63 protein-coding genes, 1 pseudogene and 1 riboswitch (2 of these 65 only partly in view) are annotated in these 56,134 nt (G+C 36.1%); of the genes and pseudogenes, 43 read left to right on the top strand and 21 right to left on the bottom strand.

What is annotated here, in order from left to right; all coding sequences use genetic code 11:
* Window positions 1-262, bottom strand: partial view of an MFS transporter gene (locus MKX31_RS02375; RefSeq protein ID WP_088047966.1) — the 5' portion only. Its footprint begins 941 nt before the window's first position; the window shows 262 of its 1,203 coding nt (coding positions 1-262); it begins with the start codon at window positions 260-262; the stop codon falls past the left edge of the window.
* Between the two features lie 319 nt (window positions 263-581).
* Between MKX31_RS02375 and MKX31_RS02380 the strand changes: the two genes are divergently transcribed.
* The 8 genes and pseudogenes from MKX31_RS02380 to MKX31_RS02415 form a co-directional block, all read left to right on the top strand.
* Window positions 582-1,670: a DUF871 domain-containing protein gene (locus MKX31_RS02380; protein ID WP_064473887.1), complete on the top strand. Its 1,089-nt coding sequence runs from the start codon at window positions 582-584 to the stop codon at window positions 1,668-1,670.
* A gap of 76 nt (window positions 1,671-1,746) precedes the next feature.
* Window positions 1,747-3,687, top strand: a complete 1,941-nt coding sequence (locus MKX31_RS02385; RefSeq protein WP_098102991.1) for a BglG family transcription antiterminator — start codon at window positions 1,747-1,749, stop codon at window positions 3,685-3,687.
* 111 nt (window positions 3,688-3,798) lie between these two features.
* On the top strand, window positions 3,799-4,119 hold the full coding sequence (locus MKX31_RS02390; RefSeq protein ID WP_000131328.1) for a PTS lactose/cellobiose transporter subunit IIA: 321 nt from the start codon (window positions 3,799-3,801) through the stop codon (window positions 4,117-4,119).
* A 1-nt stretch (window position 4,120) separates the two neighbouring features.
* Window positions 4,121-4,426: a PTS sugar transporter subunit IIB gene (locus MKX31_RS02395; protein WP_064473885.1), complete on the top strand. Its 306-nt coding sequence runs from the start codon at window positions 4,121-4,123 to the stop codon at window positions 4,424-4,426.
* Between the two features lie 79 nt (window positions 4,427-4,505).
* Window positions 4,506-5,816 (top strand): PTS sugar transporter subunit IIC, encoded by a 1,311-nt coding sequence (locus tag MKX31_RS02400; protein ID WP_064473884.1) that lies wholly within the window; start codon window positions 4,506-4,508, stop codon window positions 5,814-5,816.
* Window positions 5,792-6,070, top strand: coding sequence for a hypothetical protein (locus MKX31_RS02405; protein WP_000900036.1), 279 nt, complete (start codon window positions 5,792-5,794; stop codon window positions 6,068-6,070). The genes MKX31_RS02400 and MKX31_RS02405 overlap by 25 nt, the downstream gene beginning before the upstream one ends.
* The gene (locus MKX31_RS02410) at window positions 6,060-7,145 is read left to right on the top strand and encodes a DUF871 domain-containing protein (RefSeq protein ID WP_064473882.1); all 1,086 of its coding nucleotides are present in this window, start codon (window positions 6,060-6,062) and stop codon (window positions 7,143-7,145) included. The genes MKX31_RS02405 and MKX31_RS02410 overlap by 11 nt, the downstream gene beginning before the upstream one ends.
* A gap of 88 nt (window positions 7,146-7,233) precedes the next feature.
* Window positions 7,234-7,407, top strand: a pseudogene (locus tag MKX31_RS02415) (HEAT repeat domain-containing protein); the annotation flags it as partial.
* Window positions 7,408-7,456: 49 nt separating this feature from the next.
* Here the strand turns inward: MKX31_RS02415 and entC are convergent.
* From entC to MKX31_RS02435, 4 genes are all read right to left on the bottom strand, one after another.
* Window positions 7,457-8,866, bottom strand: coding sequence for a cell wall-binding protein EntC (entC, locus tag MKX31_RS02420; RefSeq protein WP_340981537.1), 1,410 nt, complete (start codon window positions 8,864-8,866; stop codon window positions 7,457-7,459).
* A 448-nt stretch (window positions 8,867-9,314) separates the two neighbouring features.
* Window positions 9,315-10,466 carry an ABC transporter permease gene (locus tag MKX31_RS02425; protein ID WP_406655986.1) on the bottom strand — a complete coding sequence of 384 codons (1,152 nt, stop codon included), beginning with the start codon at window positions 10,464-10,466 and terminating at the stop codon, window positions 9,315-9,317.
* Window positions 10,467-10,492: 26 nt separating this feature from the next.
* Complete coding sequence (locus tag MKX31_RS02430; RefSeq protein ID WP_064473881.1) at window positions 10,493-11,167, bottom strand: ABC transporter ATP-binding protein; 675 nt, start codon at window positions 11,165-11,167, stop codon at window positions 10,493-10,495.
* Window positions 11,164-12,270, bottom strand: coding sequence for an efflux RND transporter periplasmic adaptor subunit (locus MKX31_RS02435; RefSeq protein WP_064473880.1), 1,107 nt, complete (start codon window positions 12,268-12,270; stop codon window positions 11,164-11,166). The genes MKX31_RS02430 and MKX31_RS02435 overlap by 4 nt, the downstream gene beginning before the upstream one ends.
* A 211-nt stretch (window positions 12,271-12,481) precedes the next feature.
* Between MKX31_RS02435 and MKX31_RS02440 the strand changes: the two genes are divergently transcribed.
* The 3 genes from MKX31_RS02440 (at window position 12,482) to MKX31_RS02450 (ending at window position 15,178) form a co-directional block, all read left to right on the top strand.
* Window positions 12,482-13,216: a YwaF family protein gene (locus tag MKX31_RS02440; protein ID WP_064473879.1), complete on the top strand. Its 735-nt coding sequence runs from the start codon at window positions 12,482-12,484 to the stop codon at window positions 13,214-13,216.
* Between the two features lie 89 nt (window positions 13,217-13,305).
* Window positions 13,306-14,172, top strand: coding sequence for an ABC transporter permease subunit (locus tag MKX31_RS02445; RefSeq protein WP_064473878.1), 867 nt, complete (start codon window positions 13,306-13,308; stop codon window positions 14,170-14,172).
* Between the two features lies 1 nt (window position 14,173).
* Window positions 14,174-15,178, top strand: coding sequence for an ABC transporter permease (locus MKX31_RS02450; RefSeq protein WP_064473877.1), 1,005 nt, complete (start codon window positions 14,174-14,176; stop codon window positions 15,176-15,178).
* Between the two features lie 35 nt (window positions 15,179-15,213).
* Here the strand turns inward: MKX31_RS02450 and brnQ2 are convergent, their stop codons facing one another.
* From brnQ2 to MKX31_RS02470, 4 genes are all read right to left on the bottom strand, one after another.
* Window positions 15,214-16,530: a branched-chain amino acid transport system II carrier protein BrnQ2 gene (brnQ2, locus tag MKX31_RS02455; RefSeq protein ID WP_064473876.1), complete on the bottom strand. Its 1,317-nt coding sequence runs from the start codon at window positions 16,528-16,530 to the stop codon at window positions 15,214-15,216.
* A gap of 217 nt (window positions 16,531-16,747) precedes the next feature.
* Window positions 16,748-17,317 (bottom strand): spore coat protein CotJC, encoded by a 570-nt coding sequence (gene cotJC / locus MKX31_RS02460; protein WP_000265283.1) that lies wholly within the window; start codon window positions 17,315-17,317, stop codon window positions 16,748-16,750.
* A 12-nt stretch (window positions 17,318-17,329) separates the two neighbouring features.
* Window positions 17,330-17,593: a spore coat protein CotJB gene (locus MKX31_RS02465; RefSeq protein WP_000194954.1), complete on the bottom strand. Its 264-nt coding sequence runs from the start codon at window positions 17,591-17,593 to the stop codon at window positions 17,330-17,332.
* An 8-nt stretch (window positions 17,594-17,601) separates the two neighbouring features.
* Window positions 17,602-17,817, bottom strand: coding sequence for a spore coat associated protein CotJA (locus tag MKX31_RS02470; RefSeq protein ID WP_064473875.1), 216 nt, complete (start codon window positions 17,815-17,817; stop codon window positions 17,602-17,604).
* Window positions 17,818-17,925: 108 nt separating this feature from the next.
* On the opposite strand from MKX31_RS02470, the gene MKX31_RS02475 reads away from it, so the two are divergent.
* The 5 genes from MKX31_RS02475 (at window position 17,926) to MKX31_RS02495 (ending at window position 20,320) form a co-directional block, all read left to right on the top strand.
* On the top strand, window positions 17,926-18,336 hold the full coding sequence (locus tag MKX31_RS02475) for a VOC family protein (protein WP_064473874.1): 411 nt from the start codon (window positions 17,926-17,928) through the stop codon (window positions 18,334-18,336).
* Between the two features lie 241 nt (window positions 18,337-18,577).
* The gene (locus MKX31_RS02480) at window positions 18,578-18,859 is read left to right on the top strand and encodes a YkvA family protein (RefSeq protein WP_000733852.1); all 282 of its coding nucleotides are present in this window, start codon (window positions 18,578-18,580) and stop codon (window positions 18,857-18,859) included.
* Between the two features lie 11 nt (window positions 18,860-18,870).
* A complete protein-coding gene (locus tag MKX31_RS02485) occupies window positions 18,871-19,476 on the top strand; it encodes a DedA family protein (protein WP_064473873.1) in 606 nt (201 codons plus the stop codon).
* A 110-nt stretch (window positions 19,477-19,586) separates the two neighbouring features.
* Window positions 19,587-19,955, top strand: coding sequence for a DUF3992 domain-containing protein (locus tag MKX31_RS02490; RefSeq protein ID WP_064473872.1), 369 nt, complete (start codon window positions 19,587-19,589; stop codon window positions 19,953-19,955).
* 20 nt (window positions 19,956-19,975) lie between these two features.
* Window positions 19,976-20,320 (top strand): DUF3992 domain-containing protein, encoded by a 345-nt coding sequence (locus tag MKX31_RS02495; protein ID WP_000525803.1) that lies wholly within the window; start codon window positions 19,976-19,978, stop codon window positions 20,318-20,320.
* A 59-nt stretch (window positions 20,321-20,379) separates the two neighbouring features.
* On the opposite strand, the gene MKX31_RS02500 is transcribed toward MKX31_RS02495, so the two are convergent.
* Entirely contained in the window at window positions 20,380-20,805 is a 426-nt protein-coding gene (locus MKX31_RS02500; RefSeq protein WP_064473871.1) for an S-Ena type endospore appendage, read from the bottom strand.
* Between the two features lie 353 nt (window positions 20,806-21,158).
* On the opposite strand from MKX31_RS02500, the gene MKX31_RS02505 reads away from it, so the two are divergent.
* The 3 genes from MKX31_RS02505 (at window position 21,159) to MKX31_RS02515 (ending at window position 24,088) form a co-directional block, all read left to right on the top strand.
* The gene (locus MKX31_RS02505; RefSeq protein ID WP_098102984.1) at window positions 21,159-23,621 is read left to right on the top strand and encodes a LamG-like jellyroll fold domain-containing protein; all 2,463 of its coding nucleotides are present in this window, start codon (window positions 21,159-21,161) and stop codon (window positions 23,619-23,621) included.
* Between the two features lie 80 nt (window positions 23,622-23,701).
* The gene (locus MKX31_RS02510; protein ID WP_000391504.1) at window positions 23,702-23,905 is read left to right on the top strand and encodes a hypothetical protein; all 204 of its coding nucleotides are present in this window, start codon (window positions 23,702-23,704) and stop codon (window positions 23,903-23,905) included.
* 12 nt (window positions 23,906-23,917) lie between these two features.
* Window positions 23,918-24,088 (top strand): hypothetical protein, encoded by a 171-nt coding sequence (locus MKX31_RS02515; RefSeq protein ID WP_081257068.1) that lies wholly within the window; start codon window positions 23,918-23,920, stop codon window positions 24,086-24,088.
* 28 nt (window positions 24,089-24,116) lie between these two features.
* Here MKX31_RS02515 and MKX31_RS02520 read toward each other — a convergent pair whose 3' ends face one another.
* Window positions 24,117-25,520 carry an amino acid permease gene (locus tag MKX31_RS02520; RefSeq protein WP_098111010.1) on the bottom strand — a complete coding sequence of 468 codons (1,404 nt, stop codon included), beginning with the start codon at window positions 25,518-25,520 and terminating at the stop codon, window positions 24,117-24,119.
* 180 nt (window positions 25,521-25,700) lie between these two features.
* Here MKX31_RS02520 and MKX31_RS02525 point away from each other — a divergent pair, with 180 nt between their 5' ends.
* The 9 genes from MKX31_RS02525 (at window position 25,701) to MKX31_RS02565 (ending at window position 33,502) form a co-directional block, all read left to right on the top strand.
* On the top strand, window positions 25,701-26,924 hold the full coding sequence (locus MKX31_RS02525) for a cation:proton antiporter (RefSeq protein WP_064473929.1): 1,224 nt from the start codon (window positions 25,701-25,703) through the stop codon (window positions 26,922-26,924).
* Between the two features lie 124 nt (window positions 26,925-27,048).
* Window positions 27,049-27,363 (top strand): outer surface protein, encoded by a 315-nt coding sequence (locus MKX31_RS02530; RefSeq protein ID WP_098111011.1) that lies wholly within the window; start codon window positions 27,049-27,051, stop codon window positions 27,361-27,363.
* Between the two features lie 29 nt (window positions 27,364-27,392).
* The gene (locus MKX31_RS02535; RefSeq protein WP_048562466.1) at window positions 27,393-28,256 is read left to right on the top strand and encodes a MurR/RpiR family transcriptional regulator; all 864 of its coding nucleotides are present in this window, start codon (window positions 27,393-27,395) and stop codon (window positions 28,254-28,256) included.
* Between the two features lie 155 nt (window positions 28,257-28,411).
* On the top strand, window positions 28,412-29,296 hold the full coding sequence (murQ, locus tag MKX31_RS02540) for an N-acetylmuramic acid 6-phosphate etherase (protein WP_098111012.1): 885 nt from the start codon (window positions 28,412-28,414) through the stop codon (window positions 29,294-29,296).
* Window positions 29,297-29,331: 35 nt separating this feature from the next.
* Window positions 29,332-30,696 (top strand): PTS transporter subunit EIIC, encoded by a 1,365-nt coding sequence (locus MKX31_RS02545; RefSeq protein WP_064473866.1) that lies wholly within the window; start codon window positions 29,332-29,334, stop codon window positions 30,694-30,696.
* A gap of 48 nt (window positions 30,697-30,744) precedes the next feature.
* Complete coding sequence (locus MKX31_RS02550; protein ID WP_098111013.1) at window positions 30,745-31,818, top strand: DUF871 domain-containing protein; 1,074 nt, start codon at window positions 30,745-30,747, stop codon at window positions 31,816-31,818.
* A 152-nt stretch (window positions 31,819-31,970) separates the two neighbouring features.
* Window positions 31,971-32,375: a DoxX family protein gene (locus tag MKX31_RS02555; RefSeq protein WP_098102981.1), complete on the top strand. Its 405-nt coding sequence runs from the start codon at window positions 31,971-31,973 to the stop codon at window positions 32,373-32,375.
* A gap of 155 nt (window positions 32,376-32,530) precedes the next feature.
* A complete protein-coding gene (locus MKX31_RS02560; RefSeq protein ID WP_064473863.1) occupies window positions 32,531-32,932 on the top strand; it encodes a nuclear transport factor 2 family protein in 402 nt (133 codons plus the stop codon).
* An 87-nt stretch (window positions 32,933-33,019) separates the two neighbouring features.
* On the top strand, window positions 33,020-33,502 hold the full coding sequence (locus tag MKX31_RS02565) for a DUF6241 domain-containing protein (protein ID WP_064473862.1): 483 nt from the start codon (window positions 33,020-33,022) through the stop codon (window positions 33,500-33,502).
* A gap of 32 nt (window positions 33,503-33,534) precedes the next feature.
* Here MKX31_RS02565 and MKX31_RS02570 read toward each other — a convergent pair whose 3' ends face one another.
* Entirely contained in the window at window positions 33,535-34,446 is a 912-nt protein-coding gene (locus MKX31_RS02570) for a DMT family transporter (protein ID WP_064473861.1), read from the bottom strand.
* A gap of 204 nt (window positions 34,447-34,650) precedes the next feature.
* On the opposite strand from MKX31_RS02570, the gene MKX31_RS02575 reads away from it, so the two are divergent.
* Entirely contained in the window at window positions 34,651-35,145 is a 495-nt protein-coding gene (locus tag MKX31_RS02575) for an Lrp/AsnC family transcriptional regulator (RefSeq protein ID WP_000446100.1), read from the top strand.
* A gap of 128 nt (window positions 35,146-35,273) precedes the next feature.
* The gene (locus tag MKX31_RS02580; RefSeq protein ID WP_064473860.1) at window positions 35,274-35,729 is read left to right on the top strand and encodes an N-acetyltransferase; all 456 of its coding nucleotides are present in this window, start codon (window positions 35,274-35,276) and stop codon (window positions 35,727-35,729) included.
* Between the two features lie 67 nt (window positions 35,730-35,796).
* Here the strand turns inward: MKX31_RS02580 and MKX31_RS02585 are convergent, their stop codons facing one another.
* The gene (locus MKX31_RS02585) at window positions 35,797-36,567 is read right to left on the bottom strand and encodes an SDR family NAD(P)-dependent oxidoreductase (RefSeq protein ID WP_064473859.1); all 771 of its coding nucleotides are present in this window, start codon (window positions 36,565-36,567) and stop codon (window positions 35,797-35,799) included.
* 136 nt (window positions 36,568-36,703) lie between these two features.
* Here MKX31_RS02585 and MKX31_RS02590 point away from each other — a divergent pair, with 136 nt between their 5' ends.
* From MKX31_RS02590 to MKX31_RS02610, 5 genes are all read left to right on the top strand, one after another.
* On the top strand, window positions 36,704-37,063 hold the full coding sequence (locus tag MKX31_RS02590) for a MerR family transcriptional regulator (RefSeq protein ID WP_064473858.1): 360 nt from the start codon (window positions 36,704-36,706) through the stop codon (window positions 37,061-37,063).
* A 413-nt stretch (window positions 37,064-37,476) separates the two neighbouring features.
* The gene (locus MKX31_RS02595; protein ID WP_064473857.1) at window positions 37,477-37,821 is read left to right on the top strand and encodes a DMT family transporter; all 345 of its coding nucleotides are present in this window, start codon (window positions 37,477-37,479) and stop codon (window positions 37,819-37,821) included.
* Window positions 37,822-37,823: 2 nt separating this feature from the next.
* Window positions 37,824-38,138: a DMT family transporter gene (locus tag MKX31_RS02600; RefSeq protein WP_000539670.1), complete on the top strand. Its 315-nt coding sequence runs from the start codon at window positions 37,824-37,826 to the stop codon at window positions 38,136-38,138.
* Window positions 38,139-38,289: 151 nt separating this feature from the next.
* Window positions 38,290-38,868, top strand: coding sequence for a TetR family transcriptional regulator (locus MKX31_RS02605; protein ID WP_064473856.1), 579 nt, complete (start codon window positions 38,290-38,292; stop codon window positions 38,866-38,868).
* A 211-nt stretch (window positions 38,869-39,079) separates the two neighbouring features.
* A complete protein-coding gene (locus MKX31_RS02610) occupies window positions 39,080-40,282 on the top strand; it encodes an MFS transporter (RefSeq protein ID WP_064473855.1) in 1,203 nt (400 codons plus the stop codon).
* 91 nt (window positions 40,283-40,373) lie between these two features.
* On the opposite strand, the gene MKX31_RS02615 is transcribed toward MKX31_RS02610, so the two are convergent.
* On the bottom strand, window positions 40,374-40,712 hold the full coding sequence (locus MKX31_RS02615) for a winged helix-turn-helix transcriptional regulator (protein WP_088047957.1): 339 nt from the start codon (window positions 40,710-40,712) through the stop codon (window positions 40,374-40,376).
* A 169-nt stretch (window positions 40,713-40,881) separates the two neighbouring features.
* Here MKX31_RS02615 and MKX31_RS02620 point away from each other — a divergent pair, with 169 nt between their 5' ends.
* Complete coding sequence (locus MKX31_RS02620) at window positions 40,882-41,421, top strand: ester cyclase (protein ID WP_340979860.1); 540 nt, start codon at window positions 40,882-40,884, stop codon at window positions 41,419-41,421.
* Window positions 41,422-41,440: 19 nt separating this feature from the next.
* Window positions 41,441-41,989, top strand: a complete 549-nt coding sequence (locus tag MKX31_RS02625; RefSeq protein ID WP_098102522.1) for an NAD(P)H-dependent oxidoreductase — start codon at window positions 41,441-41,443, stop codon at window positions 41,987-41,989.
* A gap of 117 nt (window positions 41,990-42,106) precedes the next feature.
* Here the strand turns inward: MKX31_RS02625 and MKX31_RS02630 are convergent, their stop codons facing one another.
* From MKX31_RS02630 to gapN, 5 genes are all read right to left on the bottom strand, one after another.
* Window positions 42,107-42,310 (bottom strand): hypothetical protein, encoded by a 204-nt coding sequence (locus tag MKX31_RS02630; protein ID WP_001063864.1) that lies wholly within the window; start codon window positions 42,308-42,310, stop codon window positions 42,107-42,109.
* Window positions 42,311-42,530: 220 nt separating this feature from the next.
* Window positions 42,531-43,046 (bottom strand): type 1 glutamine amidotransferase domain-containing protein, encoded by a 516-nt coding sequence (locus MKX31_RS02635; protein WP_088047954.1) that lies wholly within the window; start codon window positions 43,044-43,046, stop codon window positions 42,531-42,533.
* Between the two features lie 276 nt (window positions 43,047-43,322).
* A complete protein-coding gene (locus tag MKX31_RS02640; RefSeq protein WP_340979863.1) occupies window positions 43,323-44,522 on the bottom strand; it encodes an ABC transporter permease in 1,200 nt (399 codons plus the stop codon).
* A 60-nt stretch (window positions 44,523-44,582) separates the two neighbouring features.
* A complete protein-coding gene (locus MKX31_RS02645) occupies window positions 44,583-46,007 on the bottom strand; it encodes an amino acid permease (RefSeq protein WP_064473849.1) in 1,425 nt (474 codons plus the stop codon).
* A 146-nt stretch (window positions 46,008-46,153) separates the two neighbouring features.
* Window positions 46,154-46,335, bottom strand: a riboswitch (Lysine riboswitch).
* Window positions 46,336-46,513: 178 nt separating this feature from the next.
* The gene (gene gapN, locus MKX31_RS02650) at window positions 46,514-47,953 is read right to left on the bottom strand and encodes an NADP-dependent glyceraldehyde-3-phosphate dehydrogenase (protein WP_000213622.1); all 1,440 of its coding nucleotides are present in this window, start codon (window positions 47,951-47,953) and stop codon (window positions 46,514-46,516) included.
* Window positions 47,954-48,549: 596 nt separating this feature from the next.
* Between gapN and MKX31_RS02655 the strand changes: the two genes are divergently transcribed.
* From MKX31_RS02655 to MKX31_RS02675, 5 genes are all read left to right on the top strand, one after another.
* On the top strand, window positions 48,550-50,310 hold the full coding sequence (locus MKX31_RS02655; RefSeq protein ID WP_088047952.1) for an ABC transporter ATP-binding protein: 1,761 nt from the start codon (window positions 48,550-48,552) through the stop codon (window positions 50,308-50,310).
* Window positions 50,307-52,307: an ABC transporter ATP-binding protein gene (locus MKX31_RS02660; protein WP_064473847.1), complete on the top strand. Its 2,001-nt coding sequence runs from the start codon at window positions 50,307-50,309 to the stop codon at window positions 52,305-52,307. The genes MKX31_RS02655 and MKX31_RS02660 overlap by 4 nt, the downstream gene beginning before the upstream one ends.
* Window positions 52,308-52,579: 272 nt before the next feature.
* Window positions 52,580-53,377 carry an amino acid ABC transporter substrate-binding protein gene (locus tag MKX31_RS02665; RefSeq protein WP_000732853.1) on the top strand — a complete coding sequence of 266 codons (798 nt, stop codon included), beginning with the start codon at window positions 52,580-52,582 and terminating at the stop codon, window positions 53,375-53,377.
* The gene (locus MKX31_RS02670; protein ID WP_033657688.1) at window positions 53,364-54,062 is read left to right on the top strand and encodes an amino acid ABC transporter permease; all 699 of its coding nucleotides are present in this window, start codon (window positions 53,364-53,366) and stop codon (window positions 54,060-54,062) included. The genes MKX31_RS02665 and MKX31_RS02670 overlap by 14 nt, the downstream gene beginning before the upstream one ends.
* A gap of 28 nt (window positions 54,063-54,090) precedes the next feature.
* Entirely contained in the window at window positions 54,091-54,825 is a 735-nt protein-coding gene (locus tag MKX31_RS02675; protein ID WP_064473846.1) for an amino acid ABC transporter ATP-binding protein, read from the top strand.
* A gap of 51 nt (window positions 54,826-54,876) precedes the next feature.
* On the opposite strand, the gene sasP is transcribed toward MKX31_RS02675, so the two are convergent.
* The gene (gene sasP, locus MKX31_RS02680; RefSeq protein WP_000013349.1) at window positions 54,877-55,080 is read right to left on the bottom strand and encodes a small acid-soluble spore protein, SasP family; all 204 of its coding nucleotides are present in this window, start codon (window positions 55,078-55,080) and stop codon (window positions 54,877-54,879) included.
* 438 nt (window positions 55,081-55,518) lie between these two features.
* Between sasP and MKX31_RS02685 the strand changes: the two genes are divergently transcribed.
* Window positions 55,519-55,764: a hypothetical protein gene (locus tag MKX31_RS02685; protein ID WP_000510463.1), complete on the top strand. Its 246-nt coding sequence runs from the start codon at window positions 55,519-55,521 to the stop codon at window positions 55,762-55,764.
* A gap of 16 nt (window positions 55,765-55,780) precedes the next feature.
* Here the strand turns inward: MKX31_RS02685 and MKX31_RS02690 are convergent, their stop codons facing one another.
* On the bottom strand, window positions 55,781-56,134 hold the 3' end of the coding sequence (locus tag MKX31_RS02690) for a YheC/YheD family endospore coat-associated protein (protein ID WP_064473845.1). It continues 1,107 nt past the right edge of the window; only the last 354 of its 1,461 coding nucleotides appear in the window; its start codon lies beyond the right edge, outside the window — the gene reads right to left on this strand; the stop codon is at window positions 55,781-55,783.

A 56,134-nucleotide genomic window follows, 5' to 3' on the forward strand; every position in this document is an offset into this window, starting at 1 on the left:
CAGTACCGATCATTAAAATGATTTTTTTATTGAATTTTTGCAAGGCGTTTCCAGTTAGCGGTCGAACAAAAAGTGCTGCAACGGTAAACATGCCTACAACAAATCCGATATTGGAACTTGTGCCGCCAATTTCTTTCACATAAACAGGTAAAGTAGGAATTAACATTTGAAACCCTAAAAACATACATAAGTTTGCAAAAATTAAAGCGACAAACTCTTTCGTCCATAATGATTCTCGTTTTACGAGTATTGCTTCTCCCATATATTCATCCCCTATATAAAATTTTCTCTTTTCTTTCGAGTATATGTATTGGTCAATGTAACAGTCAAGGAAGGTGCCTTGAAAACGTATAACAATTTTCGAGGTGGAAAAACTGACAAATTTGTGTAAAAGCTACACAACTATGAAAAAAAGTTGTAAAGTATAGATGTATAGACTTGTAGTTGTTATGAATGATAGAAATTGTTTTTTCTTTAAAGAAAGCGGATTCAAAAAGTAGTGAATGAGAAGGGGATATATACTTTTTCACTACATATATTTGAAAAGGTTTACAAAACAATGAAGAAAGAGGCGTGTACATATGAGACGATTAGGTATTTCTATTTATCCAGAACATTCAACGGTAGAGAAAGATAAGGAATATTTAACATTAGCAAGTAAATACGGATTTACACGTGTATTCACATGCTTATTGTCTGTAGATGGAGAGAAAGAGAAAATTATAGAAGAGTTTAAAGAAACGATCTCGCATGCAAACGCATTAGGGTTCCAAGTATTAGTTGATATTAGTCCGTCTGTCTTTACACAATTAGGTATTTCATATAATGATTTATCGTTCTTCCATGAGTTAGGAGCGTACGGTATTCGTTTAGATGTCGGATTCTCTGGTTTAGAAGAATCAATTATGACTTACAATCCATACGGCTTAAAAATTGAAATTAATATGAGTAACGGTACGAAATATGTAGATAACATTATGAGCCATAGACCAAATCGTGAAAATTTAATTGGTTGCCATAATTTTTATCCGCATCGTTATTCAGGATTATCATACGATCATTTCATTAAATGCTCGAAACAATTTAAAGATTACGGTATGAGAACGGCTGCTTTTATTTCATCATTTGATGCAACGTACGGACCTTGGCCAGTAACAGAAGGCTTATGTACGTTAGAGCAGCATCGTGAATTACCGATGACAACACAAGCGAAGCATTTATTTGCGACAGAATTAATTGATGATGTTATTATTGCGAATGCATATGCATCAGAAGAAGAATTACAAGCACTAGGTGCATTAAATAAAGAGAAACAAACATTTGATATAGGACTAGATGATACAACAACAGAATTAGAAAAAATTATTGTATTAGAGGAACCGCATTTTTATCGTGGAGATGTATCTGAATATATGATTCGTTCGACACAAAGTCGTGTGAAATATAAGAAAGAAGAGTTCAAACCGCATAATACACGCGAAATTAAACGCGGTGATCTTTTAATTGATAATGAACAGTATGGTCAATATAAAGGTGAATTACAAATTGCGTTAAAAGATATGGTGAACACAGGAAAAACAAATGTAGTTGGCCGAATTGTAGAAGAAGAAATTTTCTTATTAGATTATTTACAAGCATGGGATAAATTCGGATTTACATTAAAGAAATAGATAAAATGAAAAAGGAAAAAACTACTGACCTCAGCAGCTTTTTCCTTTTTATATATAAATTGTGAGAGGAAGAGCTATGACAAAAGTGCATCAGCGATTAATTTCTATTTTAGAGGAGTTTTTAGAAGAGAAGTCGATGTTAAATCGAGCGTTTTTAGCGAGCCGTTTACATGTATCAACGAAGACGATTCAAAAAGATATAAAATTATTAAATGATATATTGGAAGAAAACGGGGCGAAAATTGAATCGCAAAGAGGGACTGGATACGAACTAGAAATTATACAAACGAAGAAGTTTGAAGAGTTTTGCGTGGGCCTATTTCAAAAACAGACGGAAAAGATCCCAACTTCTTATGAAGAAAGGATAGCGTACATTCTGCAACGTATTGTAACGACAGAGGGGTATGTGAAGCTTTCACAGTTAGCAGAAGAGATTTATGTGAGTAAATCGACTGTGAATTTAATTATGAAAGATGTGACAGATATATGTGGTCGCTATCAATTACAAATTGAAAAGAGACCGTATTATGGTATACGTATTGTGGGAGAGGAGTTTCATATTCGTTCTTGTTTATCACAATATGGTTTACCGCGTTATGATCATACTCCGTTTCATGAGCAATTTGAACAGAGGGATACATATTTATCGTTACCTCATATCCCACTTATCCGTTCGGTTATATTAAAGTATATCGAGGGAGGAACGATATATTTATCAGATATTGAAATTGATAATTTAGTCATTCATATTGCAATTGCATTAAGGCGTTGTGAAGATCAACATTATATGAAAGGACTAAATGCGGAGCAATCAGAACTTATCATAAAGAAAGAATATACAATTGCGAAACAGATTGTAGGGGATTTAGAGAAAGAGTTGCATCTTTTATTTCCAGAAGAAGAAGTTTTATATGTGACGATGCATTTATTAAGTACTGCTGTTACAGCGAGAGATCGTTATGAAAATGTGGAAGAGCTATTAGGGAAAGATCTATATGCATTTATGCAACATATTCTTTTTAAAGTAGCGGAAGAACGGAATCTTATTTTTTATTATGATGAAGAATTATTATTTGGTTTTGGTGTTCATTTAAAAACGTTATTAAACCGTTTGAAGTATAAGTTAAATACGAGAAATCCTCTATTGGCAGAAGTGAAAAAGAATTATCCGTATGCTTTTGAAATTGCGGTTCTCGTAGGAGATATAATTGGTGAATATACGGGAGAATCGATTCCGGAAAGTGAAATTGGTTATATTGCGATTCACTTCGGCGGAGCGATGAGTCGTTTACAGGAACAGAATCAAAAGAAAAGATGTTTACTAGTTTGTGCGACTGGTCAAGGAAGCGCTCAGCTATTGAAATATAAAATTTTATCACAGTTCCGAGATAAATTAGAGATTGTAGGGATTACAGGTTATTATCAATTGAAAGTGGAAGACCTTTATAAAGATAAAATAGATTGTATTATTAGTACGATTCATATACCGAGTGGTTTGCCTGTGCCTGTTATAAAAGTGAACTCAATATTTGATGATAAAGAGCTTAAGTCAATCGGCCAGCAGTTGTTTACGCATGTGAATACTAGCGTGCAGCAGTATATAAAGGAAGATTTAATCTTTTTAAATCATAGCGCTTCTACGAAGGAAGAGGTTATTCAGTTTTTATGTGAGAAAGCTGCTGAGAAAAACTATGTACCAGAAAACTTTTATGATTCTGTTATGGAAAGAGAAAATACATCTCCGACAGCGGTTGGGAATTTAGTTGCGATTCCTCATCCGATGCAGTTATTAAGTGAGAAAACATTTTTGATGTTTTGTACACTTGATAAGTCCGTTGACTGGGGAGATAAAAAAGTACAAGTTATTATTTTATTTAGTGTAAAACGTAATAATAATGAAGATTTACAACGGCTGTATGATTTTTTATATGATATTATGTCTAGTCAAAGTGCGATAGAGAAATTAACGCATGTTGAAGGAATTGAAGATTTCCAAGAGGTATTACTATCTATATAAGAAAAGTATGTAAAAACTTCCGTTACACAACGGAAGTTTTTTATGTTTAATTGTATGCGTTTTCATAATAAGATAACAATATAGAAAAAAGATAGCTTGGGGGAATTTAAAATGACTGATATGCAAACTCCATTTGCGTTAATTTTACATGGTGGCAATGCGAGAAGCGCGGCGCTTGAAGCAATTGCTTTTGCAAGACAAGGAGATTTTGAGAATGCGAGTGAAAAGATGACACTTGCTAGTGAAGAAATTTCAGCAGCTCATCGTATTCAAACAGACTTAATTCAAGAGGAAGCAAGAGGAAATCATGCAGAAATCAGTTTACTGTTGGTGCATGCACAAGATCATTTAATGAATGCAATTACAGTGAAAGAACTTGCTGAAGAATTTATCACTCTTCATAAACGAGTAGAAGAGAAAGTGACAGTATAAGATGTACATTTTATTATGTTGTGCAGCAGGCATGTCAACGAGTATGGTTGTAAGAAAAATGCAAGAAGAGGCAAAGAAACAAGGGAAGGATTATAAAATTAAAGCAGTTGATTCAGAACTTGTGAAACTGGAAATAAAAAGTGCTGATGTTGTTTTAATCGGACCACAAGTGAAGTATTTGTTTCCAGCGGTACAGTTTCTTGCGAAGTCATACGATATACCGGTTGCAATAATAGAACAAAGAGATTATGGGATGTGTGACGGTTTAAAAGTACTGAAACAAGCAGAACAATTAGTTTTAGCATAATTATATTTTTTTAAATATAAACATTATAATGTTATAACTTTTTGTTCTTGCACAGTAAAAAGAAAGAGGAGGGGTATTGATGAATAGTTTTATGAGTTTTATGGAACAAAAGATTATGCCAACAACGCAAAAGATTGCAGGACAACGACATTTATTAGCAATTCGAAACGGAGTTATTTCTACATTGCCGTTAACGATTGTCGGATCATTTTTCGTTATCTTTTTAAATTTACCAATTGATGCGTATATGGAGTGGATTGCACCATTTCGCCATATTTTAGATATTCCATTCCGATTTACAGTAGGTTTAATGGCGTTATACGCAGCATTTGGGGTAGGAGCTTCACTCGCAAACTTCTATCAGCTCAATCAGTTAAGTGCAGGGTTGTTATCTGTACTCGCCTTTTTACTAGCATCAGTTGAACCAATTCAAATTACGAAAGCTGTACCAGGTGTTATTGATGCAGGAAGATACATTTCAGTAGGAACATTAAGTGCAACGTCTTTATTCGGAGCAATTGTTACAGCTTTAATTGCAGTAGAAATTTATCACTTTATGATTAAGCATAATATCTCGATTAAGTTACCAGACAGTGTACCACCAGCAGTTGCAAACTCGTTTGCAGCATTAATTCCAACTTTAGTTGTTATTCTTTTATTCTGGGGTATTCGTTACGGTTTGAAATTCGATGTGAATACAACAATCACATATTTAATCGCACCACTAAAATCAGTATTAGTAGGAAATAATTTATTCGGCGGTTTATTAACAGTATTCTTAATCGTGTTCTTCTGGTCATTCGGTATACATGGCCCAGCGATTTTAGGACCAATCATTCGTCCAATGTGGGATTCAGCAATTCTTGAAAATATGGAAGTATTCACAGCTACAGGAAATGCACATCAATTACCAAACTTATTTACAGAGCAATTTATTCAATGGTTCGTATGGATCGGGGGATCAGGCTCAACATTAGCTTTAGTAATTATGTTTATGTTCTCTAAATCTAAATTCCTAAAAGAGTTAGGTAGATTATCATTCGTGCCAGGTTTATTCAATATTAACGAACCGATTATTTTCGGGGCACCAATTGTAATGAACCCAATCTTAATTATTCCATTCGTTATAACACCGTTAGTGACAACGACAGTATCATATTTCGCAGTTGTTTCAGGTATGATTCCGCTCATGATGGCGAAACTGCCATTTACGATGTTAGCACCAATTGCAGCGATTATTAGTACAGACTGGACCATTATGGCTGGTGTACTTGTACTTGTTAACTTTGTTATCTCATTTGTTATTTACTATCCATTCTTCAAAATGTATGAGAAACAACAAGTAGCAGGAGAGGAGAAAACAGAATGCTCGGAGCAATTATCATCTTAATTACATTCGTAGCGGGGCAGTGTATTGCACATTATTCAAAATGGGTACAAAGTAAATCTTTATTAGTTTTACTACTCGTATCAATTGTATTTATCGGTAGTTCAATGGGTGCCTATGTAATGTTAGGGTTACAATCACCGTACGTAATCATTGTACCAACGATTTTATGTGCAACATGTTTATCTGCAAAATATAGATTTACGAGCATGGCATTAATACAACGTGTGAAGGAGATGCAAAAGCATGGAGCGTAAATTAGGGATTTCACTTTATCCAGAGCATTCAACGAAAGAAAAAGATATGGTATACATTTCGGCAGCGGCACGCCACGGTTTTTCAAGAATATTCACATGTCTATTATCTGTGAATCGACCGAAAGAAGAAATTGTAGCTGAATTTAAAGAAATTATTAATCATGCAAAAGATAATAATATGGAAGTTATTTTAGATGTAGCTCCGGCAGTATTTGATCAACTTGGTATTAGTTATAGCGACCTATCATTCTTTGCAGAGTTAGGTGCAGATGGTATTCGTTTAGATTTAGGTTTTGACGGATTAACAGAAGCAAAAATGACGAATAATCCGTACGGCTTAAAAATTGAGCTAAACGTAAGTAACGATATTGCATACTTAGAAAATATTCTTTCGCATCAGGCGAATAAACCAGCTTTAATTGGTTGTCATAATTTCTATCCGCAAAAATTTACTGGTCTTCCGTATGATTATTTCATTCGCTGTAGTGAACGCTTTAAAAAACACAGTATTCGTACGGCAGCCTTTATTACGTCACATGCAGCCGACATCGGTCCATGGGATATTAATGACGGATTATGTACGTTAGAACAACATCGAAATTTACCGATTGAAGTACAAGCGAAACATTTATGGGCAACAGGGCTTATTGATGATGTTATTATCGGAAATGCTTATGCGAGTGAAGAAGAGTTAGAGAAACTAGGAAACTTAAATCGTTACATGTTACAGCTAAAGGTACACTTTGTAGAAGAAGCGACTGAAGTAGAGAAGAAAGCGACACTGCAAGAATTACACGTAAGACGCGGCGACATAACAGAATATATGGTACGTTCTACAGAAGTACGTAAAAAGTACAAAGACTATGACTTCCCAGTGCGCGAAAGTGTACGACAGGAAAGAGGGCAAGTTGTAATTGGGAACAACTCATTTGGTAAGTATAAAGGTGAACTGCAAATCATTCTAAAAGAAATGCCGATAGATGAACGGAAAAATATTGTCGGTACAATTGCGGAAGAAGAGTTATTCTTACTAGATTATGTAGGAGCTTGGACGCAGTTTACTTGTGTGGAATAGGGGAGGAGAGGATGCTATGGCATCCTCTTTGTTCTGTTGAAATAGTAATCTATCGTATATAGAATGCAAAGAGATAGATTTAATTTGGACGGGAGAGAAGGAGATTGTCATCGCTCTTCGTTTTTTACATAAGTTTGTTAATCATGAAGAAGTTTTAAAGGCGTTTGATAAAGTATATAACAAACGAGGGAACTTATTTATGTCAGAGCGAAAGTGGATTCGGGATCATATTAGTTACTTTCAAGAGAAAGTTAGAATGTGAGAATCAAAAAAAGAGTCAGCCTCAATGAGACTGACTCTTTTTATACGAACTAGTTTAATACTTTAACTGTAACTGTTTTACGTCCCCAGTTACTTGATGTACCTTTATCAGGCATTAAAACGTCGATTTTATTTCCTTTAATAGCTCCACCAGTATCACCAGCGATTGCTACTCCGTAACCTTCAACCCATACTTTTGAACCTAATGGAATTACACTTGGGTCAACTGCAATAAGTTTCATGTTTGGATTAGCTGTTAAGTTATGACCTAAAGCTGATTTTACTTGGTCGCCTGCTTTATAACCATTTTCAAGTGGGTCTGCTGTGTAAGCTGTTGCTACAACACGTAGTTCACGAGAAGATGATGGTGCACTTGTTTCAGTTTCTTTTGCAACAGGTTGTTGTGTAGTTGGTTTTTGAGCTTTAGCCGTTTCACGAGCTTTAGCTGCCTCTTGAGCTTTAGCCGCTTCACGAGCTTCAGCTGCTTCTTGAGCTTTAGCCGCTTCACGAGCTTCAGCTGCTTCTTGAGCTTTAGCTGCTTCACGAGCTTGAGCTGCCTCTTGAGCTTTAGCCGCTGCTTGAGCTTCAGCTGCTGCCTCGGCTTTAGCCGCTTCACGAGCTTTAGCTGCTTCCCCGGCCTTAGCTTCTGCTTGAGCTTCAGCTGCTGCCTGAGCTTTAGCTTCTGCTTGAGCTTTAGCTGCTTCACGAGCTTTAGTTGCCTCTTGAGCCTTAGCTTCTGCTTGAGCTTCAGCTGCTTCACGAGCTTTAGTTGCCTCTTGAGCCTTAGCTTTTGCTTGCGTTTCAGCTACTTCACGAGCTTTAGTTGCTTCCACAGCTTTAGCTGTATCTTGAACTTTAGTTGTTTTTTCCACTTTAACTGCTGGTTGAACTTTAACTGGAGCTTTACCTGTTAAGTAAGGAACATGAACATAAGCTGTTTTTCCGTTATATTCAAATTGAATCCAGTCATTTTGCACTTGGTGTGTTGTTTCGATTACGTCATCCTGTTTCAACTTACCAATAATTTCTGAGTCTGTGTTTGCACCAGCACGTACGTTTAATACGTTTGCTGTTACGTAGTAAGTGTCTTTTGTATAGTCAGCGCTAATGAAAGCTTCTTTACCGCTATTCAATTTCACTTTTGACCATCCGTTTTCTGTATGTAAAACGTTAACTTTATATCCATCTAATAACTTTCCGACAACTTGTGATTCAGTAGTTGGGTTTTCTCGTACGTTTAGTACGTCAGTTGTTACAATCGTTTCTGCTTTAGCAGATGTTGTGAAAATCCCAAGACCAAAAACCGCTGCTGTTGCTATACCCATAAATTTTTTCATAATAGCCTCCATTGCATTTGTTTTCGTTGACCTCATTATAGCAACCATTATTTTCTTATTTGCGGAAAACACAAAACTACAAAGCATTCGTAACGGGTCATTAATATTCTGTAATAATTCCAGTAATATCCTAAAAGCGCTTTCTTATAGTTGTTAGGGGAGGTTAGAGCATGTGATACATAAAAATGAGAGTATTTCAATTTCTAATAGGTTAATAATGTTTCTGTAGTATTACGTAATTATTTCTTAATTGTTACAAAAACGACGTTTTTTGCTGTTGGAACAGGAGATTAGTTATGTAAAGATAACTATTTTAGTTGTGGAGAAATATAAATGAGGTGAAAATCAATGAAATATCGCTATAATTGTTACAAAATAAGTCGAGGTATGGAAAAAATTACGCCTTGATTTTAGTCTTTCACATATTATTTTTGCAATAATAGGATTCTATAATAGCTTTAGTACGCTAAAATAATTAAAGGTGTTGATAACGTGAAACATATATAATAGAAGAAACACGATTTAATAGATAAATAAAAAACGTAGGAGTTTACACTCCTACGTTTTTTATTTACTCATATCGTAAACATTCAATTGGATCAAGTTTTGCAGCTTTGTTCGCTGGTAGTAAACCGAATGCAATACCGATTAGCATTGAGATACCTACTGAAAGAAGTCCAAGTTCTTTTGAGATAACGAGTGGCCATCCGGCAAAGATTGAGACGATCCAAGCGAAGAAGATACCGAGCATGAATCCGATGAAACCACCGAGTCCTGTTAAAATACAAGATTCAATTAAGAATTGTGTTAATACTTTACCGCGCGTTGCACCAAGTGCTTTACGAATACCGATCTCACGTGTACGTTCTGTTACAGATACAAGCATAATGTTCATTACACCGATACCACCAACAAGTAAAGAAATAGCAGCGATACCACCGAATACCATTTTCATCATACCGATGGACTCGTCTAATTGCTTCGTAAATTCACCTAAATCTTGTGCTTCGAATTTATGCTCAAATTTAGGAGCTTTCATTTCGTTTAAAACAGAAGCAGCTTGTTTTTCTACACTTTTACGTTCTGCTGGCGAAGTTAATATTAATCTTACAGAGTCATACTCAGTTACTCCTGAGATTACAGGAGCGTTTTCAAGTGATGTATAACCTTCTGACATAGCCATTCCGAAATCATTTTTTGCTTCATACACACCGACTACTTTATATGGCTTTCCTTTTATATCAGTATATAAATTTGATTCCCAACCATTAAACAATTTGTTGAAAGCTTCTTCATTTAAAATAACAGCAGGAATTGCTTGCTTTAATTCACTATCATTTAATTCACGACCGTGAACTAATTTTATTTTCGCATCTGTCATGAAGGCGCCTGTTCCACCTTTTAAATCAAGAGAGACATCTTTTGAACCAGAAGATGCTTTTACTTTCATACTTACATCTGGATACACATCTTTAACACCAGGAACAGTTTGAAGACGTTTTAACATATCAGCTGTAATTTTGGCACTATCAGTTCCGTAATCAGGGTTGTTGTAGTAAATCGTTACTTCAGTATCTTTTCCTTGGCCTAACTCTTTTTTAAACTTTGCGTTTGTACCATCACCCATTGAGATGATAGTAATAATGGCACTAATACCGATAATAATACCTAACATCGTTAATATAGAACGCATTTTATGGGCAAAGATAGAGGAAAGGGCCATGCGTATATTTTCACTCGTGTTCAAAATTAACCTCTCCAATCTTGGACGATATTTCCGTCACGAATTACAATTTGACGTGCTGCAGCTTCCCCGATTTCACGATCATGGGTAATCATAATGATTGTTGAGCCTTGTTTGTTTAATTCGTAAAAGAGGTCCATAATTTGTGTACTCGTTTTCGTATCAAGTGCACCTGTCGGTTCATCGGCTAAAATGAACTTTGGATTATTTACGATTGCACGTGCGACTGCGACACGCTGTTTTTGTCCACCTGATAATTCGTTCGGTAGGTGAGTAGCACGATCAGCTAAGCCTACTTTTGTTAAAGCGGCTAATGAGCGCTCACGTCTTTCTTTTTTATCAACTCCAGCGTAAATAAGAGGTAATTCTACATTTTGAAGTGCTGTAAGTCTCGGTAATAACATGAAGTTTTGGAATATGAACCCAATCTCTTTATTACGAACGCGTGCAAGTTCTGTCTCAGACATGTTTGAAATATTTTGACCAGCTAGTTCATACGCACCTGTCGTTGGTTTATCTAAGCAACCGATAATGTTCATTAATGTTGATTTACCAGAACCAGATGGTCCCATAATAGAAGTGAATTCTCCCTGGTTCAGTGTTACGTCAATGCCGTGTAATATTTGAACGGATTCTGCGCCATTTTGGAAAGATTTCGTGATGCCTTTTAAGTTAATCATTCAACGACAACCTCCATACCATCTTTTAAGTCTTTTTCAGGTTTAGAGATAATTTGCTCTCCTTTTTTCACTCCAGAAACTTTTGCTTCGCTATCAGTCTCGAATTCAACAGTAACTGCTTGTTCTTTCGCTTTACCGTCTTTTACAACGAAGACAACATTTTTGTCACCTTTTTTCACGATGCTGCCTTTCGGAACAATTGTACCAGTTGCTTCGCCAGATTTACTTGTTACGTAAACGTGGAAGCCGTTTTGTAATTCTTCACTATTGTCTAATGTGACAGTGAATTGATAGTTAGAAACTGTTTTATTTTCGTCCATGCTCTTTAATGGTGTAGAACCGATTTCTGTTACTTTTCCTGTCCAAGTCTTACCAGCAACCGTTTTTGATGAAACAGTTACTTCTTGCCCAACTTTCATACTAGCAAGCTCATATTCAGAAAGTTGACCTTTTACTTTAAATGGACCAGCGTGACGAAGTGTAATGCCGCTCATACCTGTTTTTTCATCAGCAATTTTTACGATGTCATCAATTACGCCATCAGTAGGGCTCGTTACAGAAAGTGTGTTTACTTTCTCTTTTGCTGCTTTAATCATTTCATCAGATTTTTCAACTTCAAACTTTTTCATTTCAATTTGTGATTCTAATTGTTGTACTTCGATTTCTGATGCTTTTAATGCTTCAGCAGGAAGGCCTGCATTTTTATCTTTTTGTAATTTTTGTTTCGCTGCATCAATTTGTTTTTGGAACAATGTTACTTCTTTTTGTGCGATTTTCTTTTGCATTTCTGCTTCTGTTACACCTTGTTTCGCAGTAGGGTCATTATATTTAAAAAGGAGTTGACCTTTTTTTACTTCATCACCTTTTTTTACAGCTAATTCATACGTACCTTTTGTTGGATCGAATGAAATTGTTTCGATGCCGTTTGGAATGACTTCACCGCCAAATTTTTGCGCGTTTTCAATTTGTTTTTCTGTTACTTTATATCCGCTATATGCCATTGCTACTTCTGAACCACCGCCACCAGCAAATGCAAAATATGATCCAGCTGCAATTCCGATTGCTACTACACTAGTAATTAACACTTTATTTTTCTTCTTCATCTATTTATCACCTTTTCGTTCGTTTTAGTATCTACATTAAGTATAGAAGAGGTGAAGAATCTGACAAATCGTTTTAGCTTACAATAACCTTACAGTTTTGTAAGGTATGAATATGTAAATGTAAGGTAGAGCTTGTCCAAGTGTGAGCAAATGAATTGACTCGTCGCTTTTTTCTTACAATAATATTGTATGAAGGAGAGGAGGAGGCAAGATGGAAGCTTATTTTAGTGCGCATCCATTAAAACCATTTATTCCATACTCAAGGCAACACGTCCTTATATTATTTATTATGTTAGTGGGGATATTTTTTCTGTATCAATACCAAGATGTATTACGGCAAAGTGAGTGGAATATAACGGTTCGATATGCGATTGCATTTTTATTTATTGGAAGTGAAATTGGACTTCATATGTGGGAATGGAAAGCAGGGATTTTTGAACTAGCCACTTCATTACCATTTGAGCTATGTACGATTAGTTTATTGTTAGCGTCGATTATGATTGTAACGAAAAGTTACCGCATATATGAGATTGTATTTTTTACAGGAATTATCGGTGCATCACAAGCTATTTTAACGCCGAACGTGCAATATGCTTTTCCGCATTTTCGCTTTATAGAATTCTTCGTTGCACATGTATTGCTCATTTGGGCGCCACTCTTTATGACGTGGGTAGAAGGATATAGACCGACCTTGCAATCAATTAAGCGTACGATGATATTTTTAAACATAGTAATTCCAATCGTTTCTTTTGTGAACTACAAAACAGGTGGCAATTATATGTTTTTAGCTCGTAAGCCAGAAACTGCTTCATTACTTGATATGTTAGGGCCGCACCCTTACTATATTATTTCATTAGAAATAGCTGCGCTTATTGGATGTTTTATTTTGTATATGCCGTTTGCGAAAAGAGAAGGGCATGCGCATAAAGAATCACTAGGATCATAACCTAGTGATTTTTTTGTGTGAATATTTACAATTCGGAAAATTAAGAATAAAATTAAGTGGTAAATTAATATAGAGAGAGAAGGGAAAACGTGGTCAAAAAAGTTTTTCTGAATGGGATGGAAGTGACGGTTCAATTTATTATTTCGATTTTGGGTATTATTTGTTTAGGGGCACTGCCAAAATTATTTTATGGATTTGAGCTGCATGTATCAAGGTACATACAGAGTTTAAAAGAAGTGTTTGTGAACTTAATGGATATCTCTAATTTTCAATATGTGAGAGGTAAATTTTTATTTCCGCAGTTGTTCGTCCATTATAAAGAAACGATTGTTATTTTTTTAGCTGCTTTTTTTATTTCATTATTTGTAGCATTTTGTATTGTTTATGTGATTATGAGTAGTTCACCGCGTATACAACATCGCATTAAATCATTTCTCATCTTCTTAGAATCTATTCCAGACATTCTACTTATTTTAGTATCACAAATTTTAGTTGTATGGTTTTTTAAACAAACAGGTTTTTTGCCCTTTCAAATTGCATCAATTGGAGGCGAATCAATTAGAGGATTACCAATATTTTGTTTGAGTATACCGACTACGATTTTGTTTGTAAAAATGTTAGTGCTTCGTTTTGAAAATGAGCTAGAAAAAGATTATGTACTTTTTGCTAAGGCGAAAGGGCTGGATCGTTTTCATATTTTAAATCGTCATATTTTACGAAATGTGTTGCTTAGTACAATTTTCTTTGCAAAAACGAATATCTTTTTTATGTTATCTAATTTATATATTATAGAATGGATTTTTAATACGGGTGGTATTTTTATGTTTTTGAAATCGTATGAGGGTATTAGGATTGAGGTTTTCATCGTTAGTGTGCTGCTTATTTATATTCCGATTTTTATTTTGTTTAAATTGTTTCATTATCTCATTCCAGCTGCGATGAAGGAGAGACTATAATATGTGGACGTATATAAAACGCGATAAAAGATTTTGGATAAGCATTGGGTTTCTTCTCATATTAGTTCTTTTGAGCATCGGAAATACGATATGGAATGATGGACATATTAGACAAGTTACGTTGCAATATGATGCGGATGAAAATCCAGAAGTTCCACCGTTTTCACCTTCATTCCAATTTTTACTTGGGACAGATCGGAAAGGATACGACCTGTTACATGTAGTCATTGAAGGTGCGAAGTGGACAATTGGTATATCTATTTTAATTGCGGCACTTAGAATGGTAATAGGTGTGTTTTTCGGTGTCGTACTCGGAACATATGTAAAAAGAGGTTTTTCAAAAATCGAGGCTTTTTTTGATAGTTTTACAGTTATTCCGACAGTTATGATTGCATATTTTTTTCTTCAATCTGCAAATGCATTTGGGAGTGGAGAGGAAACAACAACCTTTTTTGAAAGAGCTTCGTTTCAAGTTTTATTACTTGTAATGCTTGTGATGCCAGTTATTGCACTGTATGTTGCGAAGGAAGTCCGTAAGCTGAGAACCGAAGAATTTATTGAAGCTGCGTGCATATTAGGTGGATCGAGAAGGCACATTGTTATAAAGCATATTTTTCCGCATCTTTATATGACGTTTATACTTGTATTTTTCCAGCAGTTTACGCAGACTCTTACTATTTTACTGCACTTAGGATTACTGGAAATATTCTTTGGTGGAACAGTTCAGTTTTTAGGACCGATAGAAGAAATAGAATCTTACACGCATGAATGGTCAGGTTTAATTGGAGTCTATTTTAGATCATTAACAGTGAATCCGTGGATTCCGCTCGTTCCCATTACATTTTTTGGACTTACTATTTTTTCAGGAAATATGATTGTAAAAAGTATAGAAGAGGCGATGATGAAAGTAAGGTTAGGAGGAGAGATAAAGAAGGACGCTATAGAAGAAGAACAATCTGCTGTGCAGTCAAAAGAAGAGTTATTTACTTTTAAACATACGATGTGAAAAGAAGCAAGCATGGAGTTCATGCTCGCCTCTTTTTATTTTGTAGAAACTTCACCTTCAGCTTCTGTTTGCGGAATAAAGTATCCGATTATACCACCGATAATTGCAGGAATAATCCAGCCGATTCCTAAGTTATAAAAAGGAATGGTGTGTACGATATTAGCGATAAAACTTGGTATCAATTCCACATTATCAAGAGCATGAATACAGCTAATAATGAATGCTGCGAGCATTGATCCGATGTAGACAGAAGGTTTACGTTTCGTATATTTATCAATAAATGATACGAAAATTAAAATGATTGTAATTGGATACAAAATGATTAATACAGGTAATGTAATTTTTATTAATAAGCTTAATCCTAAGTTTGAAATCACGAAGCTAAAGATACAAACGTATAGTACGAGTTTCTTATATGAAACATTTGTTAATACTGTTGCGAAATAGTTGGCGAATGCACTTACAACGCCAATTGCTGTCGTTAAACAAGCGAAGATAATGGCGATACTTAATAAAACATTACCGCTTGTCCCAAAGAATTGATACATAACAGTAGCTAATAGTTGACCACCGTTTTCAAATTGTCCTAAGTTGCCGTTTGAAGCGCCGATATAACCGAGTAAGAAATAAACAATTGTTAAGAATAGAGCTGCAATGCTTCCGCAAATAATTGTATATTTCGCAATTGATTTCTTCTCTTGTATACCGTTTTGGCGAATTGCATTTACAACAATTGTTGATAATACAAGTGCTCCAATTGCATCTAACGTTAAAAATCCTTCAAGAAATCCTTTAAAAAATGGAATTTCTTTATAGTCACCAACAGGTTCTGTAAACGTTCCTGGTGAAAGAATCGCTTTTGTTGCCATAATTGCAATAATTCCAAGTAAAATTGGCGTTAATATTTTTCCAATATGATCTACTAATTTTGATGGATTTAATGATAAGAAGTAAACGACTATAAAGAAAATCGCACTAAAGATTAACATAGAGTACCATTGGTCCGGGAAAAGTGGTGCAATCCCAATTTCGTAAGATACAGATCCAGTTCGTGGAATAACAAATAGTGGGCCGATTGAAAGATAAATAATGATAGCGAATATTGCTGCGAATTTTGGATGAACACGGCTTGCTAAAGTGTTGAAACTACCACCGGCAAGGGCAACAGCGACGATAGCTAGTAAAGATAAACCGACGTCTGTAATAATAAATCCTGTAATGGAAATCCACATATTTTCTCCAGAAGAAAGACCGAGAAGGGGCGGGAAAATCATATTACCAGCACCGAAGAAAACTGCGAATAGTAATAAACTAATCGAAAGTATTTGCGCTGGTTTTAAAGTTGTACGCATATAAAGAAAATCCTCCTAATGAGTGTTTTTGTCGAAAATTCAAATAATTTGTCGAGTAACTGTTACTATTTTAAAGGTCTGATGACTAGAAAGCAATAGGGAATTTTGAAAATATTAAAAAATAATGCATTAAATCGAATAAATATACTATTTATATCTTTAATAGGAAGGATTTAACTTTTAACATAAAAAAACACATATCGCTAGGATACGTGTTTTAAAAAAATATTTTTTTATCACGTTCTTCTTTTAAAATTTCAACTGCTTCTCGGAAACGTTGTGAATGGACAATTTCTCGTTCACGTAAGAAGCGTAAGCTGTCATTTATGTCAGGATCGTCAGATAAATCAATGAGCCATTGATAAGTTGCTCTTGCCTTTTCTTCAGCAGCAATATCTTCATATAAATCTGCAATAGGGTCTCCTTTTGCTTGAATATAAGTAGCAGTAAAAGGAACGCCACCAGCATTATGATAAAACAAAGCACTATCATGATTAGCGTACTGTGCGTCTAATCCTGCAGCTTTCATTTGCTCTGGTGTTGCATCTTTTGTTAATTTATAAATCATTGTCGCAATCATCTCTAAATGTGCGAATTCTTCTGTGCCAATGTCGGTTAGTAAGCCGACAACTTTGTCAGGAATTGTATAACGCTGATTTAAGTAGCGAAGAGCAGCAGCCAGTTCGCCGTCCGCACCGCCATACTGTTCAACTAATAATTTGGCGAGTGCTGGATTACAAGTACTCACTTTAACTGGATATTGTAATTTCTTTTCATAAATCCACATAGTTTCTCTCCTTTATATTTGCCATGGCCACGGTCCTTTGCTCCATTCCCATGGAGCGTTAGAATAACTATTTCCAAACTGCTGAAGTGGCCCGTATTTTTCTTCAATTTTTTGTTGTAATACTCTTCGTTTATAGGAGAAATCGTTGAATTGATTTATAGCTGCAGTATCGTTTGGGTGCGTATCTAAATAGAGGGTAAGTTCAACTAATACAAAGTCTAGTTCTTGTAGTTCTTCAATCCATTTGTAATATTCATCAGGCAATGTCTGTGTCATGTTTTTATTCACCGTCCTTTTTTGTAAGGATTTTCATAAAAATCATAAAAAGCAGGCCACAGAGTTCCTTTTCGTAAAGCTTCTTTTGGTGGGAATTGGGGTAGGTTAGGTGGTTGAAAGCCCATAAATAGGTGTGGGGGAGTTGAGTAATATTTTTTTCCAATTGGAGGGCAAGGGTCGTTTGGGCTATGGAAAGGTATGTAGGATTTCATAAATTCATCCATGTTACACGCCTCCTTTATAAATGAAATATTCATCACTAAGTATTGTATTCGTACATAATTGCAAATTATGACTCATATAGAAAACTAAAAGAGGCAGGGGGAGTGCGGATGGAAAGTGTTACAACATGTATTGTATTAGAATCTAAAAACTTAAAGGAAACATTATATTTTTATGAAGGAATTCTAGGGTTTAAACCGAGCAAGGAGAGGCCACAAATACGTGTAACAGGTGTGTGGTATGATATCGGTTCAACGAGAATTTGTTTTGTTGTAAATAGGGGACTGGGAGAACATAGAGAGACCGTTATATCATCAGTGAAAGAACTATTGTTAAAAACTACAAATATCGAGCGGTTAAAGAAAAAGTTAGTGTTTTATCAAATATCATTTGTAGAAGAGCACCATGGCGAAGAAGTTAGAATAATATTTCATGATCCAGATGGTTATACACTCCAATTCCTTTTCATAGAGAACAGGGAAGAGAGCCTTTTACAATGTAATAATCTGGATGTCGAATGAAAAAAATATTGACAAGCTTAGGCAAATATTTTAATGTGATTGTATAAAACTGTGTATATAAAGGGGAGTAACTTATTACAGTAAAGTCGTCATTACAGGGAGAAACCCTCGGCTTTATTGGCAACGTTTCGTTGTTAGTGAGACCTTTACCAGCAATGGTAAAGGCCCCTTATTGTCTTTTTTAGGACCCTTACCATATTTGGTAGGGTCCTTTTTGTATACAAAGAGAGGAGAAATAAAAATGAAAAAACTTATTAGTAGATTAAGAGTTGTATTTCATGTTCGTCGTTTCGTTCCATTTCTATTTGACTTTTTTACTTCAAAAGAGGTTTCAATAAAGAAGAAAATTTTATCTGTTGCTTTTTTAGTTGGGTATGTTGCGATGCCGCTTGATTTAATTCCAGACTTCCTGCCGTTTATCGGTATTTTAGATGATATCGGAATTGTGTTATTCATTTTGAATCGAATTGTAAAAATGGCGCCAGTACAATTGCAAGAAAAGCATAACGTAAACGTAGGATAGGAGTTGAAAATATGGAGCAAATTATTTTAGATATAATCGAGTTTTTAAAGCAGTTTTCTTATTTTGGAGTTGTGTTAGCATTAACGTTTGAATTTATTCCAGCAGAAGTAGTTTTACCCATGGTTGGGTATTGGGTGTACGAGGGAGATATGAATTTTTGGCTAGCTGTATTAGCTGGAACACTTGGCGGAACGACAGGACCGTTAACATTATACGCACTCGGTTATTACGGTGGTCGTCCTCTATTAATAAAATACGGAAAATACTTCTTTATTAAAGAAGAACAAATTCAAAAAGCAGATGATTTCTTTGAGAAATATGGGCCAGTTGTAGCATTTGTTGGACGCTTTGTACCGGGAGTTCGAACGCTTATTTCTGTTCCGTGTGGTATGGCGAAAATGAACATATGGAAATTTAGTATATATACATTCGTAGCAATGTTCCCGTTAACGACTTTATATGTCTATTTTGGAATGAAATTAGGTCCGCATTGGGAAAAGGCAGCGGATGTTGTTGGACAATATATGTTACCGATATTACTAGTCATAGTTATTATTGTAGGCGGTATATTAATCTATAAATTTATGAAAAAAAGAAACAGAACGGAATCTATCTAGTCATTAGTACAGGAGTTGTCTTATTTTTCGAAAATAGATGAATAGTACAGGCAAAAGACTCTGAAGGACATACACATATAGGGAATATAAAAGAGAGAGGGGAAACAACTATGTCTTGTGAGTGCTCAGGGTCAGCATTAACTTGTTGTCCAGATAAAAATTATGTACAAGATAAAGTGTGTAGTCCGTGGTCTGCTACTGTAGTTGCAACAGCAATTGATAATGTTCTTTATACAAATAATATTAACCAAAATGTAGTTGGTACTGGTTTTGTTAAGTATGATGTTGGTCCAGGTCCAATTACTGTAGAAGCGCTTGATTCTGCTGGGGCTACAATTGATACACAAACATTAAACCCAGGAACGAGTATCGCTTTTACGTATCGCCGCTTTGATAGTATACAAGTTGTGTTACCTGCAACACCTGGTGGAACGTATCAGGGAGAATTTTGTATTACAACACGTTATCCACTTTCATAGTAGAATAGGAGAGGATCGAAATGGGAATGAGAAGTTCCGGTTTGTCTTGTTGTTCTAATAAAACACTTGTGCAAGATCAAGTATGTACAGACTGGTCTATTACAGGTGCTGGTACTCAAATTGTATATACGAATAATATTACACAAGAAGTATATGGTTCAGGTTATGTGAAATATGATGTAGGCGCGAATCCCATTACAGTTGATTTTTTAGTAGGTGCTACAGTAGTTGATACAATTACTGTGCAACCACAAAGTAGCGGTACTTTCACTGTACGATACTTTACTACTGTCCGAATTACTACGACAGGAACAACTGTTAATCAAGGCGAGTTTTGTATTACAGTACGTTATCCAATTTCATAAAAAAGGCATACCGTAAATGGTATGCTTTTTTAAATTGAGAAAGTAATGAAATTGGTATTCTATAAGCAACATGTAAATTGGCAACAGTACTTGCCTTCTAAATATAGTGAAGGATTACTTTGTATATTAATAATACTGACTGATTGTAAGTCTTTTCCGGTGTAAGATATCGTATTGCCTGGAAACACAGTGAAAATATTGGTTACTGCTCCAACGATTTGAATTGTAATTGCTTCGGTGCTGCTAGTACTATTGTAAACCGATACAGTACCTGATATAAGTAGTATCCCATCACTTTGCCACAGTATCATTGATTGTAGTGCATCTTTGGTAGAGGGAATGGTGTTGTTAGTTATGAGGAAATTCCCTGCAAATTCATTTGTTACTCGCTCACAACTTGGATTTGGAGGAGGGGGCGGTGGACAAGGATCTGGACAAATGATAGATAAAGGAGCGAAACAGCCAATATTTTTTTTGTTCCTCAATAAAACCCCTCCTTTTTAAGTTGTCTTTTACTACTATTAAATGTAGAAGCATGGCCGATGTGTTAAGAAAAGAAGAAAATTTTAAAAATTAAGATTGTCTAATAGGCTTAAAGTTTAACTTATCATTAGTGTTATAGAAAAGATTATATGTGAATAGTCATAGGAAAAGAATGATCAGACTCTTTTAGATAAAAGGTGGTTGTATACAATAGTACGAGGAATGTTGGACTTAACTTGTAATTAACTGTATATTTACAAAAATCTAATAAAATTCATTTGTTATTTAAACGACATTAACATGTTTTAGATAAAATAGCCTTTGTAATGAATCAATTATTAGGAGGAGGATTCACGTGGAAAGAACAGCTTTACGAAAAGTAAAAGGTCTTATTGGATTATTAATGATTTTTGTATTAGCATTTGTATCATTTCCGTGGAGTACATCAGTCAAAGCGGAAGAGAAGAAGCAAGAAAAGGCACCAAGTGAAAAGAAGATAGTTTTTCCAGTCGTAAGTGATGTACATATTAAAAATAGTGGAACGGATGATACGTTTCGCTGGAAAAGAGCGATTGAACAGTTCAATACGCTTGCACCAAAGCAAGATGCGTTCGTAATTGTGGGAGATTTTACTGATTCAGGATCGGTACAACAATATGATCGTTTCATGCAAGTATATAATGAGAATGCAAATAAAGATGCAGTACGAATGAATTCTCTAGGGAACCATGATTATTGGAACGGTTTATCTGTAGAGGGAGCGCAGAAGCGTTTCTTAGAAAAAACAGGTATGGAATCGATTTATTATCATAAAGTGGTGAAAGGGTATCACTTCCTTGTTATGTCTCCAGAGAACGAGACAACTCATGGATATTATTCAGACAAGCAAATTAATTGGCTAAAAGAAGAGATGGCAAAGGCGCAAAAAGATGATCCAGAAAAACCAATTTTCGTATTTTTACATCAACATATTAAAGATACAGTATACGGTAGTCAAGAATGGGGAACGAAAGATAGTGCAAAAATTAATGAGGTATTAAAACAATACCCACAAGTCATTACGTTTTCAGGTCATTCACATTATCCATTAGATGATCCAAGATCAATTCATCAAAAAGACTTTACATCAGTTGGCACATCTTCAGTAAGTTATATGGAGGTAGAGGGTGGCAAAGTGCAAGGGAATATTCCTTCAGAATCGCGTGCATTAAGCCAAGGTTTATTAGTAGAAGTAGATGATAAAGAAGTAACGATTAATCGCCGTGATTTCCATACAAATTCTTGGACAGGCGAGCCTTGGAAAATTAAATTACCATCAAAGAAAGACACATTTACATATGTAGAAGATCGCGATAAAGAAAGGCCACACTTTGCTAAGGATGCAAAGCTTGCGGTATCAAATGTAACAGAAAATGCAGCAACAGTAACATTCATGCAAGCGTTGGACAACCTTCTTGTTCATTCTTACCGTGTACAAGCTAGAGATAAGCAAACGGGAGAAATAAAGAATAAATTGTTAGCATTCTCAGAGTTTTATCGTGATCCAGTGCCGAAAGAACTGACATTTACGCTTGCAGGACTAGATGGCGGGAAAACATATACACTGGAAGTCGTTGCGATTGATTCATTCGGCAATGAAAGTGTACAACCATTAACGGCAGAAATTACTACGAAAAAAGATAATATTGACCCGAATGTGAAAGTACCAAAGGCGGATGTTTTTGATGTGAACTTTGCAGATGGTACATTTAAAGACAATTCATCATTTGGTACAAAAGGTGATGTTAAGGGTAATGTGACTATTGAATATGATAAAGCGTTGAAAAAGAATGTTATGAAGCTAAACGGAAAAGCAAATACATTTGGATATCTTCCGTTTTCAGCAGCGCAAAAAGAGAAAGTAGCAAATACATTTACGTTAGAAACTGTATTTTCAATGAATGAAATTCGCGGACAAGGTATTTTGCAAAATACAGAGAGCGGCGGAATTGGTTTTGAATCTACAGGAAGTGGTTATGTAGAATTATGGGCTCATATTGGTGGAAGTTATAAACGTGTTGGCGTTCAGTTAGAGGCTAATAAAACGTATCATTTAACAGGAACGTATAACGGAAGTGAAGTAGCAATTTACGTAGATGGTAAAAAAGTAAACAGCCAACCAGCTACAGGGAAAGTATATCACCCGAACGTACCATTTGCACTTGGTGCAGATCCAGATAGCAACGGGAATGGTGGTATTCCGTTAAATGGACAAATTGCGCTTGCGAAATTATATAGTAAAGCATTAAGTTCTTCAGAAGTATTAGCAGCGTATAATGAGTTTTCTAGTCGTACAAAATTAGAGCAAGTAAACGCGTTATATGAAGAGCTTGGGAAAGTGAAAGAAGTGTTAGCTGGTACGTATGAGTTTGGTGACAAACCAGGTCAATATTCAAAGGAAGCATTTCAAGCACTAGAGAAAAGCTATAACACTGCAAAGCAAGCATTTGAAAATGTAGGAAGTACTGGAGAGCAAATCGTTCAAACATATAACGAATTAAAAACAGCTAATGTAACATTTGTACAATCTAAAGTAGCAGAAGAACAACCGAAAACACCGAAAGAAAAATTACAAATCAATATTGAAACTGCAAAAGCAGTGGTGAAAAAAGCACAAGCTGCAAATGTAACGGATGGTTCAGTGAAATCATTGAGTCAAAAAATTACAGTGGCAGAAGCTGTATTAAAAGATGCGAAAGTAAAAGATGCACAAGTAGAAACGATGAATCGTACGGTGGAATATGCGATTTCACTCGTTGAAAAAAGCATAAACAAATAAGAGAGAAGAAAAAGAAGCTTATCATGATAGGCTTCTTTTTTGTTATACTAAAAATAGTATAGAATGAGGGAGCGAATAATTTGGAAGAGAAAAAGCTAAAAAGAATTCTTGAATATGTATGGATCGCGGTTGTGCTCCTTGTAGGGTATTATTTCTTAAAAGAGAAAAGTATATGGGTTCTATTTTTAATGACGTTTTTATTAGCGGGCTTAGGCACGTTATTTATTAATTTCTTCTTTGATAGTCTAAATGCATGGAAGAAGAAAAAGAAGGGAACGAAGTAAAGGAGGGAATATATGCAAAAGTGGAAGCTCATATATCAGGTGCTTCTTTTCATAGTGCTTGTAGGTATTGGCATTTTAAAATATTCTACACCGATAGGAAATTGGGCATCGTTTACAGCTTGCATCGGCATATTTTTCATTTTACAATCGTTAACGAAAAAATATAATAATACAGAAAGATAGCTCACCGTTTTATCGGCGAGCTATTTTGTTATGCTTTTTTCTCTTCATCATTTGTTTTTTCAGTAGCTAAATGACTATGTTTTCTAGAGTAGAAGAAATAGAAACATAAGCCAACTATCAGCCAAGCTATAAAGCTAATCCATGTCGTTTTAGACAAATTAATCATCAAATATAAACAGCAAAGAATTGCGACAACTGGTAATACAGGTACGAAAGGTGTACGGAATCCGCGTTTTAAGTTAGGGTGTGTTTTTCGTAAAATAAGTACCGCGCAGCAAACGAATGTAAAGGCTGTTAGCGTACCGATGTTCACTAAATTAGCAAGTAGATGTAGGTCTAGAAGCCCTGCTAATAAAGCGGCAACAACACCAGTGATCCATGTGTTTAATAAAGGGACTTTTACTCTTTTATTTACACGTGCTAGCGCTTTTGGAAGTAGTCCGTCGCGGCTCATCGCATAAGAAACGCGAACTTGTCCGTACATAACGACTAAGAGAACGGTTGTCATTCCAGTCATCGCTCCAACAGCGAGAAGTCCTGCAATTGTATCTTCGCCAACGAAATGTAAGGCAAACGCAACTGGATCAGAAACATCTAATTGTGTATACGGAACCATACCTGTTAAAACGAAAGATACAATCATGTATAAAACAGTACAAATAAGAAGGGAACCGATAATGCCAATTGGTAAATCGCGCTGTGGTTTTTTCGTTTCTTCTGCAGCGGTTGCGATTGCATCAAAGCCTAAGAAGGCGAAGAATACAGTGGCAGCTCCAGTAATGATACCGTCGTATCCGAATGGAATGAACGGCGTCCAATTTTCAGGTTTTACATATTTTGCGCCTGCTACGATAAAGGCGATAATAACAGCTAACTTGATAAGAACCATAACATTATTAATGCGTGCGCTTTCGCGTATACCGAAACTTAAAAGTCCCGTAATGAGTAGTAAAATACAAACAGCCGGTAAATCGATAATGCCGCCTTTTCCTACGCCAGGGGCCGAGGCGATTATGGCGGGCAGATGGATGTTAAATCCTTGGAGTAAAGATTGTAAATAACCAGACCAACCGACAGCTACAGCCGCGACTGCAAGTAAATATTCGAGCATTAAACACCAGCCGACGATGAAGGCGACGACTTCTCCGACTGTCATGTATGCGTAAGTATACACACTTCCTGAGACAGGAATAGAAGAAGCAAATTCGGCATAACAAAAGGCTACACAAGCACAAGTAAATGCAGCAATAAGGAATGATAACATAATACCAGGACCAGAATGTTTCGCTGCGACAATACCTGTTAATACAAAGATCCCTGTCCCAATTACGGCGCCAATCCCTAAAAATGTTAAATCGAGTGCCGTTAATGTTCTATCTAGCTGCCGTGGTGATTCAGTACTAAGCGTTTTTTTTCGTAATAATGACTTCACTTTGGACTCTCCCCCCGTTTTTTCATTTCCATAACTGCGAATATAGTATGAGCCCACTAGAAAAGAGTATGTAAGTAAATGGAGGTACAGTTATGGTAGGTTGTTTTTTAAAATTGCTGGATTAATTTTATTATAATTCAGAATATTTTGTCAAATAAAAATGTGACAAATAAAATGCGAATGAATAGGGGAAACTACTGGCAGGAATGGACGAGGGTTAACAGAGTGGCAAAACCACTCATAAAAGTTTCACTTTATAAAGTAGGAGAAGATGTTATGTTATTTTATTTTGAACTTGTCGTCATTTTACTTTGTACGAAATTAGCTGGTGATATTAGCGTTAGGCTTGGCCAGCCTTCTGTACTTGGTAAATTAATCGTTGGTATTATTATCGGTCCGGCTGTGCTTGGTATTATTAATAGTTCTGAACTCATTGATGAACTGAGTGAAATTGGCGTTTTACTACTTATGTTTATGGCAGGGCTTGAAACAGATTTAGAAGAGTTAAATCGGAATTTGAAATCTGCATTCGCAGTAGCGATGGGGGGAATCATTTTCCCATTCCTTGGTGGATATTTAGCGGGACTTGCGTTTGGAATGTTACAGTCGCATGCGATTTTTTTAGGGTTATTACTTTGTGCTACTTCGGTTAGTATTTCTGTTCAAACATTAAGAGATTTAGGGAAAATGAATACGAGAGAAAGTACGACGATTTTAGGAGCAGCTGTATTTGATGATGTAATTGTCGTTATTTTATTAGCATTTGTGATGAGTTTTTTAGGTACACAAGATGTAAATGTAACGCTTGTCATTGCAAAGAAAATTATCTTTTTTGTAAGCATCGTTTTTATCTCTTGGAAAGTTGTTCCATGGATTATGAAAATGCTTGTGCCACTTCGTGTAACAGAAGCATTAATTAGTGCAGCACTTATTATTTGTTTCTCTTTTTCGTATTACAGTGAAATGATGGGAATCGCCGGTATTATTGGAGCATTTGCAGCCGGAATTGCCATTTCGCAAACAGAGTATAAGCACGAAGTAGAACATAAAATTGAACCGATTGCTTATGCGATATTTGTACCGGTGTTCTTCGTAAGTATTGGAATGGAAATTACATTTCAAGGTATCGGAAGCCAGCTTTGGTTTATTATCATCATGACGCTTATTGCAATTTTTACAAAGTTAATCGGATCAGGTTTAGGAGCGAGACTGACAGGATTCAACCTTCAATCTTCTATTAGTATTGGTGCGGGGATGGTCTCGCGCGGAGAAGTGGCGCTTATTATCGCAGCGAATGGACTTGCGGCAAATTTATTAGCGAAAGAAAATTTCACAGCGATTGTTATTGTTGTTATATTAACGACGATTATTACGCCGCCGCTTTTGAAAAAATATTTTGTATAGAGAGGAAGAGCTTATCTGATGTAGGTAAGCTCTTTTTTTATTGGAAAAAGCAATAGTCATATAGCGTGAATAGGTTGTAATTATGGTAAAATCTACGTATATGATAAGTCGAGGAGAGAAATGTGTGAAGATTACGAAGGGGAAGGTTATCGGTGTAATCATACTTATTACGCTATGTATACCATTTACTGCATGGAAAGAGTCAAAAGTGAAAGACTTTCCAGTTTCTATTTTTTCTTCCTATGTAGAAGACGAAAAACCGAAAGACTATAAGTACACTGCTTTTGTACCTGATTTTGCAATTTGGATACATGGATGGGAAGAACAGCAATCTGAAGGTGAAATAACTTCATATAAAAAAGGGGATCGAACTGTAATTGTTCACCATCCTCCTGGCGATGATGGTTTTTATCTTTTTGAAGCAAGAGAAAATAAGTGAAAGCAACCGCAAGAAGTGGAGGTTAAATAGTGAAAGCTTCAACATTACTATTTAAAATTGAAAGTAATATGGATCAATTTTCACCAGCTGAAAAGAAGGTTGCCATGTACATAATGGGGAATGCAGAGATTGTTCCGAACTTAACGACGAAAGAAGTGTCAACGAATGCAGGCGCAAGTGAGGCGAGTGTTGTTCGCTTTTGTAAGTCGATTGGGATTGGGAGCTTTAAAGCATTTAAAATCGCGCTCGTTCGTGAATTGACGATTGCTGATTATAATATTAATGATTTTTCAGTTATGAATACGGAAGATGGACCGTATGACTTGTTTAATAAAGTTACGTATGTGAATAAAGCTGCCATTGAGGCGAGCGTTACGGCGATAGATAAAAAAGAACTTGAGAAAGCTGCAGATCGTATTGTAAATGCGGATAAAATTATATTTTATGGAGTAGGCGGATCAGCTACTCCGGCGATGGACGGGGCTTATAAATTTACAAGGCTCGGATTTACAGCGATGATGCTATCTGATTTTCATATGATGTTGCCGCTTGTAACGAATTTAAAAGAGGGCGATATATTTGTTGCGATTTCAACATCTGGTCGTACGAAAGATGTACTTGAAATGGCGCAATATGCGAAGAGACAAGGTGCAACAGTTATTGCGATTACAAAGCTTGACCAATCATCACCGTTATATAAAGAGGCGGATATTCGTCTTTGTATGCCAGATGTAGAGCAAGATCATCGTATTGCAAGTATTGCTTCTAGAATGACACAACTGAATATGATTGATGCTTTATATGTGATTACTTTTAATCGTATTGGTAATAAAGTGTTGGATCAATTTATGGAGACGCGAGAAGAAGCAGTGCGGTTACGGAAGTTAAAGTAGAAGAAAAGATGAGGGGACTCATCTTTTTTATTATCTTTGACACAAATATGTCATTTTATGAAATTTTATTTCATAAAATAAGAAAGAAATATTGATTTTTAATTTCCTGAAGTTATAATAAAAGTGTGAAATATAATTTCAAAGAGGGTGGCAATATGTTAGAGAATTTATCGACAGAACACCGTAATGAGAAAACGACGAATCTAGATGAGATGAGTATAAAAGAAGTGTTACAGAGTATGAATGAAGAAGATCGAACTGTTGCGTTAGCAGTTGAAAAAGAGATAGAACAAATTGAAAAGGTCGTACAGACTGTTATTAAATCTTTTGAAGCAGAGGGCCGATTAATTTATATTGGAGCTGGTACGAGTGGTCGTTTAGGTATTTTAGACGCAGTGGAATGCCCGCCGACATTTGGCACAGACGATAAAATGGTGCAAGGATTTATAGCAGGTGGATTGAAAGCGTTTACTAAGGCAGTGGAAGGTGCCGAAGATCGCGAAGAGTTAGCAGAAGAAGATTTGAAAAGTATTGGATTAAACGAGAAAGATACAGTGATTGGTATTGCCGCAAGTGGTAGAACCCCTTACGTAATTGGCGGATTGAAATACGCACATAGTGTGGGAGCTAGTACAGCGAGTATTTCTTGTAATAAAAATGCTGAAATAAGTAAGTATGCAAAACTCAATGTAGAAGTGGAGACAGGCGCAGAAATATTAACAGGCTCAACACGTTTGAAGGCTGGTACAGCGCAAAAATTAGTGCTTAATATGATTTCAACAGCGTCAATGATTGGTGTAGGAAAAGTATATAAAAACTTAATGGTAGATGTTCAATCTACGAATGAAAAGTTAGTAGAACGATCAAAACGAATTATTGTGGAAGCAACAGGAGTTAGTTATGAAGTAGCGGCAGATTATTACGAAAAAGCAAAGCGTAACGTGAAAGTTGCTATCGTTATGGCATTACTACAGTGTGAGTATGGGGAAGCAAAAGAAAAACTAAAAGAAGCGAAAGGCTTTGTGAAGAAGGCATTATAAAGTGAAACGATAAGAATAGGGAGGGGGATTCTATTATGAAGAAAGAAGAGAGAATGGCCAAAGAAATTTCGGAGCAACTTGGGGGAATAAAAAATATTCGTGGCATTGCTCATTGTATGACGAGACTGAGGTTAACGCTTCATGATGAAAGTAAAGTGAATATGGATCTTTTGAAAAAAGTTGAAGGCGTTATGGGCGTCATTGAAGATGAAACACTTCAAGTTGTTGTTGGTCCAGGAACGGTAAATAAAGTAGCAGCCGAAATGGAAGTTTTAACAGGAGTAAGAATTGGTGAGGTTGCAGATCATCATCTTGAAGATATTGGTCAAGAGATTAAATCAGAGATGAAGAAGAAAAATAATACACCAGTGAAGAACTTTTTACGAAAAATAGGTAACATTTTTATTCCGTTAATACCTGGTCTTGTTGCGTCAGGAATTATAAACGGGGTTGCTAACTTCGCGAAAAACGCAGGTGCTGATCCGAATGCAACATGGCTACAAATGTTACTACTTATTGGCGGCGGTATCTTTACATTTTTAGGGATTTTAGTCGGTTGGAATACAGCGAAAGAATTTGGCGGGACACCCGTTCTTGGAGCGATTGCGGGTATTTTAATTTTCAATCCAGCGATGGCAAATGTGAAATTATTTGGTGAAGCAATGGTACCCGGGCGGGGCGGATTGTTTGCAGTTATTTTTGCAGCATGGCTTATGGTAGTAGTTGAGAGAAGAGTACGAAAAGCAGTGCCGAATGCAGTTGATATTATTGTAACACCGCTTATTACTGTATTAGCTGTAAGTATAGTAACGATGTTAGCGATTCAGCCAGCAGCGGGATTTTTATCTGATGGTATTACGAGCGGTATTAACGCAATTTTAAATGTTGGTGGGGCATTTGCTGGAGCAGTGCTAGCAGGAACGTTTTTACCACTCGTTATGGTCGGATTACACCACGGTTTAACACCGATTCATATGGAATTTATTAATCAAACGCACGTAACACCTTTATTACCAGTACTCGCGATGGCTGGTGCTGGGCAAGTGGGCGCAGCAATTGCGATTTATGTAAAAACAAAAAATAAACGACTTCGTAACGTAATTAAAGGTGGATTACCAGTTGGGTTTTTAGGAATTGGCGAACCATTATTATACGGGGTTACATTACCACTTGGGAAACCGTTTATTACCGCTTGTTTAGGAGCGGCCGTCGGTGGTGCATTCCAAGCAGTTATGAAAACGGCTTCACTCGGAATTGGCGTATCAGGATTATCTTTAATCCCGTTAATTGCTGATAATAAATATTTATTATATTTCCTTGGGTTAGTAGTGGCATATACTTTTGGATTTATCTTTACGTACTTCTTCGGATTTAAAGAAGAAATGGCAGAAAACATATAGAGAAAGGGATTCCTTTCTCTTTTTCTATTCATAGAAAGGGAGATTTATATGATAGGAGTTTCAATTTATCTTTCAAAAGAGCGAGTAAAGAAGCAAGAAGAGTGGCTAAAAGTGGCGAAGGAAAACGGGTTTTCGTCTATTTTTACATCACTTCATATTCCGGAAGATGATCCGGATACGTATAAAGAGTTAATTCAAATATTAGGGAAACAGGCTCTCGAAAATGAAATGGAATTAATGGTCGATGTCTCTCCAAAATCGTTACACCATTTAGGAATGACGTACGAAAATGTCGAAGAGTTAGTAGATTGGGGCATTACTGGTTTACGAATGGACTACGGCATCACGCCGAAAGAAATCACACGCGTATCTCATAAAATGAAAGTAGCTTTAAATGCGAGTACGATTACAGATTCATTTTGGAAAGAGTTAACCATAGAAAATATAAAAGTAGAGAATGTAGAAGCGTGGCATAATTTTTATCCGCGCCCAGAAACAGGACTAGCAAAATCATTCTTACAAAAACAAAACGAATACTTACATGAGTGCGGAATAAAAACGATGGCATTTATTCCGGGAGATGGTGAAAAACGTGGTCCGTTATATGAAGGCTTACCAACATTAGAAAAGCACCGCAATATGCGCCCGCTGGAAGCGTACTTAGAACTTGTACAAGATTGTGGTGTCGATAAGGTGCTAATTGGGGATATAAACGGAAGTCTAGAAAGTGTACAAGAGATAGCGAGTGCGAGTAGAGGAATTATTCCGCTGCGGTATGAGCAATTGATAAAGAAAAGTGAAATATTTAAAATGGTAGAACAAGTGCATACAAATAGACTAGATCCAGCTCGTGATGTCATTCGTTCTGTAGAATCGCGAGAGGAGCATAAAGTGATTTTACAGCCGATGGATGCCATCGCAAGAAAGAAAGGCAGCATTACAATTGATAATGAATTGTACGGTAGATATGCTGGAGAGATGCAAGTTGTGGTAAATGATTTACCTGTAGATGAGAAAGTGAATGTTGTCGGAATGGTTGTGGAAGAGGACGTGCCGTTATTGCCTTATATTGGTGCTGAAAAAAACTTTCAACTTTTTCTGTGTGATAGAGTAAAAGCTTGAATTTATGCTATTTTATAAAAGACATTATTCGTAAAACGGATAATGTTTTTTGTTTTCTTTAAAAAAAGCATTTGACGAATGAAAAGAAATACCGTATTGTTTTGTCTTGTGAATAAATGTTCACGATAACAAAACAAAAAGGAGAGTTCAAAATGAATCAATATATTGGGAATTTAATTATTCGTATCGTGTTAGGAGTTACGTTCTTTGCACACGGTTTAGCAAAGTTTCAATCAGGTATAGATAACGTAGCAGGATGGTTTACAAGTATCGGTTTACCAGGTGGTCTTGCATATGGCGTAGCGACAGTTGAATTAGTTGGTGGTATATTATTAATTATCGGTTTAGGCGTAAGATATGTAGGATTGTTATTTGCTCTTATTTTAGCTGGAGCTATCGTAAAGGTAAATGGAGCAGCAGGTTTATTAGGAGATGGAAAGAATCCAGGGTATGAATTAGATCTTGCATTATTAGCAATGGGTGCGTATTTATTCGTTGTAAAAGCAGAAGGATATGTAGATCGTTTCTTAAAGGAGAAAGTAATGAAAGCGAAGTAAACTTATTTATAAATTGTTGACTTGAATCATTAATGTAACTATAATAATTACAACTAGTGGATTAAGGATAAAATTATTTAAATATTTTTTTACACAAGTTGTAACATATATGGTTACAACTTGTGTAAAAAATAAATAAAACGGGAGGAAGTAACATGCCTAAATCAAATTTAGAAATTATTCGAAGCACGTATGAAGGGTCAGCTTCTTCAAATGCAAAACATTTAGTAGAAGCCCTCTCTGAAAAAGTAGAATGGACAGAAGCAGAAGGTTTCCCGTACGGCGGAACGTATATAGGTGTAGAAGCAATAATGGAAAATGTATTTAGCCGATTAGGATCAGAATGGGATGATTATAAAGCGAGTGTAAATACGTACCATGAAGTAAACGGAAAAGATGTAATCATTGCTGAAGGTGTTTATTCAGGAGTTTATAAAGAAACGGGAAAATTGTTTGAAGCAGAATTTGTTCATATATGGCAGATTGAAAATGGAAAAATAATAAAATTCAAGCAATATGTGGATAGTTACATTGTGCGAGAAGCGATGAAGGTTTAAAATGGAATAAGGAAACAAATGGAATCGGCTGTGCGCAGGCGATTCCATTTGTTTATGTGATTATTAGGGGAATGGGGAATACATAATATGAAAAAATGGATTATAGGGACAATTACAATCATTGTAATTGCGATAGGAGCTGTATTCGGTGTTACGAAACTTCTTAATTATATAGAAGAAGAGGAGAAGAGTCTGAAAGCACAAAATGTAACGGGGCAACAAGGGAAGAAAGCAAAGGAAGAGAAGCCACAATTTAGTGAGGATGAAATTATTTCTACCATGCATAGGATGGTACATCAAAAAGTGAAATCCTCTGAAAAATGGGGATTTATTGAAATGACAAATAAGGAAATTGTTAGTGCCAAGAAGGCAGTAGAAAGCAGTACAAATTTTAAACATAAGTCAAAGCTACTTGCCACTTTAGAGCGTTGGGAGAAAGGGGATTTTTCACAAACGGTTGAGGAGCATAACTTTTTGTGGGAAATTCAAGGTGGTGATACTGGAAAGGCAACAGAACGTTTATCGCCAGAAGAAGAAAAGCAGTATGTGAAAGAAATGAAAGGTAAATAAAAACATCGCCACTTTGATGGCGATGTTTTTGATTAAGAATGTTTTCGCATTAAAGCTCTAGTTGGCTGAACAGCAACTGTTTTGAAATGAGAAAATAAATAACATCCAGTCACAACAATCATTGTCCCTAAAATTTGTATCCATGTTAGTTCTTCGCCGAGGAAAAGGAATGCTAAAATAGCTGTAAAAATCGGATTGAAGTTTAGAAAAATACCGGATGTAGTCGCTCCTAATTTTTGCACTCCAATATTCCAAAATACCATACAAAGAACTGTGGAAATAAGCCCAGTATATAAAAGTGATGTGATGAAAGAAGTATTTATATTTGTAACAGTGAAGCTCCCTATGTTAAATGGCAGTAATAAAATAACGCCGAAAATACCAGAGTATAATGTTGCCATGAGCGGTGTAGTTGTTTTTGTTGCCCATTTACTACAAACAGAATAGATTCCCCAAATACAAACAGCCGCCATCATCCATAAATCTCCGCTATTAAAATGTAGTGAAAATAGAAGTGCAAAATTTCCTTTTAAAAGGACGAGAACCACCCCAAAGAATGAAAGAATCATGGATAGAATTTGAAGTGTATTTACTTTTTCTTTTAGAAATAATACTGAAAATAATGCAATTGAAATCGCATTTAATGTAGAAATAAGCCCTACATTCGTTGCGGATGTTTTTTCTAGTGCTAGAAATTGAAAGATGTTAAAAAGAGCGACCCCTGAAATCCCCATTAGTAGTAACGGAAGTATTGCAGCACGTGGTGGAATGATTTTCTTTTCTTTAAACCAAACCATCGGTAATAAACAAACGATCGCAATCATCCATCTTAAACTTGTAAGTGTCATCGGAGACGCGTGATTAACGAGTGATTTTCCAACGACGAAATTTCCTCCCCATAATAAGCTCGTTAGTAATAGTAAAAAGACATAAAAATAAGGCATACTAAAATCCCCTTTGTTTTAATCAATGTGAATTGTAAATAATTTTAGCATTTTTCTTTATTGTGTAATATATTCTTTTGTATAATGGGAAAAAGTCGATAAAATATTCTGTTACAAATGTTATTTGTAAAAGGATATTCAGTTTTATATAAGTTATAAGGCGTTTTTTCGAATAATCATCGGTAAGAAAAAGGGGGCGTTTTGATGGAGTCATCTGTTATTAAAGTGTTAGATGATTTAGATGTACAAATTTTAGATATATTGCAGAAGGAATCACAAGTAAGTAATGCAGAGCTTGCGCGACGCGTTAATTTATCACCAGCTGCGATGCATGCGAGAATAAAAAGATTAGATGGAGAAGGTTTCATTGATAAGCAAGTAGCCATTTTAAATCAAGAAAAACTCGGTTTTGATTTGTTATGCTTCATTTTTATGAGTACAAATATTCATCAATCGGATAAACTTGACGTGTTAGAAAAAGAATTAGAAGCGATGCCTGAAGTGTTAGAGTGTCACTGTTTAACAGGAGAGTATGATTACTTATTAAAGGTTGCAAATCGTGATCGTAAAGAGCTGGAGCAGTTTATTAGAAAGCTGAATAAGCTTGGTATTACAAGGATACAGACGAGTTTAGCACTTCGTGAAATTAAATATTCGACAGTATTACCGATCCGAAATGAGGAACCGAGTATCGATTAGATTGCTTGGTTTTTTGTTTGTATAAATTGATTGACGAGGAGAAAGGAGAGATGTATTATTATATAAAATTATGTATTAAAATACGATTTGAGTTATAAATATTAATATCGGGGGCAAGGGGATAGAATATGAAAATCTTTAATGCGGTTACGAGTGATGTGAAAGAAATTTATAGTCTCATTGAAGTTTATGCAAAAGAGGGAGTGGTTTTACCGCGTTCTCTTTTATCTCTCTATCAATATTTACAATGTTTATATGTTGTGAAAGAAAGCGATGAGATTGTTGGGGTTGCTGGTTTACATGTGTTAGGGGAGGACCTTGCAGAAGTCCGTTCTTTAGTCGTTTCGCATACATATGCAGGGAAAGGAATCGGGCGTATGTTAGTGAACCATGTAATAAATGAGGCAGCGAAAATAAAAGTGAGCAGAGTCATTTCTTTAACATATGAAACGGGATTTTTTCAAAAGTGCGGGTTTGATTTTGTGAATAGAGAGGCGCTACCAGAGAAGGTATGGATTGATTGTAGACATTGTCCAAAGGTTGATTATTGTGATGAGGTGGCGATGATTCGATATGTTGGATGAAATTTTCAGAGAGAAAAAAGTCCCACTATTATTTACGTAATAGTGGGACTTTATATTTTAGGGGGAATTAAGAACTCGAATTCGTTTTTCTTACTGCAAAATTAAAAATGGGATTTTTAAGCTCATAGTTATAAGTAGAACCATCGACAAGCCCTACAACTTTATCACTATCGTAAAGATCAAGCATAAATTGTGCCATTTGTTTTGCAGTGTGGAATTTCGGTACAACATTATTGTATTCGAACTCATCAATATCAAATGAACGTTTTGCAAATTCTGTTTCAGTTGCAGCAGGTGCTAAAACTTTGGCTTGCAGTTTTGCACCTTGTTCTTTCAATTCGTGAGATAAACCTTCTGTAAATGCACTTACATAGAATTTCGTAGCGCAATACGTAACAGCATCAGCAACAATTGTGTATCCACCGCCTGATGAAATGTTAATAAGTTGCGTGCCATCAACCATGGAATAATCTCGAACGAAAAGTGAAGAGAGTATGGTTAATGCCTCTATATTTACATGTAACATCGTTTCAATTTTATTTAAATTTTGTTCAGCAATTGAGGCGAAATTACCAAACCCTGCGTTGTTAATCCACGTTTCAATTTGAAAGGCTTGTAGGTCTTCATAAAGCTTATAAACATTTTCCATGATAGATAAATCAGTTCTTCGAATAACAACATCTAATTCTGGATTCATTTCGTTAATTTTTAATTTTAATCTGTCTAATTCTTCTTGTCTTCGAGCTACAAGTATTAAATTTTTTCCACGAGATGCAAAGGCTAAAGCCGATTCATAGCCAATTCCAGAACTAGCACCAGTAATAACAGTGTATTTCATATAAAATCCCCCTAAGTTCAAATAAATGTATTATGGTTAGATTTTATTTGTTAGAGTATACTCTAAGTCAAATGTTTTTTATCAATTTGATAAGGCTATAAAATGTATGAGGATGAGTATGTGGAGGAGTGAGAGTATGTATACAATTAGCGAGGTGGCTAAATTAATAGGAGTGAGCACACATACACTACGTTATTATGAAAAGGAAAATATATTAATTGCAAATCGCGATACAAATGGGAATCGACTTTATGAAGAGTCACATATAAAGTGGTTGCAGTTTGTCATGAAATTAAAACAAACGCAAATGCCAATAGCGAAAATAAGAGAATATGCCAGGTTATATTTAGAAGGGGAGCATACAACCGAAGATCGTTTACAACTCCTAGAAGATCATAAGAAATCTATTCAGATTCAAAGAGAAAACTTAGTCATTACAGAAAAGATGCTTGAGAATAAAATTATTGCATACAAGGCATCTTTGGAAAATAAATAGAAAACATAATCCGTTCCTTAGTTATATGATAAAAATGGATTGGATCTCATAGTGTGCTGGCAAATAAAAAAGAGCAGCTAGCAAAAGCTAACTGCTCTATTAAAGGGATCTCTCCAAGGGGGAGTGGAGAAAATATTATGTTACTAGCAGTATTAACAGATTATTAGGAAATATACAAATCGGATGAAAGAAATTTTAAATAATCTTTCGGTATTGACAGTTTTTAAAATATTCATGTACAATATTTATGAATGACATTCAGTCATTTTTCAGCGGAAGGATATAGTTAGCTCGGAAATGGAACAAATATAATGGTAAATGAGGATGATAGTTGTTTTATATATAGTAGTGATGAAAGAGAATATTTTTTTAAAACAGAAATGACTGATAGTCAGTCATAAGAGGTGAGAGGTATGAAAAATAGAGCTTGGTTATATGTCATATTAACATGTATCTTTGAAATTTTTTGGGTGTTTGGTTTTAATACAGCCGATACTTGGTGGCATTGGATTATTATTTTAGGAGTTATCGCTGTTGATTTTTATTTTCTTTCTAAAGCGTGCGAACATCTTGCGACAGGGACTGTATATGCCATCTTTGCTGGAGCTGGTACTGTAGGTACTTTCTTAATGGATGTATTCCTTTTCGGCGGAAGTTTCAGCGTAGGAAAACTATTCTTTATCGTGATGGTTGTAGCTGGCGTTATCGGTTTAAAGCTAGCTGATAATAAAGAAGAAACTGTGGAAGGAGCTGCTTAAAGATGGGTTGGTTTTTCGTATTTTGTGCTGCAATTAGTGAAATAGTCGGTGTGATTGGTCTTAAAATGTACAGTAAAGATAAGACGTTAGCAAATGGAGCGATTTATATAGGTGGATTTGCTACATCCTTTGCATTCTTGTATACATCTTTCTTATTTTTACAAGTGAGTGTCGCGTATGCGGTTTGGATTGGTATTGGAACAGCTGGTGCCGTGTTATTAAATATGTTCCTGTTTGGTGAGTCGAAAAGTAAAGCACGTATCATTAGTGTAGCTCTTATTGTATGCGGAGTGACAGGATTAAAGGCTCTTTCGTAAAGATATACTACATTTAATCTCCTAATTATTTATTAGGAGATTTTTATTATTAAAAAATGATTTCCTCTTAGAGTTCACTATCATTGACAGTACAATCGATTATCTTATAAAATGAGTGACAGTCATTCAATACGCGTTTGAAAGGGTTTAGATGATGAATAAAAAAGAAAAAATTGTCTATGCAGCTATTGAAGTGTTTCAGGAAAAGGGCGTTGAAAAAACGAAGATTTCTGATATCGTGAAATTGGCGGGCATTGCACAAGGAACTTTCTATTTATATTTTCCTTCTAAGTTATCTGTTATGCCTGCAATAGCAGAAGTGATGGTTGAAAAGATGATATTGGCAGTAAAGGAAAAAGTGCAAAATGATGCGCCTTTCTCAAGTAAAGTGACGCAAGTAATAGATGCGGTGTTTCACTTTATAGCGGAATATCGTGAAATACAAGCTTTAATGTATGCGGGTCTTGCATCTACAGAACATATAAAAGAATGGGAAGCTGTGTATGAGCCTCTTTATATGTGGTTAAGCGAATTTTTAAGTGAGGCGAAAGAAGCTGGTGAAATTCGTAATTCGGTTCACGCGGAGCGAACAGCGAAGTTATTTATTGCTCTTGTTGAATCAGCAGCGGAACAAGTCTATTTATATGATCATAAAGATGATGAGCAAGTCGAGCTACAAAAGGCAGAAGTACTAGATTTTTTAACACATGCACTACATATAAAGAAATAGTAAGATGAACCTGTCTGAGAAGGTAGGTTCATTTTTGAGGAAAACTGAATGATAGTCATTCACCTAATACGTATGTATGTGTGAAAGGATAGAGTGAAATTCTAATGAGTGGGGCATCTTCACTCATTATTAGCCCACAAAGAGCAGGATAAAGAAAAAGCTTCTTGGGCATTATTTTTTGAGAGGAATTTACGGGAAGAGGTGTTAAAAAGTGAAGAAACCGATAAAAGAACAAAAGATGGTATTGGTCATTCTTTTGAGTAATATATTTATTGCTTTTTTAGGGATTGGATTAATCATTCCGGTTATGCCGTCCTTTATGAATGATATGGGTTTAACAGGGAAGACGATGGGTTATCTCGTTGCAGTGTTTGCAATGGCTCAGCTTATTGCTTCACCTATTACGGGTCGCTGGGTCGACCTTTATGGTAGGAAGAAAATGATAATCATTGGATTATTTATTTTTGGTGTTTCAGAGCTTCTTTTTGGATTAGGAACAGATGTATGGATGCTCTATGCAGCGAGGGTGTTAGGCGGAATTAGTGCTGCGTTTATTATGCCAGGTGTTACGGCATATGTTGCTGATATTACATCTATGCAGGAACGTCCAAAGGCGATGGGATACTTGTCTGCGGCGATTAGTACCGGATTTATTATAGGGCCTGGAATTGGCGGGTTTATTGCAGAATACGGTATACGTGTGCCGTTTTTCGTTGCAGCAGTAATTGCCTTTGTAGCATGTGTGATTTCGATCTTTATTTTAAAAGAACCATTAACGAAAGAAGAGCTTGCAGAGATTTCTTCTAATACGAAAGAATCAAGTTTTATTGGGGATTTAAAGAAATCATTACATCCAATGTATGCAATCGCATTTATTATCGTATTTGTACTCGCATTCGGATTATCAGCGTATGAAACTGTGTTTAGTCTGTTTTCTGATCATAAGTTTGGATTCACACCGAAAGATATCGCGGCAATCATTACAATTAGTTCAATCTTTGGGGTAGTTGTGCAAGTCTTTATGTTTGGCAAATTGGTCGACATGTTTGGTGAAAAAGTGTTAATTCAAATATGTTTAATTGTAGGTGCAGTATTAGCGTTCGTTTCAACTGTAGTCTTTAATTATTGGATTGTACTTCTCGTTACTTGCTTCATTTTCTTAGCATTTGATTTACTTCGTCCAGCTTTAACGACGTTTTTATCAAAAGCAGCTGGAAAAGAGCAAGGATTCGTTGCTGGTATGAACTCGACTTATACGAGTTTAGGAAATATCGCAGGACCAGCGATGGGCGGAATATTATTTGATATGAATATTCATTATCCATATGCATTTTCAGGAGTTGTTTTAATAGTGGGTCTCGGTATTACATTTATGTGGAGAGAGAAACAGCTAGCTGAGAGTTTTGCGAAGTAATGTAGTGAATTACGTAAGCCCCTTACCATTGTTATGGTAAGGGGCTTTTTGTTTATCAAGCTATTGGAGCTAGGGTCGATAAATTTTCACTTTATAAACTTAATCCAAACCGTTTTAATTCAATGAAAATCCCTTCTAATTGCTTTCCTTTATCTGTTAATGTGTACTCTACACGAGGCGGAACTTCTGGATATACTTTTCTCGTTATAATGCCTTGAGATTCTAGTTCTTTTAGTCGAAGCGATAATGTTTTCGGACTAATGCCATCCATTGATTTTTGTAAATTACTAAAGCGTAAAGTTCCTTCGATAAGAAGGTCACGAATGATTAAAAACGTCCATTTTGTACTAATTACGTCAAGCGTTTTAGCGATAGGACAAGGTATACCAGGTAAACCTTTCGTTAATACAACTGGATCTATATTGCTCATGGAAATAGCCTCCATAAAAATTTTTTGAATGAATTTGCCTTATCGTATCACAAAACTATCTTTTTGGTAACTATATGAAAAAAATATTACTACTTCCATAAAGGAAGTTAGTGCATATACAATAGCAATACGAAATACAAAGGGTTTGTATGAAGAGGAGGTGATTTCCATGGGTATGAAAAAGTTGTTTATGTTTCTTAGTTTTTTTGTCATTTGTATTGTGCTTGTAGCATGTAGTGGTGAGCAAAAAACTGAAATTCAGTTATTAAAAGAAATGCCGAAGCCAAAAGCAATGCCAATTGATTCTTCATTAAGTAAAAAGGAAGCGACAGAAATCGTGCATGCAGCGCAGCGTTTTTATGCATTTTGGGATACAGGTAAAGAGGAGCTTATTCCGCAGACGGTTACTGAAAATTTTTTCGATAACACACTGCCGAAAGGTCGACCACAAGGCACTGAAGGATTAAAGCTTGCGGCGCAAAACTTTCGTAAAGTAGTTCCTGATATACATTGCGAGATTGAAGATTTATTAGTCGTTGGTGATAAAGTAACAGCTCGTCTTTCTTTTACAGGAACTCATAATGATAAGAAAATCAATTTTTTTGCAATTGATATTTTGCATGTGAAGGATGGCAAGATAACGGAAGATTGGCATTTAGAAGATAATCTTACGCTGAAACAACAACTTGGGTTAATAGCTGAGGAATAAAATAAGGGAGAGAAAAGTGATGAAAAATATATTTATTATAAATGGACATGAAAAATACGGTACGAAAGAAGGTCGATTAAATAGAACGTTAGTTGATTATATGATAACTGTATTAAGTGAGAATCATTATGTGAAAACAACGACGATTCAAGATGGATATAGTATGAAAGAAGAACAAGATAAATTTCTATGGGCTGATGTTGTAATTTATCAAACACCTATTTACTGGTTTAGTGTACCGGGATTATTTAAAACATATATGGATGAAGTGTATGAATACGGTTTGTTCTTTAAAGGTGCAGATGAATATGGAACAGGTGGTTTATTAAAAGAGAAGCAGTATATGTTTTCTACAACTTGGAATGCGCCTGAGAAAGCATTTGGAGATAAGACGAAGTTCTTTGAGGGAGAAAGTTTAGAGTCAGTGCTTAGTCATTTACATCGCGTGCAAAAGTTTCTTGGGATGAGTTCGTTAAAGAGTTTTGCTTGTTATGATGTGGTGAAGAATCCGAATATTGAGCAGTATTTAGAGAATTTGAAGAACCATTTAGAAGAATTCATTCAATAATTACAGCCATTCCCGTATTTAATGCGGGGATGGCTGTATCCATAACTTCGCAAAATTTGCCGAGCCGAATGAATCAATTGTTACATTTTTTAAAGAAGAAGGGTATGTTTTTTCTTTTTAAAACGGATCAACTTCAGCTAAGTTTGGAGTGGTACTAGGCTGTAGTAAAAGATTTTTTAACGTTCCTACTTCAGAAAGAGCTACTAATATGTAGCCACTAATCAGTACAATAAGCCCAATGACGCGTAACGTTTGTAAACTCACTTCATTATTATTCGTTTCCGTTGGATTTGGGGGCGTTGAAGGTGGATTGTTATTCATAAATAAGGCTCCCATCTTTTGTATTTATATATGTGTAAAATTATGATTTAACTTATGGATAGGAATTGTATAGTCATTTTCACTATATGAGAATTGCCTATGAAAAGTGATTAGAAATTTTGGGACGAGAAAAGAGGGTGTCCCAAAAAACTAAAGATGAAGAAGTGTTACAAAAGGTTAACCAAAGTAGCTAAACAGCTATTTGGTTAACCTCTAATAACTATCCTAATATACGCAATGATTCTTCAATAAACGCTGGGATATCCTCTGGTTGTCTACTTGTTACTAGCTGATTTTGGCATACGACAACCTCTTTGTCATGAAAATTTCCACCAGCATTTTTCAAATCGACCGCAATGGATTTATATCCAGTCACATCGCGTCCTTCAAGTGTTTGTGCAGTGATGAGTAATTGGGGGCCGTGACAAATAGCAAAAACAGGTTTTTTCGCATCCATAAATGCTTTGCTAAAGCGAACAAAACGTTCATCTGCACGAAGTATATCTGGGGAAAATCCGCCTGGTATGAAGAGGGCATCAAAGTTCTCTGGAGTAACATCATCAATACTTTTATCAATTACGACTTCACTTTTTCCTTGTTTACCGTGTACCGTTTTACCTTTTTCCATTTCAATAGTTGTTAATTCATATCCCTTTTGATTAAAAGCTGCTACTGGCTCTGTGTATTCTGTATCCTCGAAATAATCCGTTATTAAAATAGCAATTTTTTTACTCATTGCAATCAGCTCCTTATATTATCGGTTCCAGAATCATCTTTGGGTAATGTCTTTTATAAAGTGAAACTTTAATTCATATTTTTTCATTCCCTCCAGTTCCTTTGCCCTGTTACTTTAATACATACCCTTTTTGTTAGGGCGTAAACATGTATGATCATTTTTGTATGTGAAAATCATAAAATATCGGTTGTTTCAGTAATTCTTGTTTGAGGAAGAAAAATAAAAAAGCCAAGGAGATAATTTATCTTCTCCTTGGCTTTAAGATAATTCCTTTCGTTAAAACGCAGAAACGCGTTGCTTCGTTTTTGGTACAATAATAAATTTGATCCAGAGTACTCCGATAATCATAATGATAAGGCTATGTAAAAATTGCCCTGTAGCAATGAGTATAACAATTGAAAATACAATGAGTTGAATGCTTAGTAATATAAAGATTAAGCGAAGAAAGTGGTTCATTCGTTTTTCAGTATCAATCGGATATAATGCTACGATAATATTTCCCGAAAAATATTTCCACAGGGAACGGAGCTGCATAGAAATCATATATAGAACGATGTAAGCGATAGCGCCTTTTACGTATATGTTTGGTATAAAATATAAGGCGAAGGCACCGATCAACCCTAAACGAATATATATACCGAAATAATCATTCCCGCGTAAAAATGCTAGTGTATGTAAATAGAAGAAAGTTGCTCGTTTTTTATGTAATAAAGGTTCAATCCAATTTGTAAGCCATTTTCTTTTATTTACTTGCTTATTCAGTTGCGGAACATCGGTAAAAATGCTAGCAAATTGATAAAAACGGACGTTCATTTTTTCTTCTTGTTCGATTATGTAATCCCACGGTATTCGTTTTGTAGGCTGTTTTTTCGTGTATAGAAGTAGGAAAGCAAGTAGTAAGAGCAATCCGCCTAATATGAGAACATGTGCCGAGTAAAACAGCATGTAAATGATTAGGGCGTTACAAGCAACACGGATGATCAGCCATATACTTTTTTCATAACTATCACGCCACATCCAATGTGTATATATATTCCAAGCTTTCGTAATCATTAAAACGATAAAGATTGTACATAAGAAAGGTACCGTTAATTGTAATGATTGCAGTGCAAGTGGAACGAGAATAAGGAACGTAAATAATAATGGGAAAAGCTGAATGATGTAATTATATAGAAGAGATTTTTTAAAATAAGATGTTAGTTTCTCTTCTAATGCAAGCAAATAGACAGCATCAGGTTTTTGAATAAATGTACGGATAGGACATCTCGTTATAATCGCTGTTAGGACGATTGTAATAAGTAATAAAGATAGTCCTTTAGAAGGAGCTGTCTTAAGAAACTTTGCGTAATAGTAAGCACCTATACAGACAACGAAGATAAAGCTATATAGTAAACCGTTAATCATACGTGCAAAGTATGTAATGATATTTTGCATATGTTGTTGGAAGCGGCTGCTCCATAGTGATTCGATTGACATGTTTTTCACCTCTTTTTTCTATTATATATGTTTTATAAAAGAAAAAACGAGCAAATTGCGTTACGCAACTTGCTCGTTTTTCTTTTCGTTATTTTTTTTCTCATCACGATTCATTAATGGATAGAAAGCAAATCCGATTACGAATAAACCAATTCCGAGAAGGAACGTTTTTATATCGGATGCGCCGGTTTTAATAACCCATAGTGCGTAGCAAAGTGCGATTACTGCGACTATGCCATCTGTAATTCTTGCCCGCATTTCATTTTTATATGTTTCACCAGTAGCGACTAGTTTTAACTGGAAGATTGGTGAAACGAGATATGGAATGAGGTAAGCTAGTGTTGATACGGTAATAACGAATGTATAAGCTTCCGCAATGGTTCCTGATAATGTTGAGAATAAGAACACTTGCGACATAATGTTTGTTAATCGTAATGAGTAAATTGGACTTCCTTTTTTATTTGTTTTCGTGAAGAAGGAAGGGAAGAAACCTTCTTTTGCTGCTTGATACGGTACTTCTGAGCTTAATAAAATCCAGCCTAATATAGAACCGAATAGGGAAGTAAGAGCAAGTAATGCCATCAGTTTCCCGCCGCCATGACCCATCGCAGCATTCAATGCGTCTGCTAATGGACGTTCAGAAGCTTGTAATTTATCAACGTGAAGTACACCCATTGTTAAAATTGTAATTCCTAAGTAAATCGCAACTGTAATAAGTAACCCCGCAACTGTTGCGCGTTTTACTGTTTTAGGAGAGGTAGCACGGTTTGATAAAAGTACTGCTGATTCAATTCCGATAAATGCCCAAAGCGTTGTAAGAGCGGCTAAGTTTACTTGTGAAAGAAGGCCGTGTGATACACCTGATTTATCGATCATCGGTGTGTACCATTGTCCAAATTTAGAAGCTTCGAATGCAAATAACGTAACGACGATGAATAAAAGGAATCCCGTTACTTTCGTTGTTGTTGCTAAGAAGTTTAACTTTCCAGCTCCGCTTACACCGTTTGTTAATATAATATGAGTTCCCCAAAGTAAGATGGAACAAATAGTAAATGTAATTAGTTTTCCAACTTCTATGTTAAAAGAACCGATTGAAAATAGTAGTCGTGTATCTTTCATAATTGGGAAGAAGAGTGATAAATATCCCGCGAAAGATGTAATGATGGCAACGTTACTTGCCCAGTTTGCAACCCAATATCCCCATACCATACTGAAACCAGCCATTTTTTTCTTTTTTGGTGTTGAGAATAAAGCATATGCATGACTTTGTGGTCCTGTCGTTAAATCAGGACGACGAATTGCTAAATTACCGAAAACAAGAGCTAGCATTAAAACACCAAACCCTGTTGTTAACCAAGCTAAAGTGACACCGAGAGGGCTTGCTGTTTGTGCTAACGTACTTGGCACCATGAAAATACCAGCGCCAACCATGTTACCGACAACGAAAGCTGTTAGTACCCAAAAGCCCCATTTTTTTTGTTGCATAGAAAATACCTCCAAAGTTAGTATAACCAAGTCAAGCGAGGAGATATGTATGTCTTCTTAGTAGAGAAGAGAAGTCCCAAACAAAACAAAAAAAGCACGTAATTTGCCGCTACATGCTTTCTATCTTATAAGAAACCCACGACATACCTCTCGATAGCTCTCCACAAACGAAACGTTTGTGACAGTTCTGCACTTATTAAATGCAGACCCAGCAAGCGTGCATGGTGGACACAACTTACTTCGGCAATCATTCCTTTCTCATTCCTTCATCAATGCCACTACATCTCCTGAAACGATACTCTTAATGATTGCAACCTCTACCTCACCGAGATACGAATGAGGATTTAAATATTAAATTAACGTCTTTAAGAGTAACAAATGAATTTTTATACGTCAATGGATATAGTAATAATCAGATTATAGAGAAGAGTTTGTGATTAGGAATGGATAATTATTTGATATAAAAAGAAGCTGATCTAAAACTAGATCAGCTTCTACATATAGGATTAAACTAAGTTTAATACAGTTACTTTTTCACGTGTCATAGACTCAAGGCTCTTACGAATACCTTGTGCGCCCATACCTGAACCTTTTACACCGATGAATGGGAAGTGGTCAGGGCCGCGCTCTGTGCGTCCGTTAATTTGAACAGAACCAGTTTCGATTTTGTTAGCAATTGCAAATGCTTTGTTAATGTCTTTTGTGAAGACACTTGCTTGCAGACCGAACTCTGATTTGTTAGCAATCTCAATTGCTTGCTCATCTGAAGAAACACGGATGATTGGAAGGATTGGGCCGAATGGCTCTTCCCAAGCAACTTTCATTTCTTCTGTTACGTGGTCGATTAATGTTGGATAAATTAAGTTACGCTCACGTTTGTTACCGATAACAATTGTTGCACCTTTTTCAACAGCGTCATCAACTAAACCTTGAACGAAGTCAGCAGACTTGTCGTCGATTAATGGAACGATTGTGCTGTCTTGTTCTGGAGATCCAACTGATAGCTCAGCTACTTGCGCTTTTAATAAGCCAACAAGCTCGTCTGCTACGTTTTCGTGTACAAGTACACGTTTAATAGCTGTACAACGTTGACCAGAGTAAGAGAATGCACCGCTTACGATATGGTTTGCAGCATCTTGTAAGTCAGCATCTTCACGAACGATACCAGGGTCTTTACCACCAAGTTCTAATACAAGTGGAATCATTGCAGCTTTTTTCGCTAAATGTTTACCTGTGTTTGTACCACCTGTGAACGATACCATATTGATACCTTCGTGCTCTACTAAGTAGTCACCAATTACAGAACCGCGTCCTGTAGCTACGTTTACAAGACCTTTTGGAAGGCCAGCTTTATGAAGTGCTTCAACCATTTTAATACCGCTAATTGCACCTTGAGTTGCTGGTTTGAAAATAACAGCGTTACCCATAATTAATGCTGGTGCAAGTTTTGCAGCAGATAAGTTTACTGGGTAGTTAAATGGTGCGATTGCTAATACAACACCAAGTGGTGCGCGTTGGATGATCGCAAGTTTCGATTTCGTTCCGCCAGGGAAGCTATCGCCCATCATGCTTTCTCCGTGCATATGAAGAGCTTCTTCAATTGTGTAACGAATGAAATCAGCTGTACGAACAACTTCTTTCTTCGCATCTTTATATCCTTTACCGACTTCTTTCATAATGATATCGGCAATTTCATCTTGCATATTTACGAGCTCATCAGCCCATTTATATAAATATTTTGCGCGATCTTGTAGAGAAGCTTCCGCCCATGATTTTTGAGCTTCTTTTGCAGATGCAATTGCTTCATCTACTTCTCCGCGAGTAATTGCTTGTACTTGTCCAATTACTTCGTGTAAGTATGGAGATGGAATTTCGATTGTTTCTCCTGAAGAGCTTTCTCTCCATTCTCCGTTTAAATAAAATTTGTACGTATTGCTAGTTGTCATGATTAGTCCTCCTAAAATAGCAACTTGTAAGAGTGAGTATAAGGTGATTGTAGGGTGTTTGATAACATTTTTCAAATGAAATGTTTGTGAAAACGATTTCTTATTCTTTTTTTGTTTTGTATGCCCTTTCTTACAGAAGATTCCCTTATTTCAAAATGATGTAGCGTATATTTTTATTCGGTTTGCAAAAAAAACAATTGACAGAATACTCAATAAAGTTGTAAGATTATAAATGGAAAATAAATGAAGGGGGTGTGCGTAATGATTGTAATCGTAAATGTAATGGGCTTAGCTCTGTTAAATGGCAGAAAACATTCATATCATTACGCAACCCGTACGGATATATAGGGCATCTTTGTCTTATGAAAAGCGTACGTTGCGTATATCGTAACGTACGCTTTTATGCATTTTTGTGCATATCGTCAAGCGGCGGTATGCTTTTTTTTGTTTATTTTCCCTTGTTTGGTTCCGATAAAAAACTTTGGAAGGTGGAAAAATGTGATGAGATTGTATGGGTTACGAAATGTAAATGTGATGGGTCTAGATAGTGGATAAAGAAATGGGAGTGAAACGAGAACGAGAGGGGAGAGGTTACATTGTTATCAGTATTACTAAAGTTAAAATGGTTTTTTAAAGAGCATTGGAAGAGATATAGTATCGCCATTGGAGCTCTTTTAATTGTAAATATAGTTGAAGTCATTCCCCCGAAAGTGTTAGGGGTTACGATTGATAATATAAAAACAGGAACGTTAACGAATGCGGCGATTATACAATTTATTCTTATTTTAATAGGGGTTACGGTAATTGGATATGGTCTTACTTTCGTTTGGCAACATCAGCTGTTTGGGGGAGCATTCGTACTGGAGAAGACGATGCGCTCCAAATTTATGGGGCACTTACTTAAAATGACACCGACGTTTTATCATAAAAATCGTACGGGTGATTTAATGGCGAGAGCGACAAATGATTTAAAAGCAATTGCTATGACAGCTGGTTTCGGTATATTAACGCTCGTGGATTCGAGTTTATATATGCTTACGATTGTCTTTATGATGGGATTTACAATCAGTTGGGAGCTTACATTTGCGGCGCTTATACCGCTTCCGATTATGGCGTATGCGATGAACATATATGGAAAGAAATTGCATGAGAGATTTACCGTTGCGCAAGATGCGTTCGGAGATATGAATGATAAAGTACTTGAATCGATCGCTGGCGTGCGCGTTATTCGTGCATACGTACAAGAGAATGCAGATGAGGGAAGGTTTCATCAGTTAGGAGATGACGTCTACGAAAAAAATATGAAGGTAGCAAGAATCGATGCATTATTCCAGCCGACTGTGAAAATGCTTGTCGGTCTTAGTTATTTAATTGGTTTAGTGTACGGCGCGTATCTTGTATTTCAATCAAAGGTAACACTTGGCGAACTCGTTTCATTTAACGTGTATTTAGGGATGATGATTTGGCCGATGTTTGCAATTGGCGAATTAATTAATGTTATGCAAAGAGGAAATGCATCATTAGACCGTGTGAATGAAACGTTAGCGTATGAACCAGATGTTAAGAATCCGAAAAATCCAAAGCTTGTACAAGAGCCGGACTATATTCAGTTTGAGGATGTTTCCTTTTCATATCCTTCATCGACTGGAGAAAATTTGAAAAAGGTTTCGTTTACATTAAAACAAGGGGAAACGCTTGGGGTTGTTGGAAAAACAGGAAGCGGAAAAACGACGCTCGTACGTCAGCTTCTTCGTCAATATCCGCTTGGAGATGGGGATATTGCAGTCTCTGATGTGACGTTAGATAAAATAACGAATGAAAATGTACTCGGGTGGATTGGGTATGTACCTCAGGAACATATTTTGTTCTCCAAAACAGCGAGGGAAAATATTTTATTTGGAAACCGAGAAGCGACGGAAGAAGAACTCGAGAAAGCGATTGAAATTGCGGCGTTTACAAAGGATTTAGAGTTTTTACCAGAAGGGTTAGAAACGCTCGTCGGAGAGAAGGGTGTTTCTTTATCAGGAGGGCAAAAACAAAGGATTTCAATTGCGCGAGCTGTTATTCAAAATCCGGAAATTTTAATTTTGGACGATTCTTTATCAGCTGTTGATGCTCGTACGGAAGCAGCGATCATCGAGAATATAAGAACAGAAAGAAGCGGAAAGACGACGATTATTACGACGCACCGTTTATCTGCCGTACAACACGCGGATTGGATTCTCGTTATGGATGAAGGTGAAGTAATGGAAGAAGGTACGCATGAACAGCTTATTCAAAGCGGAGGCTGGTATGCGGAGCAGTTTGAAAGACAACAAGGGGAAAGTGAAAGTGCGGATAGTGGGGTGAAAATATGAGCGTATCAAAACGATTGTTTCAATATGCGATGAAAGTAAAAGGGACGATTTTTGCAGCGATGCTAATGTTATTTATTTTCGTCATCGCAGAACTTGCTGGTCCTTTCGTCGCGAAAACGATGATTGACGATCATATCGTCGGGATAGAGAAACCTTGGTATGAAACAGAAAAGAGTGAAGAGGCTGTTTCGTATAATGGCGCCTTTTATAAGCGAAGTGATCGCTTCCAGGAAGGTGAGAAAAAAGGAAAAGAAGTACGCGTAATGCAGGTCGGTTTTCAATATTACTTTGTGCCAAATAAAGTGAATGCTGAAGGGTCACGTACTGTAAAAGGTGATATGATTACCGTTCAAAATGGTAAGGCGGTGCAAGTGTATAAAGCGAAAGCATTAACGAAAGAAGAAGTGTTTGCTTTTTATAAACCAGAAATAAACCCCCTATTATTACTTGGTGGTGGCTACTTCGCTTTATTAGTAGTCGTTTCATTATTTGCATACGGAAAGCAATTTTTCCTACAGAAGGCAGCGAACAAAATTATTCAAATTATGAGGGAAGATGTCTTTTCTCATATTCAAACGTTGCCGATTCGTTATTTCGATCATTTACCAGCAGGGAAAATTGTATCACGTGTTACGAATGATACGGAAGCCATTCGTGATTTATACGTAACGGTACTGGCGACATTCGTTTCTAGTATCATTTATATTATCGGGATATTCGCTGCGCTATTTTTACTCGATGTAAAATTGGCGACGTTATGTTTACTTATCATCCCGATTTTAATTGTGTGGGCGATTCTTTATAGAAAGTATGCATCTGTATACAACCATAAAATGCGTTCACGTTTATCTGATATTAATGGAACAGTTAATGAATCCATTCAAGGTATGCCAATTATTCAAGCGTTCCGTCAAGAGCGTGAAACGAAAAAAGAGTTTGAAGAATTAAATGGCGATTATTTTAAATATCAAAATAAAATTTTGAATTTAAATGCAGCAACTTCTCATAATTTAGTGTCTGTATTAAGAAATATAGCTTTCACAGGTGTGATTTGGTACTTCGGTGGCGCTTCATTAAGTGCTTCAGGCGTCATTTCTCTAGGGATACTATATGCGTTCGTTGATTATTTAACACGATTGTTCTCACCAATTACAAATATGGTAAATCAGCTTGCTAACTTGGAACAATCGCGTGTTGCATCAGAACGTGTTTTTGAATTGTTAGAGGAAAAAGGGGAAGCAGTAGAAGAGGAACGTATGCCTCGCTTACAAGGAAATGTAAAGTTTGATAATGTGTCGTTTTCTTATAATGGAAAAGATGAAGTACTAAAAAATATTTCTTTTGAAGCGAAACAAGGCGAGACAGTGGCACTTGTCGGTCATACTGGATCAGGAAAAAGTTCCATTATGAATGTACTCTTCCAGTTTTATGAGTTTGAAAAAGGGAAGCTTACGATTGATGGTCACGATGTAAAAGCGATGCCGAAACAAGCAACGCGTGAACATATGGGAATCGTACTGCAAGATCCGTTTTTATTTAGCGGGACGGTCGCTTCTAATGTAAGCTTAGAGAACGAAAAAATTTCAAAAGAGCGCATCGTAAAAGCATTGCGTGATGTTGGTGCGGAACGGTTTGCGAACAATATAAATGAAGAAATTACAGAAAAGGGAAGCACGCTTTCCACTGGAGAACGTCAGCTTATTTCGTTTGCTAGGGCACTCGCTTTTGACCCAGCCATTTTAATTTTAGATGAAGCAACGTCTAGTATTGATACAGAAACAGAGGCGATGATCCAACAAGCGTTAGAAGTTGTGAAAAAAGGAAGAACGACATTTATTATCGCTCACCGTCTTTCCACAATTAAAAGCGCAGATCAAATTATTGTACTTGATAGAGGAACAATTTTAGAAAAAGGCTCTCATGATGAACTAATGAAAAAGCGTGGGCGTTATTACGATATGTACAAAACGCAAATGGAAGGAAACCAGAGCGCCTAATATGTATGGAGGAGAACTTGCGATTTTTGCAAGTTCTTTTTTTAGTGAATCATGACAGTTAAATAAGAAGTATTGTTTTACCTTTTTATCTATAAATGCTATATTAAAAAATGTTACTTATTTTTTGTATGTAGCGTTATTTTCCCCTTTTGTTTGATTATGAAGAAAAAGGATAAACTAAATAAGAACATTTTCATTGAAAAATTGTTCAAGATTGCATACAATCAATATAGTTTTTAAATTCCTATCAGAATACTTGGAGGATTACCATCATGAAAAAATTATTTTCAGTTCTTGCAGTAACTACTTTAGCGATCGGGATTGTAGCAGGCTGCGGCAAAGAAGAGAAAAAAGATACAGCTAGTCAAGATGCGTTACAAAAGATAAAACAAAGTGGTGAACTTGTAATTGGAACAGAAGGTACATATCCACCGTTCACATTCCACGATTCAAGCAATAAATTAACTGGATTTGACGTTGAATTAGCAGAAGAAGTTTCAAAACGTTTAGGAGTAAAACCTGTATTTAAAGAAACACAATGGGATAGCTTACTTGCTGGTCTAGATGCAAAACGTTTCGACATGGTTGCAAACGAAGTTGGTATTCGTGAAGATCGCCAAAAGAAATATGACTTCTCTAGCCCATATGTTTCATCTTCAGCGGTATTAGTTATTGCGAAGGATAAAGATAAACCTGCTACATTTGCTGATGTAAAAGGATTAAAAGCAGCACAATCTTTAACAAGTAACTATGCAGATATTGCTAAGAAAAATGGTGCGGAAATCACGAATGTAGAAGGATTTAGCCAAGCGGCAGAATTATTAAATACTGGACGCGTTGATTTCACAATTAATGATAAGTTATCAGTATTAAACTACTTAGAAACGAAAAAAGATGCAAAAATTAAAATTGTAGATACAGAAAAAGAAGCGTCACAAAGTGGATTCTTATTCCGTAAAGGTAGCGACAAGCTAGTACAAGAAGTAAATAAAGCGTTAGAAGATATGAAAAAAGATGGTACGTACGATAAAATAGCGAAAAAATGGTTCGGTGAAAATGTATCTAAGTAGTGCGCTGGTTTCAGATCGATTGTCTACTTGGATAGATATTATGCAGTCTTCCTTCATGCCTATGCTGAAGGAAGCTGTATTTACGACAATTCCATTAACGCTTATTACATTTATTATCGGGATTATACTTGCGACGTTAACGGCGCTTGCACGTATTTCAGGTAGTCGTATTTTACAATGGATTGCTCGTATCTATGTATCTATCATTCGCGGGACGCCACTTCTTGTACAGTTATTTATTATTTTCTATGGTCTTCCAACTCTTAATATTGAAGTTGAGCCATATACAGCAGCAGTTATTGGATTCTCGTTAAATGTTGGTGCGTATGCATCTGAAATTATTCGTGCTTCTATCCTTTCAATCCCGAAAGGACAGTGGGAAGCAGCTTACACAATTGGGATGACATACCCGCAAGCATTAAAACGTGTTATTTTACCGCAGGCAACGCGAGTATCTATTCCGCCGCTTTCGAATACATTTATTAGTTTAGTGAAGGATACTTCATTAGCATCGTTAATTTTAGTAACAGAAATGTTCCGAAAAGCGCAGGAAATTGCGGCAATGAACTACGAGTTTTTAATTGTTTATTTCGAAGCAGGTCTAATTTATTGGGCAATTTGCTTCTTATTATCTATTGTGCAACAAATATTAGAAAAACGTTCAGAACGTTACACTCTAAAATAACCCTTTCATAAAAGGAGTTTTTGTTTTTATGATTTCAATTCAACATTTACAAAAAAGTTTCGGAGATAATACCGTACTAAAACATATAGATTTATCAGTTGAGAAGGGGGAAGTTGTTGTTATTATCGGGCCATCGGGATCTGGTAAAACGACATTCCTGCGTTGTCTCAACGTGTTAGAAACGCCGAACGCTGGTAATATTCGCATCGGTAATAAAGAGCTCGACTTCTCTCAAAAAGTATCGAAGAAAGATATTGTCAATCTTCGTACGCAAACAGGTATGGTATTCCAGCACCATAATCTATTCCCTCATTTAACAGCACTTCAAAATGTAATGGAAGGGCTCATTACAGTGAAAAAGATGGGGAAAGAAGAAGCGAAGAAAAAAGCAAACTATTTCCTTGAAAAAGTTGGTCTTGCGGATAAAGTAGACTTATATCCGTTCCAATTATCAGGCGGACAACAACAGCGCGTTGGAATTGCTCGCGCGCTTGCGATGGAGCCGGAAGTATTACTATTTGATGAACCGACGTCAGCACTTGATCCTGAACTTGTTCAAGAAGTTCTGAAAGTAATGAAAGAACTTGCTAAAGAAGGCATGACGATGGTGATTGTAACGCACGAAATGCGTTTTGCGCATCAAATTGCGAACCGCGTTATTTTCATGGATGGCGGTGTCGTTGTCGAACAAGGTACACCAGAAGATGTATTTACAAATCCAAAAGAAGAACGCACGAAGAAGTTTTTACAAATGTTGCAGTAAATGAAGGAAGGTCTCAAGGCATATGCCTTGAGACCTTTTTGCCATATATATTTATTTTTGGAATCCGCCAAGGCTTTGCTCAGCCATTGCAACTAGACGTTTTGTAATTTCTCCACCAACAGAACCGTTAGCGCGAGCCGTAGAATCTGCCCCTAATTGTACACCAAATTCTTGAGCGATTTCGTACTTCATTTGATCGATTGCAGCTGTTGCTCCTGGTACTACTAATTGATTGTAAGAACTTTGGTTTGCCATAGGAATATATCCTCCTTAGAGTTAGAAAAATTTTTTTTGGTTGGACTAGCTGGATTTGAACCAGATTATCGCCCCGTTTGGCGCTAATCCATCGGTAATTAAGTTTGTACTCATAGTATGGATGTTACCTAGAAAGATATACGAAATAATAATTTGTAAATTTTGTAAAAAAATCTTAGTGATTTCGTAAATTATGAAATAAGAGTAATCGTTGTATTTTTTAGAAAGAAGGCTAAACTAAGAGCGATATGAAATATGGTTTTCTTTTTGTATCCCGCTATTGTGGGGCAAATCATTAACTTCTTATTTATGACTTACTAAAATTAAATCGGTAGCAATTTTATAGTTCTATTTTAAGTAGGGGGACAGGACGCTCCTATGCACGGCTAGATGCTCTCTTCAATCTGCTTGTAAATGATAACGTATGGAGGAATCGTGATGGGAATTTGCCCGCTTTGCAACGCATTAGAATCACAAACATATTCTTGTCAAAATTGCCAAGGTATACTCCAAGATTATGGGAAAACTGTAGATTACATAGACGATTATAGTGCGTATATGGATCAAGAATTATTAAGTGCAGTAGATGGTTTAACACATAGTAATTCACAAGAGTACTGCAATCATGTTTTTTATTGCGGGATGTGTAATGTGGAAACAGAGGTTGTAGTGAAACTTGTGTAAATAGAAAACTTCCACCTTATGAATGAGGTGGAAGTTTTTGTTTTCGTATTTGTGAGTGAATCATAGGGGATGGGATATGTTCGGTGTTTGATGGAGTTCCGGATTTTATTTGAGCCATTTTTTCTTTTGCATCGCGCAAAGAATGTTCAGTTAAGTAGATGGCATATTCGTAAAATAATTGGCGCGTCAGTTCACTTTGTTCTTTTAACTTTTCATCTTGGAATACAGTTCGCCCAGGTTTAGAGTTTGCTTCAAAGAGCCACGGGTTTTCTTGCGTGTCTAAACCGATATCAAAACCAATCTCTCCAATATTTCCGGTTACTTGTTCATCGAGCGCGTAACTGATTTGTAAGGCTGTATGTTTTAATTT

The organism is Bacillus sp. FSL M8-0063 (genome assembly GCF_038005545.1).
Taxonomy (GTDB): Bacteria; Bacillota; Bacilli; order Bacillales; family Bacillaceae_G; genus Bacillus_A; species Bacillus_A wiedmannii.

What these genes read in the sequence shown, in the direction of transcription:
- MKX31_RS02675 (WP_064473846.1), top strand. Translation starts at nt 54,091, where the DNA reads ATGATTTCAATTCAACATTTACAAAAAAGTTTCGGAGATAATACCGTA.
- MKX31_RS02410 (WP_064473882.1), top strand. Translation starts at nt 6,060, where the DNA reads ATGGAGCGTAAATTAGGGATTTCACTTTATCCAGAGCATTCAACGAAA.
- MKX31_RS02385 (WP_098102991.1), top strand. Translation starts at nt 1,747, where the DNA reads ATGACAAAAGTGCATCAGCGATTAATTTCTATTTTAGAGGAGTTTTTA.
- MKX31_RS02615 (WP_088047957.1), bottom strand. Translation starts at nt 40,712, where the DNA reads ATGAGCAATATAGATCCAGTTGTATTAACGAAAGGTTTACCTGGTATA.
- MKX31_RS02495 (WP_000525803.1), top strand. Translation starts at nt 19,976, where the DNA reads ATGGGAATGAGAAGTTCCGGTTTGTCTTGTTGTTCTAATAAAACACTT.
- MKX31_RS02515 (WP_081257068.1), top strand. Translation starts at nt 23,918, where the DNA reads ATGCAAAAGTGGAAGCTCATATATCAGGTGCTTCTTTTCATAGTGCTT.
- MKX31_RS02685 (WP_000510463.1), top strand. Translation starts at nt 55,519, where the DNA reads ATGGGAATTTGCCCGCTTTGCAACGCATTAGAATCACAAACATATTCT.
- MKX31_RS02425 (WP_406655986.1), bottom strand. Translation starts at nt 10,466, where the DNA reads ATGGCCCTTTCCTCTATCTTTGCCCATAAAATGCGTTCTATATTAACG.
- MKX31_RS02390 (WP_000131328.1), top strand. Translation starts at nt 3,799, where the DNA reads ATGACTGATATGCAAACTCCATTTGCGTTAATTTTACATGGTGGCAAT.
- sasP (WP_000013349.1), bottom strand. Translation starts at nt 55,080, where the DNA reads ATGGCAAACCAAAGTTCTTACAATCAATTAGTAGTACCAGGAGCAACA.
- MKX31_RS02580 (WP_064473860.1), top strand. Translation starts at nt 35,274, where the DNA reads ATGAAAATCTTTAATGCGGTTACGAGTGATGTGAAAGAAATTTATAGT.
- MKX31_RS02450 (WP_064473877.1), top strand. Translation starts at nt 14,174, where the DNA reads ATGTGGACGTATATAAAACGCGATAAAAGATTTTGGATAAGCATTGGG.
- MKX31_RS02485 (WP_064473873.1), top strand. Translation starts at nt 18,871, where the DNA reads ATGGAGCAAATTATTTTAGATATAATCGAGTTTTTAAAGCAGTTTTCT.
- MKX31_RS02405 (WP_000900036.1), top strand. Translation starts at nt 5,792, where the DNA reads ATGCTCGGAGCAATTATCATCTTAATTACATTCGTAGCGGGGCAGTGT.
- MKX31_RS02620 (WP_340979860.1), top strand. Translation starts at nt 40,882, where the DNA reads ATGGGTATGAAAAAGTTGTTTATGTTTCTTAGTTTTTTTGTCATTTGT.
- MKX31_RS02665 (WP_000732853.1), top strand. Translation starts at nt 52,580, where the DNA reads ATGAAAAAATTATTTTCAGTTCTTGCAGTAACTACTTTAGCGATCGGG.
- MKX31_RS02605 (WP_064473856.1), top strand. Translation starts at nt 38,290, where the DNA reads ATGATGAATAAAAAAGAAAAAATTGTCTATGCAGCTATTGAAGTGTTT.
- MKX31_RS02635 (WP_088047954.1), bottom strand. Translation starts at nt 43,046, where the DNA reads ATGAGTAAAAAAATTGCTATTTTAATAACGGATTATTTCGAGGATACA.
- MKX31_RS02525 (WP_064473929.1), top strand. Translation starts at nt 25,701, where the DNA reads ATGAATAGGGGAAACTACTGGCAGGAATGGACGAGGGTTAACAGAGTG.
- MKX31_RS02575 (WP_000446100.1), top strand. Translation starts at nt 34,651, where the DNA reads ATGGAGTCATCTGTTATTAAAGTGTTAGATGATTTAGATGTACAAATT.
- MKX31_RS02545 (WP_064473866.1), top strand. Translation starts at nt 29,332, where the DNA reads ATGAAGAAAGAAGAGAGAATGGCCAAAGAAATTTCGGAGCAACTTGGG.
- MKX31_RS02600 (WP_000539670.1), top strand. Translation starts at nt 37,824, where the DNA reads ATGGGTTGGTTTTTCGTATTTTGTGCTGCAATTAGTGAAATAGTCGGT.
- MKX31_RS02395 (WP_064473885.1), top strand. Translation starts at nt 4,121, where the DNA reads ATGTACATTTTATTATGTTGTGCAGCAGGCATGTCAACGAGTATGGTT.
- MKX31_RS02585 (WP_064473859.1), bottom strand. Translation starts at nt 36,567, where the DNA reads ATGAAATACACTGTTATTACTGGTGCTAGTTCTGGAATTGGCTATGAA.
- MKX31_RS02440 (WP_064473879.1), top strand. Translation starts at nt 12,482, where the DNA reads ATGGAAGCTTATTTTAGTGCGCATCCATTAAAACCATTTATTCCATAC.
- gapN (WP_000213622.1), bottom strand. Translation starts at nt 47,953, where the DNA reads ATGACAACTAGCAATACGTACAAATTTTATTTAAACGGAGAATGGAGA.
- MKX31_RS02400 (WP_064473884.1), top strand. Translation starts at nt 4,506, where the DNA reads ATGAATAGTTTTATGAGTTTTATGGAACAAAAGATTATGCCAACAACG.
- MKX31_RS02570 (WP_064473861.1), bottom strand. Translation starts at nt 34,446, where the DNA reads ATGCCTTATTTTTATGTCTTTTTACTATTACTAACGAGCTTATTATGG.
- MKX31_RS02550 (WP_098111013.1), top strand. Translation starts at nt 30,745, where the DNA reads ATGATAGGAGTTTCAATTTATCTTTCAAAAGAGCGAGTAAAGAAGCAA.
- MKX31_RS02625 (WP_098102522.1), top strand. Translation starts at nt 41,441, where the DNA reads ATGAAAAATATATTTATTATAAATGGACATGAAAAATACGGTACGAAA.
- MKX31_RS02430 (WP_064473881.1), bottom strand. Translation starts at nt 11,167, where the DNA reads ATGATTAACTTAAAAGGCATCACGAAATCTTTCCAAAATGGCGCAGAA.
- MKX31_RS02660 (WP_064473847.1), top strand. Translation starts at nt 50,307, where the DNA reads ATGAGCGTATCAAAACGATTGTTTCAATATGCGATGAAAGTAAAAGGG.
- MKX31_RS02670 (WP_033657688.1), top strand. Translation starts at nt 53,364, where the DNA reads ATGTATCTAAGTAGTGCGCTGGTTTCAGATCGATTGTCTACTTGGATA.
- MKX31_RS02465 (WP_000194954.1), bottom strand. Translation starts at nt 17,593, where the DNA reads ATGACACAGACATTGCCTGATGAATATTACAAATGGATTGAAGAACTA.
- MKX31_RS02555 (WP_098102981.1), top strand. Translation starts at nt 31,971, where the DNA reads ATGAATCAATATATTGGGAATTTAATTATTCGTATCGTGTTAGGAGTT.
- MKX31_RS02640 (WP_340979863.1), bottom strand. Translation starts at nt 44,522, where the DNA reads ATGTCAATCGAATCACTATGGAGCAGCCGCTTCCAACAACATATGCAA.
- MKX31_RS02480 (WP_000733852.1), top strand. Translation starts at nt 18,578, where the DNA reads ATGAAAAAACTTATTAGTAGATTAAGAGTTGTATTTCATGTTCGTCGT.
- MKX31_RS02590 (WP_064473858.1), top strand. Translation starts at nt 36,704, where the DNA reads ATGTATACAATTAGCGAGGTGGCTAAATTAATAGGAGTGAGCACACAT.
- MKX31_RS02560 (WP_064473863.1), top strand. Translation starts at nt 32,531, where the DNA reads ATGCCTAAATCAAATTTAGAAATTATTCGAAGCACGTATGAAGGGTCA.
- MKX31_RS02595 (WP_064473857.1), top strand. Translation starts at nt 37,477, where the DNA reads ATGAAAAATAGAGCTTGGTTATATGTCATATTAACATGTATCTTTGAA.
- murQ (WP_098111012.1), top strand. Translation starts at nt 28,412, where the DNA reads ATGTTAGAGAATTTATCGACAGAACACCGTAATGAGAAAACGACGAAT.
- cotJC (WP_000265283.1), bottom strand. Translation starts at nt 17,317, where the DNA reads ATGTGGATTTATGAAAAGAAATTACAATATCCAGTTAAAGTGAGTACT.
- MKX31_RS02380 (WP_064473887.1), top strand. Translation starts at nt 582, where the DNA reads ATGAGACGATTAGGTATTTCTATTTATCCAGAACATTCAACGGTAGAG.
- MKX31_RS02435 (WP_064473880.1), bottom strand. Translation starts at nt 12,270, where the DNA reads ATGAAGAAGAAAAATAAAGTGTTAATTACTAGTGTAGTAGCAATCGGA.
- MKX31_RS02470 (WP_064473875.1), bottom strand. Translation starts at nt 17,817, where the DNA reads ATGGATGAATTTATGAAATCCTACATACCTTTCCATAGCCCAAACGAC.
- brnQ2 (WP_064473876.1), bottom strand. Translation starts at nt 16,530, where the DNA reads ATGCGTACAACTTTAAAACCAGCGCAAATACTTTCGATTAGTTTATTA.
- MKX31_RS02565 (WP_064473862.1), top strand. Translation starts at nt 33,020, where the DNA reads ATGAAAAAATGGATTATAGGGACAATTACAATCATTGTAATTGCGATA.
- MKX31_RS02475 (WP_064473874.1), top strand. Translation starts at nt 17,926, where the DNA reads ATGGAAAGTGTTACAACATGTATTGTATTAGAATCTAAAAACTTAAAG.
- MKX31_RS02490 (WP_064473872.1), top strand. Translation starts at nt 19,587, where the DNA reads ATGTCTTGTGAGTGCTCAGGGTCAGCATTAACTTGTTGTCCAGATAAA.
- MKX31_RS02630 (WP_001063864.1), bottom strand. Translation starts at nt 42,310, where the DNA reads ATGAATAACAATCCACCTTCAACGCCCCCAAATCCAACGGAAACGAAT.
- MKX31_RS02645 (WP_064473849.1), bottom strand. Translation starts at nt 46,007, where the DNA reads ATGCAACAAAAAAAATGGGGCTTTTGGGTACTAACAGCTTTCGTTGTC.